45 protein-coding genes and 2 tRNA genes (1 of these 47 running past the window's edge) are annotated in these 57,671 nt (G+C 66.8%); 22 read left to right on the forward strand and 25 right to left on the reverse strand.

The features are described 5' to 3' along the window. The first annotated feature begins 180 nt into the window (after positions 1–180). Positions 181–1,020: an IclR family transcriptional regulator gene (locus tag AC1Q6P_RS01800; protein ID WP_492662784.1), complete on the forward strand. Its 840-nt coding sequence runs from the start codon at positions 181–183 to the stop codon at positions 1,018–1,020. A 144-nt stretch (positions 1,021–1,164) separates the two neighbouring features. Beyond that, positions 1,165–1,983, forward strand: a complete 819-nt coding sequence (locus tag AC1Q6P_RS01805; protein WP_492662785.1) for an EAL domain-containing protein — start codon at positions 1,165–1,167, stop codon at positions 1,981–1,983. A gap of 15 nt (positions 1,984–1,998) precedes the next feature. Here AC1Q6P_RS01805 and AC1Q6P_RS01810 read toward each other — a convergent pair whose 3' ends face one another. The 4 genes from AC1Q6P_RS01810 to AC1Q6P_RS01825 form a co-directional block, all read right to left on the reverse strand. After that, the gene (locus AC1Q6P_RS01810) at positions 1,999–2,679 is read right to left on the reverse strand and encodes an N-acyl amino acid synthase FeeM domain-containing protein (protein ID WP_102767458.1); all 681 of its coding nucleotides are present in this window, start codon (positions 2,677–2,679) and stop codon (positions 1,999–2,001) included. 260 nt (positions 2,680–2,939) lie between these two features. Next, complete coding sequence (locus AC1Q6P_RS01815; protein ID WP_492662786.1) at positions 2,940–4,334, reverse strand: lyase family protein; 1,395 nt, start codon at positions 4,332–4,334, stop codon at positions 2,940–2,942. A gap of 198 nt (positions 4,335–4,532) precedes the next feature. After that, a complete protein-coding gene (locus tag AC1Q6P_RS01820; protein WP_102767460.1) occupies positions 4,533–5,282 on the reverse strand; it encodes a SapC family protein in 750 nt (249 codons plus the stop codon). After that, the gene (locus AC1Q6P_RS01825; protein WP_492662787.1) at positions 5,283–6,581 is read right to left on the reverse strand and encodes a hemolysin family protein; all 1,299 of its coding nucleotides are present in this window, start codon (positions 6,579–6,581) and stop codon (positions 5,283–5,285) included. It lies immediately after the preceding gene. 103 nt (positions 6,582–6,684) lie between these two features. Here AC1Q6P_RS01825 and AC1Q6P_RS01830 point away from each other — a divergent pair, with 103 nt between their 5' ends. Together AC1Q6P_RS01830 and AC1Q6P_RS01835 are read left to right on the forward strand one after the other, a co-directional pair. Further along, positions 6,685–7,509: a symmetrical bis(5'-nucleosyl)-tetraphosphatase gene (locus AC1Q6P_RS01830; protein WP_492662788.1), complete on the forward strand. Its 825-nt coding sequence runs from the start codon at positions 6,685–6,687 to the stop codon at positions 7,507–7,509. Positions 7,510–7,563: 54 nt separating this feature from the next. Next, positions 7,564–7,653 (forward strand) — tRNA-Ser (locus tag AC1Q6P_RS01835). A gap of 59 nt (positions 7,654–7,712) precedes the next feature. On the opposite strand, the gene AC1Q6P_RS01840 is transcribed toward AC1Q6P_RS01835, so the two are convergent. The 4 genes from AC1Q6P_RS01840 to AC1Q6P_RS01855 all read right to left on the reverse strand — a co-directional run bounded on the left by AC1Q6P_RS01840 (position 7,713) and on the right by AC1Q6P_RS01855 (position 13,627). Further along, positions 7,713–9,722 carry a hypothetical protein gene (locus tag AC1Q6P_RS01840; RefSeq protein ID WP_492662789.1) on the reverse strand — a complete coding sequence of 670 codons (2,010 nt, stop codon included), beginning with the start codon at positions 9,720–9,722 and terminating at the stop codon, positions 7,713–7,715. Positions 9,723–9,840: 118 nt separating this feature from the next. Beyond that, on the reverse strand, positions 9,841–11,439 hold the full coding sequence (locus tag AC1Q6P_RS01845; protein ID WP_492662790.1) for an ABC transporter substrate-binding protein: 1,599 nt from the start codon (positions 11,437–11,439) through the stop codon (positions 9,841–9,843). A 131-nt stretch (positions 11,440–11,570) separates the two neighbouring features. Further along, positions 11,571–12,827: a cyclic di-GMP phosphodiesterase gene (locus AC1Q6P_RS01850; protein WP_492662791.1), complete on the reverse strand. Its 1,257-nt coding sequence runs from the start codon at positions 12,825–12,827 to the stop codon at positions 11,571–11,573. Positions 12,828–12,970: 143 nt separating this feature from the next. Further along, entirely contained in the window at positions 12,971–13,627 is a 657-nt protein-coding gene (locus AC1Q6P_RS01855; RefSeq protein ID WP_492662792.1) for a c-type cytochrome, read from the reverse strand. Between the two features lie 88 nt (positions 13,628–13,715). Here AC1Q6P_RS01855 and AC1Q6P_RS01860 point away from each other — a divergent pair, with 88 nt between their 5' ends. The 7 genes from AC1Q6P_RS01860 to AC1Q6P_RS01890 all read left to right on the forward strand — a co-directional run bounded on the left by AC1Q6P_RS01860 (position 13,716) and on the right by AC1Q6P_RS01890 (position 24,720). Beyond that, positions 13,716–14,570, forward strand: coding sequence for an AAA family ATPase (locus AC1Q6P_RS01860; protein WP_492662793.1), 855 nt, complete (start codon positions 13,716–13,718; stop codon positions 14,568–14,570). A 7-nt stretch (positions 14,571–14,577) separates the two neighbouring features. Next, positions 14,578–14,817 carry a hypothetical protein gene (locus AC1Q6P_RS01865; protein ID WP_171825787.1) on the forward strand — a complete coding sequence of 80 codons (240 nt, stop codon included), beginning with the start codon at positions 14,578–14,580 and terminating at the stop codon, positions 14,815–14,817. A gap of 39 nt (positions 14,818–14,856) precedes the next feature. Then, a complete protein-coding gene (locus AC1Q6P_RS01870; RefSeq protein ID WP_492662794.1) occupies positions 14,857–16,941 on the forward strand; it encodes a S9 family peptidase in 2,085 nt (694 codons plus the stop codon). A gap of 67 nt (positions 16,942–17,008) precedes the next feature. Next, on the forward strand, positions 17,009–18,190 hold the full coding sequence (locus AC1Q6P_RS01875) for a vWA domain-containing protein (protein ID WP_102767513.1): 1,182 nt from the start codon (positions 17,009–17,011) through the stop codon (positions 18,188–18,190). Continuing rightward, a complete protein-coding gene (locus AC1Q6P_RS01880; RefSeq protein ID WP_492662795.1) occupies positions 18,187–20,058 on the forward strand; it encodes an autotransporter assembly complex protein TamA in 1,872 nt (623 codons plus the stop codon). The genes AC1Q6P_RS01875 and AC1Q6P_RS01880 overlap by 4 nt, the downstream gene beginning before the upstream one ends. Positions 20,059–20,110: 52 nt before the next feature. After that, a complete protein-coding gene (locus AC1Q6P_RS01885) occupies positions 20,111–24,529 on the forward strand; it encodes a translocation/assembly module TamB domain-containing protein (RefSeq protein WP_492662796.1) in 4,419 nt (1,472 codons plus the stop codon). Positions 24,530–24,645: 116 nt separating this feature from the next. Continuing rightward, positions 24,646–24,720, forward strand: a tRNA-Arg gene (locus AC1Q6P_RS01890). A 16-nt stretch (positions 24,721–24,736) separates the two neighbouring features. On the opposite strand, the gene AC1Q6P_RS01895 is transcribed toward AC1Q6P_RS01890, so the two are convergent. Then, complete coding sequence (locus tag AC1Q6P_RS01895) at positions 24,737–25,396, reverse strand: class I SAM-dependent methyltransferase (RefSeq protein WP_102767516.1); 660 nt, start codon at positions 25,394–25,396, stop codon at positions 24,737–24,739. A 119-nt stretch (positions 25,397–25,515) separates the two neighbouring features. Further along, entirely contained in the window at positions 25,516–27,147 is a 1,632-nt protein-coding gene (locus AC1Q6P_RS01900; protein WP_492662797.1) for an ABC transporter permease, read from the reverse strand. 208 nt (positions 27,148–27,355) lie between these two features. Here AC1Q6P_RS01900 and AC1Q6P_RS01905 point away from each other — a divergent pair, with 208 nt between their 5' ends. The 5 genes from AC1Q6P_RS01905 to rocF all read left to right on the forward strand — a co-directional run bounded on the left by AC1Q6P_RS01905 (position 27,356) and on the right by rocF (position 33,051). Continuing rightward, a complete protein-coding gene (locus tag AC1Q6P_RS01905; protein ID WP_171825781.1) occupies positions 27,356–28,531 on the forward strand; it encodes an ABC transporter ATP-binding protein in 1,176 nt (391 codons plus the stop codon). 241 nt (positions 28,532–28,772) lie between these two features. Next, on the forward strand, positions 28,773–30,209 hold the full coding sequence (locus tag AC1Q6P_RS01910; protein ID WP_102767518.1) for a S41 family peptidase: 1,437 nt from the start codon (positions 28,773–28,775) through the stop codon (positions 30,207–30,209). Positions 30,210–30,280: 71 nt separating this feature from the next. Further along, the gene (locus AC1Q6P_RS01915) at positions 30,281–31,033 is read left to right on the forward strand and encodes a HesA/MoeB/ThiF family protein (RefSeq protein ID WP_492662798.1); all 753 of its coding nucleotides are present in this window, start codon (positions 30,281–30,283) and stop codon (positions 31,031–31,033) included. A 142-nt stretch (positions 31,034–31,175) separates the two neighbouring features. Further along, positions 31,176–32,081: an LOG family protein gene (locus AC1Q6P_RS01920; RefSeq protein ID WP_492662799.1), complete on the forward strand. Its 906-nt coding sequence runs from the start codon at positions 31,176–31,178 to the stop codon at positions 32,079–32,081. 49 nt (positions 32,082–32,130) lie between these two features. Further along, entirely contained in the window at positions 32,131–33,051 is a 921-nt protein-coding gene (rocF, locus tag AC1Q6P_RS01925; RefSeq protein WP_102767521.1) for an arginase, read from the forward strand. A gap of 82 nt (positions 33,052–33,133) precedes the next feature. On the opposite strand, the gene AC1Q6P_RS01930 is transcribed toward rocF, so the two are convergent. Further along, positions 33,134–33,655: a MarR family winged helix-turn-helix transcriptional regulator gene (locus AC1Q6P_RS01930; protein ID WP_171825776.1), complete on the reverse strand. Its 522-nt coding sequence runs from the start codon at positions 33,653–33,655 to the stop codon at positions 33,134–33,136. A gap of 72 nt (positions 33,656–33,727) precedes the next feature. On the opposite strand from AC1Q6P_RS01930, the gene AC1Q6P_RS01935 reads away from it, so the two are divergent. Beyond that, the gene (locus AC1Q6P_RS01935; protein ID WP_492662800.1) at positions 33,728–34,621 is read left to right on the forward strand and encodes an EamA family transporter; all 894 of its coding nucleotides are present in this window, start codon (positions 33,728–33,730) and stop codon (positions 34,619–34,621) included. A 66-nt stretch (positions 34,622–34,687) separates the two neighbouring features. Beyond that, positions 34,688–35,299, forward strand: a complete 612-nt coding sequence (locus AC1Q6P_RS01940) for a nitroreductase family protein (RefSeq protein WP_492662801.1) — start codon at positions 34,688–34,690, stop codon at positions 35,297–35,299. Positions 35,300–35,308: 9 nt separating this feature from the next. Here AC1Q6P_RS01940 and AC1Q6P_RS01945 read toward each other — a convergent pair whose 3' ends face one another. Both AC1Q6P_RS01945 and AC1Q6P_RS01950 read right to left on the reverse strand, forming a co-directional pair. Beyond that, positions 35,309–36,286, reverse strand: a complete 978-nt coding sequence (locus AC1Q6P_RS01945; protein ID WP_492662802.1) for a hypothetical protein — start codon at positions 36,284–36,286, stop codon at positions 35,309–35,311. A gap of 105 nt (positions 36,287–36,391) precedes the next feature. Beyond that, positions 36,392–37,228, reverse strand: a complete 837-nt coding sequence (locus AC1Q6P_RS01950; RefSeq protein ID WP_492662803.1) for a DUF429 domain-containing protein — start codon at positions 37,226–37,228, stop codon at positions 36,392–36,394. Between the two features lie 48 nt (positions 37,229–37,276). Between AC1Q6P_RS01950 and AC1Q6P_RS01955 the strand changes: the two genes are divergently transcribed. Then, positions 37,277–38,803, forward strand: a complete 1,527-nt coding sequence (locus AC1Q6P_RS01955) for a S10 family peptidase (protein WP_492662804.1) — start codon at positions 37,277–37,279, stop codon at positions 38,801–38,803. 64 nt (positions 38,804–38,867) lie between these two features. Here AC1Q6P_RS01955 and AC1Q6P_RS01960 read toward each other — a convergent pair whose 3' ends face one another. The 6 genes from AC1Q6P_RS01960 to hutC all read right to left on the reverse strand — a co-directional run bounded on the left by AC1Q6P_RS01960 (position 38,868) and on the right by hutC (position 45,394). Next, positions 38,868–40,421: a methyl-accepting chemotaxis protein gene (locus AC1Q6P_RS01960; RefSeq protein ID WP_492662805.1), complete on the reverse strand. Its 1,554-nt coding sequence runs from the start codon at positions 40,419–40,421 to the stop codon at positions 38,868–38,870. 146 nt (positions 40,422–40,567) lie between these two features. Continuing rightward, the gene (hutF, locus tag AC1Q6P_RS01965) at positions 40,568–41,944 is read right to left on the reverse strand and encodes a formimidoylglutamate deiminase (RefSeq protein ID WP_492662806.1); all 1,377 of its coding nucleotides are present in this window, start codon (positions 41,942–41,944) and stop codon (positions 40,568–40,570) included. Positions 41,945–41,946: 2 nt separating this feature from the next. Beyond that, positions 41,947–42,756 carry an N-formylglutamate deformylase gene (hutG, locus tag AC1Q6P_RS01970; RefSeq protein WP_492662807.1) on the reverse strand — a complete coding sequence of 270 codons (810 nt, stop codon included), beginning with the start codon at positions 42,754–42,756 and terminating at the stop codon, positions 41,947–41,949. 26 nt (positions 42,757–42,782) lie between these two features. Beyond that, positions 42,783–43,991: an imidazolonepropionase gene (hutI, locus tag AC1Q6P_RS01975; RefSeq protein ID WP_492662808.1), complete on the reverse strand. Its 1,209-nt coding sequence runs from the start codon at positions 43,989–43,991 to the stop codon at positions 42,783–42,785. 40 nt (positions 43,992–44,031) lie between these two features. Next, on the reverse strand, positions 44,032–44,598 hold the full coding sequence (locus AC1Q6P_RS01980) for a HutD/Ves family protein (protein ID WP_171825767.1): 567 nt from the start codon (positions 44,596–44,598) through the stop codon (positions 44,032–44,034). 73 nt (positions 44,599–44,671) lie between these two features. Continuing rightward, positions 44,672–45,394 carry a histidine utilization transcriptional repressor HutC gene (hutC, locus tag AC1Q6P_RS01985; RefSeq protein WP_102767532.1) on the reverse strand — a complete coding sequence of 241 codons (723 nt, stop codon included), beginning with the start codon at positions 45,392–45,394 and terminating at the stop codon, positions 44,672–44,674. A 75-nt stretch (positions 45,395–45,469) separates the two neighbouring features. On the opposite strand from hutC, the gene hutU reads away from it, so the two are divergent. Together hutU and hutH are read left to right on the forward strand one after the other, a co-directional pair. Next, positions 45,470–47,173, forward strand: coding sequence for a urocanate hydratase (hutU, locus tag AC1Q6P_RS01990; protein ID WP_492662809.1), 1,704 nt, complete (start codon positions 45,470–45,472; stop codon positions 47,171–47,173). A gap of 111 nt (positions 47,174–47,284) precedes the next feature. Then, on the forward strand, positions 47,285–48,832 hold the full coding sequence (gene hutH / locus AC1Q6P_RS01995) for a histidine ammonia-lyase (RefSeq protein WP_492662810.1): 1,548 nt from the start codon (positions 47,285–47,287) through the stop codon (positions 48,830–48,832). A gap of 86 nt (positions 48,833–48,918) precedes the next feature. Here the strand turns inward: hutH and glk are convergent, their stop codons facing one another. From glk to AC1Q6P_RS02025, 6 genes are all read right to left on the reverse strand, one after another. Beyond that, positions 48,919–49,902, reverse strand: a complete 984-nt coding sequence (glk, locus tag AC1Q6P_RS02000) for a glucokinase (RefSeq protein WP_492662811.1) — start codon at positions 49,900–49,902, stop codon at positions 48,919–48,921. A gap of 38 nt (positions 49,903–49,940) precedes the next feature. Continuing rightward, entirely contained in the window at positions 49,941–51,464 is a 1,524-nt protein-coding gene (locus AC1Q6P_RS02005) for a tryptophan halogenase family protein (RefSeq protein WP_492662812.1), read from the reverse strand. Between the two features lie 9 nt (positions 51,465–51,473). Continuing rightward, complete coding sequence (locus AC1Q6P_RS02010) at positions 51,474–52,430, reverse strand: cupin-like domain-containing protein (protein ID WP_492663038.1); 957 nt, start codon at positions 52,428–52,430, stop codon at positions 51,474–51,476. Between the two features lie 37 nt (positions 52,431–52,467). Next, the gene (locus AC1Q6P_RS02015; protein ID WP_492662813.1) at positions 52,468–53,184 is read right to left on the reverse strand and encodes a SapC family protein; all 717 of its coding nucleotides are present in this window, start codon (positions 53,182–53,184) and stop codon (positions 52,468–52,470) included. 17 nt (positions 53,185–53,201) lie between these two features. Beyond that, on the reverse strand, positions 53,202–56,186 hold the full coding sequence (locus AC1Q6P_RS02020) for a TonB-dependent receptor (RefSeq protein ID WP_492662814.1): 2,985 nt from the start codon (positions 56,184–56,186) through the stop codon (positions 53,202–53,204). A gap of 213 nt (positions 56,187–56,399) precedes the next feature. Further along, a complete protein-coding gene (locus AC1Q6P_RS02025) occupies positions 56,400–57,446 on the reverse strand; it encodes a LacI family DNA-binding transcriptional regulator (protein WP_285805929.1) in 1,047 nt (348 codons plus the stop codon). Between the two features lie 161 nt (positions 57,447–57,607). On the opposite strand from AC1Q6P_RS02025, the gene AC1Q6P_RS02030 reads away from it, so the two are divergent. Continuing rightward, on the forward strand, positions 57,608–57,671 hold the beginning of the coding sequence (locus AC1Q6P_RS02030) for an extracellular solute-binding protein (protein WP_492662815.1). 1,238 nt of this gene lie beyond the right edge of the window; only the first 64 of its 1,302 coding nucleotides appear in the window; it begins with the start codon at positions 57,608–57,610; the stop codon falls past the right edge of the window.

The raw sequence follows: 57,671 nt of genomic DNA on the forward strand, positions 1-57,671 counted from the left end.
GAGCAGCGCAGGGAAGTCGGCCCGTCAGGGCCGACCCCGGAACCATGAGCCCGGTGGCGGCACGGGCTGCAGGGCCTCACGAGCAAAACTGACGACTGCTTCGTAGCGGTACGCAACCCTTGCCCAACAGGAAGAATCGCTTCCGAGCTCAACCCCGCGCTTCGGTTCTAATCTGCCGCCATGGCCTCGCACCGAAAAACCGCACCCAACGACAACGACAGCAGCAACACGCTCGAAACCGCCCCCGAGCGCGGCCCGCGCGGCATCCAGAGCATCGAGGTTGGCGGGCAGTTGCTGACCGCCCTCGCCCACCACGGCCGGCCGCTGGCTTTGAAAGATCTGGCGCGCGAGGCCGGGATGGCGCCGGCCAAAGCTCACCCCTACCTGGTCAGCTTCATCAAGCTGGGCCTGGTGGAGCAGGAGGCACTCAGTGGCCGCTACGGCCTCGGGCCGCTGGCCCTGCAACTGGGGCTGATCAGCTTGCAGCAGTATGACCCGGTGCGCCTGGCCACGCCTCGTATTGAGGAACTGGCCCAGGCGCTGAACCTGACCGTGGCCATCGCCGTCTGGGGCAACCGCGGGCCCACCATCGTGCGGGTGGCCGAGGCGCCCAGCCCCGTGCACATCAGCATGCGCCATGGCACGGTGATGAGTTTGCGCGGCACGGCCTCGGGCCTGCTCTTTGCCGCCCATCTGCCGGAGGCGCAGGTGCAGGCCGCGCTGGATCTGGAGCCTGAGGCCACGCCCAGCCCGGGCCTGGCCGAGATGCAGGCGGAATTGGCGCTGATCCGCGAAGCCGGCCTGGCCCGCGCGCAAGACGCAGTGGTGGCCGGCGTCAGCGCCCTCGCCGCACCGGTGTTCGACGACCAAGGCCGCATGGTCCTGAGCCTCACCGCCATTGGCCCCAGCCGCAGCTTCAGTCTCGCGGCAGATGGCCTGCCCGCGCGCAGCCTGAGGCGCGCGGCCGAAGACATCTCTCGCCAGCTGGGGTCACGAGCAAGCGGCTCAGTCAGCACCTGACGCATACGACAAGGAGCACCCGAACATCCCCCGGTTCTCGCTACCATGGCTGGTGCGCCCTGAACCACGGCGCGGGCGGTGTCAGCGAGTGGCAAACCGATTGACGATGGGTCGCCGCGGCGATCCGCTCCCCCACGAGGCTTTATGAGCGAAAGCACTTCCTTCCCCATATCGGCCACCCATTTCGGTGATTTGGATGAGGCCGCCTGCGATGGCTGCCAGGGCGAGGGACGGCAGCTGGGTTTTGAGTTCAGTTACGCCTTTCAGCCCATCGTCGACCTGCGCGTTGGCAGCATCTATGCCTACGAAGCCCTGGTGCGCGGGCCGAATGGTGAATCGGCCGACAGCGTGCTGGCCCAGGTCACCGATCACAACCGTTATCGCTTCGACCAGGCCTGCCGCGTCAAGGCCATCAAGGACGCCGTGCGCCTGGGCTTGGGCGAGCGGCCCGAGACGCGGCTGTCGATCAATTTCCTACCCAATGCCGTCTACCGGCCCGAGGCCTGCATCCGCACCACCCTGGCCGCGGCACGCAGCCAGGGCCTGCCGCTGGAGCGCATCATTTTTGAAACCACCGAGGGCGAGCGGGTCGGCGACGGCCGTTGGTATGCAGAAGTGATGAGCGAGTACCGCCGCATTGGTTTCCTCAACGCGATCGACGACTTCGGCGCCGGCTACGCCGGCCTGGCCTTGCTGGCCGACTTCCAGCCCGACCTGATCAAGCTGGACATGGGCTTGCTGCGCGACGTCGACAGCCACCGCCCGCGCCAGCACATCATCAAAGCCGTGCTGGACCTGTGCCGAGAAATGGGCGTGCAGGTGATTGCCGAAGGCGTGGAAACACTCGCCGAGCGCGACTGGCTCTGGCAGCAAGGCGCGCGCCTGATGCAGGGCTACCTGTTCGCGCGGCCAGCGTTCCAACGGCTGGTGCCGGCTGATGAGATCGAGGCGCTGCTGCGCTGAGCGCCGCTCGAAATCTCAGTTACGCAGCTTGCGCAGCAGGGCCGCTTCCTCGGCCTCGCCGTAGAAGCAGGGATACAGCGAGCGCGTCTCGACCACCCGCTCGGGCTGGCCGCCCAGACGCGCGATCTGCTCGCGGGCATGAAGCAGATCCAGACTCATCAGCACGGCCGGCGCCTGCACGCGCGGGTTCAGGCGCGCCTCCGAGCGCGCCTCAAAGCCCAGCATGCGTTTGTAGAACGGCACATGGCGCGGGTTGACCTCGATCACCAGCAGATCGCAGGCCGCCAGGCGATGGGCATGCAGATAGGCCAGGTGAAAGAGATGCGCCAGCAGCTGCTTGTTGTCGCTGACTTGATGATCCAGTGCCAGACGTCCGAACTCGCACAGATTGGCGCCACTCGCCCGCAAGGCGGCCAATTCCTCAGGGAACACGCGATCGGCCGCCAGCCCCACCTCGGCGCTGTCCAGGCGCACCGCGATGGTGCCCACGGTGCTGACACCCTGAAAGGCCGAGCAGATGGTGGCACCACCTTCGCTGTGGGTACTCAGGTCCTGGCACAAATAGCCGCGCTCGGCATAACGCCGGGCCACCAGGCTGCAAGCACTCAGGCGCGAGCTGTCATGGCGCACGGTGTCCAGGCGCAATGCGCCCGCCCAGGCCGGGCTCAAGTCCGTGCATGTTTCGATGGCCGTCATCTGTACTGCTCTCAGGTCGTCAACCATCTGGGTCCAGCACTCGGACATCGAGGCCGGGAACCAGCGAGGCGCCAGTCTAATGAGCCCGAATGCGAAAAATTCACAGCCAAGCACGGGACTTACACCAATCCCATGCACTTACTTTCTGACACCGGCCCAGCGTCCAGCTCATGCGGCCCGCCAGGCCGCCCCAGCGCTGGCGAGGCGGCCGCTTGAGTCCGAGCTGTCAGGTCCATGCGCAGCTGGCGCCGCGCGCGGTTTCACCAATGAGGGTGGTCAGACAAGGCCGCCCAGTGCTGACGCGCCGCCACCAGCACCGCATCCAGGCGTCGATCGGCCTGGGCCGCGGCGGCATCAATGTTGAAATGCGCCGCCAGCGTGCCGGCGTCGAAACGGCCGCGCAAGCGCACATCCTCCTGGCATCGGGATTGCGCCAGGGCCAACAGCCCGTCGCCACCGGGCGCCACCTGGTGGCACAGCTGCTCCACCAAGCGGTGTGCGGGCTCGCGACCCATCACAGGAATCAAGCACAGCGTCAACGCTTCGGCGAAGACCAGCTCCTGCTGCGCCTCGATCTGCTCCCGCATGCGGCCAGGAAAGACGCGCAATCCCTGCGCGCCCTGAGCCAAGGCTCGGGTGGCGCCATGCGCATGCAGAAGCAGGCCGCTCATCTCGGCCAGCTCCGCATGCCAGCCGCCCAGACCGCGCTCCAGCTCCTGCGGCATGCTGGCCAGCAGGCCGGCCACGCGCTGAGGCGCGCGCTCGGCTGCGGCCAGGGCACGCAGCAAGGCCACCGGGTTGTTCTTGTGCGGCATGACGCTGCTGGCGCTGCGCTTGAAGCCGCGGCCAGGCTCGCTGGCATTGGCCGTGGCCGGGCTGCCGGGTTCGGGCTGACGCTCGGCCATCTCGGCAATCTCCGGCTGGCACAGCCAGGCCAGATCGCGCGCCAGCTTGCCCAGGGCCCCGCACAGAATGCCCAGCTCCGCGCCCAGGCGCACCATGCGGTCCCGCTGGGTGTGCCAGGGCATGGCCGCCTGTGGCAGCTTGAGCTCGGCCGCGAGCGCGGCGCTCACCGCCTCGGCCTGATCGCCCAACATGCCCAGGGTGCCTACCGCGCCGCCGTACTGCAGCTGCAAGGCAGCATCGCCCGTCTCACGCAAGGCCTGGGCGCTGCGCAGCAGGGGTTGTATCCAGTTGAGCAAGCGATGGCGCAGGCTGCTGACCTGGGCCGGCTGCATCAAGGTGCGCGCCAGCACCGGCACGGCCGGGTGCGCCTCGGCCAGATCCAGCAAATGGCCGAGCAGCTGCAGCAGATCGTCTTCGATCAGCCCCAGGCTGCGGCGCAGCAGCAGGGCCATGGCGCTGTCCACCATGTCCTGGCTGGTGCTGCCCCAGTGCACATAGCCGGCGGCCACGGGGTCGAACAAGCCCACGGTTTCCGCCAGCTTCTGCACCACAGGCAGGGCCAGGCTGCCCGCTGGCACGCTGGCCTGGATCAGGGCCGGCACGTCATACAACTCGACCCGGCAGAGGCTGGCTATCGCCTGCGCCGCCGGCAAGGGAATGACGCCGCAGCGCCCCTGCGCGCGCGCGAGGGCCGCCTCGAAATCCATCAATCGCTGCACCACGCTGGCCGGCTCCAACAGAGCCAGCATCTCAGGGGTGGACAAAAAGCCTTCAAACACCAAGACCGACATCGACTACAAGCCCGGAAGGATTTTTGTGTGGCCGCATCGTAGCCAGGGCCCCAAAAGAAAACAGCTCCTGCAAACCCGCAGCGGGTTTGTCAGGAGCTGCAGCGGCGGCCAGTCAGTGCAGGCTGGCCGTCAGGCCGGTTGAAGACCTTGCAAGTCTCAGGCTGCGGCGCTGGTGTGCTGAACCGCCAGGCGGCTCATATTGCCCATGGAGACGCGGTGCATCTCCAGCAGGGCCAGCAGGCCGTTGCGGTGCAGTTGCACGACCTTGTCATCGGGCAACTCAGCCAGCTTTTGCTCGTCCACGGCCATGAAGCCTTCAACATCCAGCTTTTCGCCATTGCCCAGGGTGGCTTCGAAGCGCATATCGCGCAACAGGTCCAGCTCCACCAAGTGGGCGCAGATGGCGCGGGTGCGCTCGGACTCTTGCTCGAAGCTTTCCAGGAAGTTCTTGGCGTTCAGCAGGAACTCGGTCGGCTGGCCGTCTTCGGCAAACAGGGAGTTGCCTTCAGTCTCGGAGAAACCGGGCCATTCGCTGTCAAAGCACAGGGCGATCTGCTCTTCGTTCTGGTCCAGACGGGCCATGGCGAAGGGGTAGCGGCGCAGGAAGGCGGGCACGTAGTTGCCGGTCCACTTGCCGTCCTTGATGAACAGATTGGTGGCGGGCTTCAGGCCCAGCACGGCCAGCGGAGCCACGGCTTGCTTGGAGCCGTCGGTCGGGGTTTCGCCGACGCGCACGAACACGATCGGATATTCCTTGCAGGCTTCGGCGAACTCGACCGCTGCCAGGAACAGCGAGTTCTGGCCGACCACGCGCTCCACGGTCGACAGGTCCGTCTTCAGACGCAGCTTCTTGTGGGCCTCGCGGTCCAGGGGCACCAGATTCCCATACAGCGGGGGTGTACTCATTTACTCTTCTCCATCTACCGCCAGTCGACTGACCAGCACTTTGTCCACACGCTTGCCATCGAGGTCCACGACCTCGAATCTCCAGGCGTTCCACTCCACCACATCGGCCGTGCGCGGCAAGCGCCCCAGCAACAGCATGATCATGCCGGCCAGGGTGTTGTAGCGCCCACGGTCTTCTTCGGGCAGTTCCTTGAGCTCCAGGCGGTCTTTCAGCTCGGGCACGGGGATCAGGCCATCAAGCAGCCAGCTCCCGTCCTCGCGTTGCACCGCCCAGGCATCACCATCACCGGGCGCATTGAACTCGCCCGCGATCGCTTCCAGCACGTCGCGCACAGAGATCACGCCCTGCACCTCGCCGTATTCATCCACCACAAACACCAGGGGCGCATCCGAGGCCCGGAAGTGCTCCAGCAGCTCCATGCCCGAGAGCGTCTCCGGCACGAACACCGGCTGCTCCAGATCCTGCACCAAGGCCAGCTCCTCTCCGCTGAGGGCACGCTGCAGCAGCGCCTGGGCCGACACCACACCCAGCACCTCGCTGAGGTCGCCACGGCAGACCGGGTAGCGGCTGTAGCCATGGGCGCGCAGCACGGCCAGCACCTGCTCAGGCGAATCGTCGGCATCGAGCCAGGCGATTTCGGCGCGCGGAATCATCATCGAGCCGATCTCGCGCTCATCCAGGCGGAAGACATTGCGCACCATCTGATGCTCATGCTCCTCGATCACGCCGGCGTCCAGGCCCTCTTCCAGGCTGGCGGCGATTTCTTCTTCCGTCACCCCGCGCTGGGCGCGGCCGCGCAGGCCGATCAGGCCCAGCGTGGCCTCGGTGAAAAATGTCAACAGGCGCACCAGGGGGCGCACGGCCAGCGACAGCAGCTCCATCGGCGGCGCCACCAGGCGAGCCACCGTCTCGGGATAGATCTGGCCGATGCGCTTGGGCACCAGCTCGCCGAAGACGATGGTCAGCACCGTCAGGATCACCACCACCAGGCCGGTGGAGGTGATCTCGGCCGCCTTGGCATGCAGCTCAAAAGTGGCGGTCAACCAGGCAGCCAGCGGGCCCGAGAAAGCGGCATCGCCGACGATGCCATTCAGCACGCCGATTGAGGTGATGCCGATCTGCACGGTCGAGAGGAATTTGGTCGGGTTCTCGTGCAGGTCCATCGCGGCCTGCGCCCCGGCTTCGTCACTTTCGACCATGACCTGCAAACGCGCTTTCCGGCTGGCGGTCAGCGCCATCTCCGACATCGCAAACAAGCCGTTGAGCAGAATCAGAAAGAGAACGAGCGCGGTATCCATTGAAGGCGCCACCACCGGGAAAACCCGGATCTGGGCGCGGGCGATTGCAAGAGGCCGCAAGCGTAGCAGAAGCGTTTGACAGCGAAGGCAGCACAATCCCGCAATGAACTATCTTGTCGGAGACCTGCAAGGCTGTTGCGACGCACTCGAGCGCCTGCTTCAGCACATCGATTTCTCGCCCTCGCGCGACCAGCTCTACTTTCTCGGCGACCTGGTCAACCGCGGCCCGGCCTCGCTGCAAACCCTGCGCCGCCTCAGCGGCCTGGGAGCTGCGGCCACCTGCCTGCTCGGCAACCATGACCTGCACCTGCTGGCCGTGGCCCATGGTGCGCGCAAGGCCTCCAAGGGCGACACCCTGGGCGACATCCTCGACGCCCCCGACCGCCCTGCCCTGCTCGACTGGCTGCGCCAGCAGCGCCTGGCGGTGCAGGCCCAGGGCTGGCTGATGGTGCATGCCGGCGTGCTGCCCGACTGGAGCGTGGCCCAGACCCTGAGCCTGGCCGCTGAGGTGGAAGCCCTGCTGCGCGGCCCGGACCTGGCCGAATTCCTGCCCCAGATGTACGGCAACGAGCCCGACCGATGGCGCGAGAACCTGCGCGGCGCCGAGCGCCTGCGCCTCATCATCAACGCCCTGACCCGGCTGCGCTTTTGCGACGCCGAGGGCCGCATGGATCTCAAGACCAAGGGCGACAGCGCCAGCGCCCCGCCCGGCTGGCTGCCCTGGTTCGACGCCCCGGGCCGCCGCAGCGCGGGCCAGCCCATCGCCTTTGGCCACTGGTCCACCCTGGGCCTGCTGCAACGCCCTGATCTGCTGGCCCTGGACACCGGCTGCATCTGGGGTGGCCAGCTCAGCGCCGCGCGCGTCGAACACGGCCGCTGCCTGGCCCTGGTCCAGGTGCAATGCGAGCAGGCCCAGAAGCCAGGCTGAGGCTGGCAATGCAGCTAGAATGCGAGTCCACCGCAACACACGCACAAGATTCTTGGAAGCTTGGCCGAGCGGTTTAAGGCACCGGTCTTGAAAACCGGCGAGGGTTTATCCCCTCCGTGAGTTCGAATCTCACAGCTTCCGCCAATAAAAAACGGCCTGCTTTCACAAGCAGGCCGTTTTTCATGGCGCACGCCCGGGCGCGCTCACTCCGCCTGCAAGGTGTACTTGCTGTAGTAGCGCCGCCCCTGCATGTCCTGTGCGCCCAGCCAGATTTCGGCTGTCATGGTCAGCGGCGTGGGCAGGCTGAGGCCGGCCAGGGTGAGCGTGGTCTTGGGCGGCAGCGGCGGCGTGGCGTCGGTGAACAAAGGGATGATGCCGCCGGTCAGGCGGGTGCGCACGCTGATCAAGCGCATATCGGGGTTGGCGCTGGCCCAAGTGGCGTAGTTGAGCACCAGGTCCTGGCGCAGGGCTGAGGCCTTGAGCGGCTGGCTGCTGCTGATGCCGTCCAGGGTCGGGAAGCGACTGCGGCCGCTGTCGGCGGGCACATCGGCGGGCAGAAACATGGCGCGCGTCTCGGCCGTGCCGGCGATGGTGTAGCTGGCCACGTACTTGGCGCCACGCTGGCTTTCGGCGCCGCCCAACCAGCCCAAGGCCGATTGTTGCAAGGCGCTGTCGGCGATGTCCCCGGTGGGCGCCACGGTCGCCGAACCCGGCGTGCTCGAGATGCACATGAAGGGCCGGTTGCAGTAGGACAGGCCGATGCTGTAGCCGCTGGGCATCTGCACATTGGCCGTGCTCAGCAATTGCACCGGTGTTGCGGCGGCCGTGCGGGATTGCACTTCCAACTGGATGCCGACCCAGGGATTGGCAGCGCTGGCCGCACTCGCCGGAGCGAGCGCCGCATCCGCCGCCAGGGCCTGCACGCTGACCGGATAGATCTTGGCTTCGACCTTGCGCGCATTGCCGATCAGGCTCCAGCTGCCGCCCGTGGTGGCCGGAGCTGGGGCTTTGGTGAAGGTGGCGGCATCGGTGAAGTACTCCTGCACCGTGCCCGTCGAATCGCTGACGGCGGCCGCCACCAGCACGCGCTTGCACAGGCCGCCGGTCAGCACATCGTCGCCACAGCCGGTCACCATCATGCGGCCCAGCTGACGCTTGGCCGTGGCCAAACCTGCGAGGCGAGCGGCCAACTCGGCCTTTGTGCCGGAGTTGTGGCTTTCATAGGTACCGAGCCAGGTCGAGGCGGTGAAGTCAGCAGCCGTCTTGCCCTGGGCGATCAGTGCATTCAAACCTGCGCTGAGATCGTCCAAGCTGGCGAGATTGTCCGTCGTCGCCTTGGCACTGGAGGCCAGCTTGAGGGTGGAGCTGATGGCATTGGCCGGCACGCCTCCGGTCTTGAGCAGTTCGGTCTGCGCCGTGGCCAGCCCCACCACCACCTCCGGCACCGCCGTGGCCAGCATCTTGTTGCTGATGAGCAGCTGATCCACGCCCTTGTTGCTGCGTGCCACTTGCACGCGCAAGGCTTCGAGCAAGAGGTCTTGGGTGCTCTTGTTGGCCGTGAAGCCGGCATCGCCCAGCAGGTCGAGGCTGGCCGTGTTGGTGATCTTGAGGTCGCTGAGCTGGGTCTTGATCAAGGCCTTGAGAAACTCGCCGGCCCCGCTGGCGGCCGATGCGGCAGGGGCAATCTGCGCCGCGCTGGCAGCGGCCGTGGCAAACAAGGCTTGCGGATCGGTCCCCACGGACAAGGCCACGATGGCCTGGCTCAAAGGCGTGACATTGGCCACCATGGCCGATTTCGCCGCGTCCAGAATCGGCACGATGGAGTGCAGGACCTGGGGCATGCCCTGAGAGTCCACGCCGATCACCTGCACCAGCAGCGGGCCCTTGAGGGTCTTGCTGCTGAGGTTGAGGCTGTAGCTGCCATCGCTGGGCTGCGTGCTGGTGCTGCCCAGGGCTGTGCCGGCGGCATCGATGACCTTGATCTGGGCATTGGCCAGGGGCGCGCCAACCGCCGCCACGCCGCTGAGGGTGGGCGTCACGCTGAAGGTGGTGCTGCCAGCGGCGCTGTCCGTGCCGCCGTTGCTGGAATCACTGCTGCCGCCTCCGCCGCCGCAGGCGCTGAGCACCAGGCCCAAGGTCAGGCTGGACAGCAGGACCAAGCCGGCCTTGAGACCCGGCAATACTGGAGAAGAACGGTGCGGCGTGGAAGACATGAGATGAGGCTCGCTCGGGCTGCTATTCCCCTCATCTTAGGCATCAAGTTCCCGGCGCCAGCGCCGAAGAAGCACGCGCTTTTGGCGCGTTATTGCCGCCCGCCGCAGCGAGAGCGCCTCATTTCGGGCCGATGTTCACCCAGGCCACCTCGAACCAGTTGTCCGGCCGGTGCACCACACTGACGTTGCTGCGGGCCGCCCAGGGAATCATCTGGCGGTGCAGGGGCAGAACCTGGAACTGTTCTTTCAGCTCCATCAGCGCCGACTTGATCAGCTGCTCCCGCTTCTTGGGATCGATCTCGACGCTGCTTTGGGCGGCCAGGCTGTCGAACTTGTCATTGCGCCAGTTGCCATAGTTGTAGGCACCGATGCCGCGCTCGCCGCGGTTGCGAAACACCGGCGCGAAGATGGACTCGGCATCGGTGATGGCGCCGCCCCAGCCATAGAGATACAGGCTGGTGTCGAGCTTCTCCAACTTGGGGAAGAACAGCACCCGCGGCATGGCCGAGACCCGCACCTTGATCTTGAGCTGGGCCCACATCGCGGCCAGTGCCTGGCAGATCTCTTCGTCGTTGATGTAGCGGTTGTTGGGGCAGTCGAGCGTGACCTCAAAGCCGTCGGCGTAGCCGGCTTCGGCCATCAGCTTGCGGGCGCCAGCAATATCAAAAGGGAAACGGGCCTCGATCTTGGGGTCATCGAAGGCTGCGACCGACGCCGGCGTCAGTCCGCCGGTGGGCACGCTCAAACCATTCATCAGTTTGCTGCGCAGAGTTTCCACATCGATGGCCTGGTAAAGCGCGCGGCGCACACGCAGATCCTTGAACGGATTCTTGTCACCGGGCACCTGGCCGTAGAGCAGCTTGTCCCGGCCCTGGTCCATGCCGATGAAGATGAGGCGATTCTCGGGGCCGTCAATGATCTTCACACCCTGGGTGTTGCGCAGACGCGCGACGTCGCGCGGTGCCGGGTCGAGCACAAAGTCCAGTTCGCCCGAGACCAGAGCCGCCAGGCGGGTGGCGTCATTGGCGATCGGTGTCAGGACAATTTCCTGCACATTGCCCTCGAACTTGCCCCACCAGTTCGTGTTGCGCTTGTACACCGTCTTGATGCCGGGTTGGCGGGTGACCAGCATGTAGGGGCCGGTGCCGTTGGCATTCATGCTGGTGAAGCCCTCTTCCTTGTTCTTGAAGTCCAGCGGCCGGGTGGCGCGGTTGGCCTCAGACCAAGACTTGCTCATGATCCAGAGCGTGTCCAGATGCTGCAGAAAGATCGGGTTGAAGGCGGTCAGCACGAACTCCACCGTCTGCTCGTCCACCTTGCGGGGCGTGCCCACGGCATTGGCGTAGATGGACAGCTGCGAGGTCGACTCCTTGGCGCGCTGGATGGAATACACCACATCGTCGGCGGTGAAGGGCTGGCCGCCATGGAACTTGACCCCCTGGCGCAACTTCACGCGCCACAGCAAGGGGTTGACCTGGGTCCACTCGGTGGCCAGGCCGGGCACGATGTTGAGCTTGTGGTCGCGGCGGGTCAGGCGCTCGTAGACCTGACCATTGACCATATTGGTCATGCTCTCGTTCTGCGAGTGCGGGTCCATGGTCTGGGGATCACCCTGACTGGCCCATTTCAGGGTCTGCGCCTGCGCCGCCGGTGTCGGCAGCATCAAGGAGATGGCCAGAGCGGCCAACAGCGGCACCAAACGGAACGCGGTATTCATTGCGAGCACCTCTCAAGCCAGGAACTTCGCGAGTGTAGGGAGCGCGGCATGAGCTTCCGCATGGGGTAAACCTTGGCTCTCAGCCGGCTGGCTGCGCAGGCGGCAAGGACTATGCAAAAAATGACGAAGGGTCAGGTCTTGCGCCAGATGTCGTCGAGATGGGTGAAGCCCCAGTCCTGCGGCGACTCGCGCCCCACCACCCGGTCCGAGTTGGCCGGGTTGGCCAGATCCAGCATCTGCACCGGAATCGGCAGCTTAGACTTGGTCGAGTAGAACACCCGCACCATGGGTGCAGCCAGGTTCTGCGGATTCAGGTCGATCACAACCGCCAGGCGGCCCGATTCCAGCTTGACCAGGCTGCCCACCGGGTAGATGCCCACGCTCTTCACAAAGGCTTTGAATACCACCGGGTCGAACTGACCGGTCCATTGCGCCATGCGCTGGATGGAGCCGGCAGGGTCCCAGGCGGCCTTGTAGGGCCGGGTCGAGGTGATGGCATCGTAAACATCGCAGACCGCGCCCATGCGCGCGAGCAGGCTGATCTGCTCACCCTTGAGCTTTTGCGGATAGCCGGTGCCGTCCATCTTCTCGTGGTGGTGCAGGCAGACATCGAGCGCGGCCTCGGGCACGGCCCCACCCTCTTTCAGCATCATGTAGCCGCGCATGGGGTGGGAGCGCATGATGTCGAACTCGGCCTCGGTCAGCTGCCCCGGCTTGTTGAGCACATCGAGCGGCATCATCATCTTGCCGATGTCATGCAGCAGGCCGGCCAGACCGGCCTCGCGTGTTTGCGTGTCATCCAGACCGAGCTGGCGGCTCAAGGACACCATCAGGGCGCACACGGCCACCGAGTGCATATAGGTGTAATCGTCCTTGGTCTTGAGCCGGGCCAGGCTGATCAAGGCCGAGGGGTTGCGCGACACCGAGTCAGCGACTTCTTCCACCAGCGGCAGGCACATCTCGGGATCGATGGCCTTGCCCATGCGAGCCTCACCAAACAAGGCCGTGACGGCCTGGCGCGAGCGGTTGACCACCTGGGCGGCACGGCCCATCTCGGAGCCCATGCTGACCCGCTCGACCCGCGCCGGGCCGGGGGCCATGGTGGAGGCTGGCGCCGCCTCGGCCGGCGGCGTCGATGCGGAGGCGGGGCTGGGCGCATCGACCAGATCCTGGACCAAGGTGTCGGGCACGGCTTGGTCCTGCACATCGCTGCCCTTGCTGACATCGATCCAGACCATGGGTACGCCACTGGTCAGCAGCGCCTCCAGATCGGCCGGGTCGCGCAGCACGAACTTGGTCTTCCAGAAGGGGTGCGACAACCACGAACCCTCCATGGACTGGAGGTACATGCCCAGCTGAACCTGATGGATGGGAATCTTCTTGAGCATGAGCCTGGCTGAAAACGAATCGCTGGGAGGAGCACGAAGAACGTGCCGCCGAGTATGGGCCACAGCAGCTCCGCGCGACCCGGCGATCAGGCACAAAAAAGCCGCCAAATTGGCGGCTTTTTGACGCTGCACGCAGGCCTGGTTCAGCGGAACTTGCTTTGCGGCACGGTGCGCAGATCGCCAGGCAGCGAGGCCAGGTACTTGGCGATGGCCTTGAGTTCGGCAGCGCTGAACTGCTTGACCTGGCCGGCCATGATGGCGTTGCTGCGGCCAACCACGGCGTTGCCTTCGGTCTGATAGGACTTCAGGGCCACGTTCAGGTAGTCAGCGTGCTGGCCGGCGATCTTGGGATAAGCGCCGTCGATGGGCTTGCTGAAGTTGGCGCCGTGGCAGGAAACGCAGGCACCCTTGGTCAGCAGCTCAGCCACCTTGGCCGAGGGGGCTGGCGGGGTTTCCGGCAGGGCTTGGGCGGGGGCTTGCTTTTCGTACAGGGCCGAGATGTCGGCGATGTCTTGCTCACTCAGGGTTTGAGCAATACCGCGCATGGTCGGGTGCTTGCGCTCGCCCTTGGCGTAGGCCGTCAGGGCCGCGGCGATGTACTTGGCGTTCTGGCCGGCGATCATGGGCACTTTGTGCACTTCAGGAAAGCTGGCTTGGTAGCCCGGGATGCCATGGCAGCCAATGCACATGGCGATCTTGTCCTGGCCGGCCACCGCAGGAGCGGCGTCCTTGGCGAGAACGGAAGCGCTGGCGCCGAACAAAGTGGCCAGAGCGAGCGAGATCTGCAGCAGTTTTTTCATGGTCCCGGGGTGTCTAGATCTTGTACCGACGGGCATTATAGGGGGCCACTTATACTGAATCGTCACCTTCCGGACTTTGATCCAAACCATGAAATTTGCAGGTTCCGAGCACTACATCGCCACCGATGACTTGAAGTTGGCCGTCAACGCGGCCGCCACCCTGCAGCGGCCCCTGCTGCTCAAGGGCGAGCCCGGCACCGGCAAGACCATGCTGGCCGAGGAAGTGGCGCGCAGCCTCGGCCTGCCACTGTTGCAGTGGCACATCAAGTCCACCACCAAAGCCCAGCAAGGCCTGTACGAATACGACGCGGTCAGCCGCCTGCGCGACAGCCAGCTCTCTGGCATCGAAGGCGTGGACAAGGTCAGCAAGATCGAGAACTACATCGTCAAGGGCGTGCTCTGGCAGGCTTTCGAGGCCGATCAGCCGGTGGCCCTGCTGATCGACGAAATCGACAAGGCCGACATCGAGTTCCCCAACGACCTGCTGCGAGAACTCGACCGCATGGAGTTCTACTGCTACGAAACACGCCAGCTGATCAAGGCCAAGCACCGCCCCCTGGTCTTCATCACCTCGAACAACGAGAAAGAGCTGCCCGACGCCTTTCTGCGCCGCTGCTTCTTCCACTACATCAAGTTCCCCGACCCGGTGACCATGCAGGCCATCGTCGATGTCCATTTCCCCGGCCTCAAGAAAGAGCTGCTGGCCGCCGCCCTCAAGACCTTCTTCGAGGTGCGCAATCTGCCGGGCCTGAAGAAAAAGCCCAGCACCTCGGAACTGCTCGACTGGCTCAAGCTGCTGGTCGCCGAAGACATGCCGCCCGAGACCCTGAGGCAGCCGGGTGCCGAGCACCTGATTCCGCCCCTGGTGGGCGCCTTGCTGAAGAACGAGCAAGACCTGACCCTGTTCGAGAAGCTGGTCTTCATGCAGCGCCAGCATCGCTGAGGCAGCCATGGACAAGAATCTGCAACAAGGCCTGAAGCAAGGCCTGGCCGATGCCTGCGGCTTTGTGCTGGGCGCCCTGGCCGGCTGGGAGCTGGGCCGCGCGCTGGGCTTTGATTTCATCGCCAGCACCGAATGGCAGCTGCCCCAGCTGCTGGGCCTGGGCTTCATCCTGGGCGGCTGTGGCGTCGGGCGCTGGGCGGCACGGGCCCTGCTGGCCCAACTGGACGGCCTGAACCGCAAGCCCTAGCCCTCCTCTTTCAACACTCCTTTCCTGGAAAGACCGACCATGGCGGCATCCCCACGCGCAGCAAAGCCCGAGACCTTTGACGTGGAGGCCCTCTGGGCCCTGGCCCGCGTCGGCGCGCCCAGCCTCTCGCCCGATGGCGCCCAGGCCGTGGCCAGCGTCAGCCGCTGCGACATGGCGAGCAACAAGACCGAGTCCCACCTCTATCTGCTGTCCACCCTGGGCGGCGAGCCGCGCCAGCTGACCCAGGCCGGCAGCCCCGACAGCAAGGACGGCGCGCCGCAGTGGAGCCCGCGCGGCGACCGCATCGCCTTCATCGCCCGGCGCGAGCAGGAAGGCGCCAAGGACAGCGAGCCGCAGCTCTATGTGATCGCCCCCGACGGCGGCGAGGCCCGTCGCGTCGGCCTGCCCGGCGTCGGCGTCGCCACTGGCGTACAGGCTTTCAAATGGTTTCCGGATGGCCGCCGCATCGCCTTCATCTCCTGGGTCTGGCCCGAGCTGAAAGGCCAGGCCGCCCAAGCGCAGGCGCTCAAGGACTTCAAGGACCGCAAGGAAAGCGGCTACGTCACCTCAGACGCCGTCTACCGCTACTGGGATCACCATGTGCCCATGGGCCGGGTGCCGCATCTGCTGGTCGTCGATGTAGACAGTGGCAAGGTGCGCGATCTCTTCGAGGGCACGGACCTGGCCCTGAGCCTGGCCGACCCCGACGAACACAGCTTCGACATCTCGCCCGATGGCCGCCGCATCGTCTACGCCTTCGACCCGGCCGCCGAGAAGCGCCTGGACCACTGCTTCGCCCTCGGCGAGGTGGAGGTCAAGAGCGCCCAGCACCGCGTGCTGCTGCAGGTAGAGGGTTGGGATTTCCGCGCGCCGCGTCACAGCCATGCCGGCCAACACCTGGCCTTCGTCGCCAGCCACCTTGGGCTCAAGCACACCATGCCCGGACAGCTGGCCGTGCTGGACACCGCCGGCCAATGGGCCGTGATGTCGGAAGCCTGGGACCATGAGGTGGGTGCGCCGCTGGTGTGGGAGGCCGACGACAGCGCCCTCCTGCTGGCCGCCGAACAAGCCGGCCGCCGCCACCTCTGGCGCTTCGACCTGGACCGCTGCGAGGCCGAGATTCTGTTCGAGGGCGGCCATGTGGGCAGCTTCGCGCAAGCGGCCGGTGTGGTGCTGGTCAACCACGACAGCGTGCAGTTCCCGCCGCGCATTTCTCGCCTGCTGGAAGAAGACGGCAGCCACGCACGCATCGAGCGCTTCAACACCGAGCATTTGAAGCGTCATGAGTTCGGCAAGCATCAGGAAGTGATGCTCAAGGGCGGCCAGGGCGACGAGGTCCAGATGTGGCTCATCTACCCGCCCGGCTTCAACCCGAAGAAAAAGAAGGCCTACCCGGTGATGCATGTCATCCACGGCGGCCCGCACACCGCCTTCGGCGACAGCTGGCACTGGCGCTGGAACCACCAGGTGTTTGCCGCCCAAGGCTATGTGGTGGCCTGCGTGAACTACCACGGCTCGTCCAGCTTCGGCCACGCCTTCCTGGACTCCATCACCCACCGCTGGGGCGAGCTGGAGCTGCAGGACATTGAGGCCGGCACCGACTGGCTGCTGGCCCAGCCCTGGGCCGATGCGAAACGCGTGTTCGCCACCGGTGGCAGCTACGGCGGATACATGGTCGCCTGGATGAACGGCCATGTGCCGGCCGGCCGCTACCAGGCCTATGTGTGCCACGCGGGCTGCTTCGACTGGCAGGCCATGTTTGCCGACGACGCTTACACCTGGCATGCCAAGGAGCTGGGCAGCTGGTACTGGGACGACCCGGCCAAGATCGCCTCGCAAAGCCCGCACAGCTTTGCCCAGCACATGAACACGCCCACCCTGGTGATCCACGGTGCCATGGACTACCGCGTGCCCGACGCCCAGGGCCTGGCCTACTACAACACCCTCAAGGCCCGCGGTGTGGACAGCCGCCTGCTCTGGTTCCCTGACGAGAACCACTGGATCCTCAAGCCACGCAACAGCCGTCAGTGGTACGGTGAGTTCTTTGCCTGGCTGGCCCGGCATGATGGCGGGGCAGCGGCCAAGAAAGCGACCTCGTCCACCAAAGCCGCCAAGAAGCGTTGATCCAGACACCGATAATCAAAGCCCCACCCGCGCCGGGCGCACCACCCCCCTTCCTGCCCCTCCTCCCATGCTGATCAAATTCTTCTACACCCTGCGGGCGGCCAAGCTGCCGGTGTCGGTGCGGGAGTTCCTCAGCCTGCTCGAAGGCCTGGAGAAAGGCGTGATCGGCAGCGAGGGCGCCGCCTCCATCGACGACTTCTACTTCCTCGCCCGCACCACCCTGATCAAGGACGAGACGCAGTTCGACAAGTTCGACCGCGCCTTCGCCGCCTATTTCAAGGGCGTGGAGCTGCTCAGCGATTTCAGCCAGGAGCTGCCGCTGGAATGGCTGCGCCAGCATCTGCAGCTGGAACTGAGCGACGAGCAAAAAGCCGCCATCGAGAAGATGGGCTGGAGCGAGCTGATGGAGACGCTGAAAAAGCGCTTCGAGGAGCAGAAAGAGCGCCACGAAGGCGGCAACAAATGGATCGGCACGGGCGGCACCAGCCCCTTCGGGAACAGCGGCTACAACCCGCAAGGCATACGCATCGGTGGCGCCGGCAAGAACAAGAGCGCCGTCAAGGTCTGGGAGCAGCGCGCCTACAAGGACTACGACGACCAGCTCGAGCTGGGCACGCGCAATATCAAGGTCGCCCTGCGCCGGCTGCGCCGCTTTGCCCGCGAGGGCTCGGACCTGGAGCTGGACCTGAGCGACACCATCAGCAAGACCGCCGCCAACGCCGGCATGCTGGACATCCGCATGGTGCCCGAGCGCCACAACAAGGTGAAAGTGCTGCTGCTGATGGATGTGGGCGGCACCATGGACGAGCATGTGCACCGCGTCGAAGAGCTGTTCTCGGCCGCCAAGACGGAATTCAAGCACCTGGAGTTCTTCTACTTCCACAACTGCGTCTACGACTTTGTCTGGAAGAACAACCGCCGCCGCTTCGCCGAGAAGACGCCCACCTGGGACCTGATCCGCAAATACAACCGTGACTACAAGCTGATCTTTGTCGGCGATGCCACGATGAGCCCTTACGAGATCCTGCAGCCCGGTGGCAGCGTCGAATACAACAATGAAGAACCCGGCGCCGAATGGTTGCAACGCCTGACCCACGCCTTCCCCAAATACGCCTGGATCAACCCGGAGCCGCAAGGCGTCTGGCAGTACCGCCAGAGCGTGTCCCTGATCCAGAACCTGATGCAGCAACGCATGTTCCCCCTGTCCCTGCAAGGCCTGGAAGGCGCGATGCGTTTGCTCAGCCAATGAGCCACACCCTGCCCCGGCTGCTGCGCGGCGCCCTGCTGTTCGCGGCGGCGGGCCTGACTGGCTGCGCATCGATCAGCAGTCTCTGGAAGAGCGAGCCACCGCCGTCCAGCGCCGTGCCTGGCGCCGCCGCCGATGCCGCGCCAGTGCGCCTGGTGGCCGAGTACGACTTGGTGGTCGAGGCGCCCGGCGATCTGCGCGATCTGCTGCAGGAACACCTGGACCTGGCCCGCTTCCGCAGCGCCCCCGAAGACCAGCGCCTGAGCCGCCAGGAACTGGGCCGCCTGATCCAGGCCGCGCCCCAGCAGGCCCAGGCCTTGCTGGAGACCGAAGGCTTCTTCAACGCCCAGGTGCAGGTCAGCCGCAACGAAGGCAGCCCGGTGGTGGTGACGGTGAAGGTGGAGCCCGGCCCGCAGACCCGGGTCAAGGCGCTGCAGATCGAGTTCGCCGGTGCCCTGGCCCCGGACCAGCCCCCGGTGGCGGGCGCCGATCTGGCCGCCCTGCGCGAGCGCCTGAAGGGCCAATGGTCGCTGGGCCTGGGCCAGGGCTTCTCGCAGCCGCGCTGGTCGCAGGCCAAGAACGAGCTGCTGGCCACGGCCCGCGCGCGTGGGTTCCCGCTCGCCACACTGGACACCCACAGCGCCCGCATCGATGCCGAGACCCAGAGCGCCGAGCTGGACCTGAAGCTGGACAGCGGCCCGCTGTTCCGCCTCGGCGAGCTGCAGATCGAAGGCCTCAAATACCAGCCGCGCAGCAGCGTCGAGCGCCTGGCCGGCTTTAGCGTCGGCCAGCCCTACACCGAGCAGCTGCTGCTGGATTTCCAGGAGCGCCTGGTCCGCACCACCTTGTTCGACAGCGTCAATGTCGACATCCAGCCGCTCAGCGACCCGCCCGAAGCTGCGCCCGTGCACATCAAGCTGCGCGAGGCCCCGCGCCAGCAACTGACCGCCAGCATCGGCTACGACACCGGCAGCGGCCCGCGCCTGGGCGCCGACTACATCCACCGCCGCCCTTTCGGCCTGGACCTGCGTGCGCGCAGCAAGCTCAAGCTCAGCCAGAAGAACAGCTCCTACGACCTGGAGCTGAGCTCGCACCCGCAGCCCGATATGCAGCGCAATGTGGGCGCCCTGTTCCTGGAGCGCCTGGTGGTGGACAACAAGACCACGGTCAATCTGCGCGCCCGCGTCGGCCGCACCCGCGAGACCGAGCGGCAGGACCGCACCTACTACCTGGAGCTGCTGCGCGCCCGCGAGACCGACCCGCAAGGCACCATCAGCGCCGGCGCCGCCTCGGCCAATGTGCAGTGGATCCACCGCCGGCTCGACAGCCCGCTCACCCCCACCCGGGGCTACAGCGCCAGCCTGTTGCTGGGCGTCGGTCGAGCCGACAGCTCCGAAGCCCGTAACGGCGGATTTCTGCGCAGCCATGTGCGCCTGCAGGCCTACCAGCCCCTGCCCGGCGGCTGGTTCGGCAGCGCCCGCAGCGAGTGGGGCCAGGTCTTCGCTTCGCAGGAGGTCGGCCTGCCCGAGAAGCTGCGCTTTCGAACCGGCGGCGATGACACCGTGCGCGGCTACGGCCTCGACGACCTGGGCCCGCGCGATGCCGATGGCAATGCCACCGGCGGCCGCATCCTGTGGAACGGCAGCGTCGAGCTGGCCCATGGCCTGACCGCCAGCATGCCTGCCCTGCTCGGCGCCGTGTTCGTGGACGCCGGCCAGGCGGCCCAGCACTGGCGTGACCTGAAGCCCAGCATCGGCTACGGCTTCGGTATGCGCTACCGAAGCCCCCTGGGCACCTTGCGCCTGGACCTGGCCCGCGGCCAGGAGACCCAAAAATGGCGCCTGCATTTCAGCGTTGGCATCGCGCTTTGATGATGACGATGATGAAGAAGAGCGCCAACGCCGCGAACCCCGACCCGGCCCCATGAGCGAACCCGAATCCACACCTGGCACCCCTGCCGCCCCCGCCGGCGACAGCAGCCCTGCGCCCAAGCCCGCCCCAGCCCGCCGCGGCCGCGGCCTGCTGCTGGGCCTGATGACCCTGCCGGTGCTGGCCGGCAGCGCCGGCCTGGGCCTTTGGTGGGGTTTGGGCAGCGAGGCGGGCAGCCGCTGGCTGCTGCAGCAAGTGCCCGGCCTGCAGGTCGAGGCGCCGCAGGGCAGCCTGATCGGCGACTTCTCGGCCCAGCGCCTGAGCCTGACCATCCCTGGCGGCCAGGACCGCATCGAGATCGACGATCTGCGCTGGACCGGCCTGAGCCTGGCCTGGAACCGCTCGCCCCTGCTCTGGGGCGACCTGATGGTCGAGCGCCTGAGTGCCCGCCAGGTGACGGTGCATCTGGCGCCCAGCGCCGAGCCCAGCCCCGTGCCTGAGGAGCTGCCCATCCCCTTGGGCGTGCACATCGCGCAGCTGCAGGTCGAACGCCTGTCCCTGCCCACGCTGAGCCCCTTGCCGGTGCGCGGGCTGCAGGCCCGGGTGGACCTGAGCACGGTGTCCGACTACAGCCCCGGCGCCGAGCACCGGCTGCAGATTCAGCAGCTGACCTGGGATCAGTTGCAGCTCAGCGGCAGCGCCACGCTGGGCGCCGGCAGCGGCCTGCCCCTGCAGGCCAGCCTGGGCCTGAAGTCAGCCGCCCAGGCCGATCTGCCAGCCTGGGGCGCACAGCTGGAGCTGCACGGCCCCTTGGCCCAGCTGCAGCTCCAGGCCGCACTGAGCGCCCAGAACCAACAGCTGCAGGCCCAGGCCCAGCTGCGCCCCTTCGCCGCCTGGCCCCTGCCCCAGCTGCAGCTGGACACGCAGCAGCTGGACCTCTCGGCCCTGATGTCGGGCCTGCCCAAAACTGCGCTGAGCGGCCAAGTGAGCCTGCTGGCCGACAGCAGCACGACCGGCAAGAAAAATTCGAAGCAGCCCGCCCTGCTGATCAAGGCCCAACTCGCCAACCACGCGGCCGGCCTCTGGAACGAACAGCGCCTGCCGGTGCGCCAGCTGAGCCTGGACGCCGAGGCTTCAGCCCTGGACCCCAGCCAGATCCAGCTGCGCGCCTTCGATGTGCTGCTGGGCAGCAGCGCCCTGCCCGCCGGCCGCCTGCGCGGCAGCGGCAAGAGCAGCAGCACCGGCGGCAGCCAGCTCACGCTGAGCCTGGAGAACCTGCGCAGCGAGGGCCTGGATGCGCGCGCCGCCGGCTTGCTGGCCGCGGGCACGGTGGAGCTCAGCACCTCGCAGGGGCTGATCGAAGCAGGCAACGATGCATCAGGCCAACGCGACAAGAAATCGGCCGCCAGCTCGCCGCCGCTGCAGCTGCGCATCATGACCGATCTGCAAGGCCGCTGGCTGCCGCCAGGCCCGGTGACGCCGGCTGCGGCGCGCGCCCAGCTGGCCGCACCGGCGGCGACCAGCCCGCAGAACGCCCCGCTCAATGCCCACAGCCCCGTGCGCCTGCAGGCCAGCGCCGTCGCGTCCATGCAAGGCCTGGACCTGCAAGAGCTGCTGATGCAGGCCGGCGAAGCCCAGCTCAAGGGCAGCGCCAAGCTGGCCTTCAGCCGGCCCGGCAGCCTGGCCGGCGGCTGGCAGCTGCAGGCCAATGCCCGCGGCATGGTGCCCGAGCTGCGCCGCCTCTGGCCCCAAGCGCCGGGCCCCAGCGCCCGCCTGGACCTGGACCTCAGCGCTGACCTGCAGGCCCCGGCCCTGCAGAGCAATGCCGGCCTGCTCGCCCAGGCCCCGCGCGGCCAGGCCCGGCTGCGCCTGCTGCCCGGCAGCCAGGCCGGCATGGAGCTGGCCGCCGACCTCAGCTACGAGCGCGCCAACGATCAGCAAGTGCCGACCCTGCGCGCCGATCTGCAGGCCGGCGGCAACCAGCTGCAAGGCCGCGCCCAGCTGCTGGCCGACCACAGCCTGGAGGGCCAGCTGCAGCTGCAAGCGCCCCAGCTGCAGGCCCTGCAGCCGCTCTGGCAAGCCCTGGCCCCAGCCCTTGCCAAGGGCGAACCGGCCCATCAGCTGGCCGGCAGTTTGAGCGGACAGCTGGCCTGGCAGGGCCGAGCCGAAGCGGACAAGAGCAGTGGCAAGAACGCCACCCGCAGCACCCCCCGCTGGAGCTGGCAAAGCCAGACCGAGCTGCAAGGCCAGGCGCTCAAGCTCGACCAGCTGAGCCTGGACAAGGCACGGCTGAACGCCAAGCTTGCCAGTTCCCTGAGCGCGCCGCTGGCCCTGCAACTCGATCTGGAGCAGCTCAAGAGCCCCGAGGCCCAGCTGCCCCAGGCTCAGCTGAACCTCAGCGGCAGCTGGGCCCAGCACCAGCTGCAGCTCAGCGGCCTGGGCACGGCGCTGCTGCCCGCCGCCCTGCGCCCCGCGCACCAGCCGGCCGACCAGCCCTCGCGCAGCCAGTTCCAGATCGGCCTCAAGGGCAGCCTGGGCACGGCCGGAACCGCCAGCCCTGCGGCGAGCGAACTGGCCCAACTCTGGGCCCAGGGCGGACAGTGGCGCGCCACCGGCCTCAAGCTCGACGCACGCGTGCCGGCCTCCACAGCAGCCAGCAAAACGGCCAAACCGGCCGACAAAGCCCCGGCCCCCTGGTTGCAAGCGCAAGACCTGGCCCTGCGCGTGGACAGCGGCCCGCAAGGTCAGCTCAGCGGCGCGCAATTCGAGCCCGGGAGGCTGGAGCTGTTGGGCGCCGGCCTGCGCTGGCAGCAGCTGGCCTGGAAGGCCGCCGAGGGGCCCGATCAGCTGCAGCTCGACCTGGCGCTGGAACCCCTGGCCGTCGCGCCCCTGATGGCACGCTGGCAGCCCGATTTCGGCTGGGGCGGCGATCTGGTGGTGGACGGCAGCGCCCGCATCCACACCCTGCCCCAGCTGGGCGTGGAGCTGTCCCTGCAGCGCCGCAGCGGCGACCTCAAGGTCACCGACGATGGCGGCACCCAGGCCCTGGGCCTGAGCGAGCTGCGCCTGGGCGTGATCGGGGCGCCCGGTCGCTGGCACCTGACTCAGGCTTTTGCCGGCAGCAATATCGGCGTGCTGGCCGGCGCGGTGACGGCGCGCAACGAGGGCGCTGAGGCCAGCCCCTGGCCTTCGGCGCAGTCGCATCTGGAGGGCGTGCTGGAAGCGCGGGTGGACAACCTCAGCACCTGGGGCGCCTGGGTGCCCTCGGGCTGGCGCGTGGCCGGCGGCCTGGCCGCCAGCGCCAGCTTCGCCGGCAAGCTCAACGACCCGCAGGTGGTGGGCCAGATCCAGGGCAGCAAGCTGGGCCTGCGCAACCCGCTGCTGGGCATCGATGTGCAAGACGGCAGCTTTGCCCTGCAGCTCAAGGGCAGCCATGCCGAGCTGCAGCAGCTGCGCCTGCGCGCCGGTGAAGGCGAGCTCAATGCCCAAGGGAAGCTGCAGCTGGGCGCCAAGCCGCAGGCCGACATCCAGGCCCAGGCCAGCAAGTTCGCCCTGCTGCGGCGGGTCGACCGTCGCCTGGCGGTGAACGGCCAGCTGCGCCTGCACATGGACGCCCAGGCCCTGGATCTGCAGGGCAAACTCGATGTCGAAGACGGCCTGTTTGACTTCTCGCGCGGCAATGCGCCCGAGCTGGATGACGATGTCGAGGTGCGGCGCGTGGCGCAGGTGCCGGCCGCTCCGGCGGAATCCGCCGCGGCGCGGCGGCAGATCAAGCTCAAGCTGGACATCGACCTGGGCCAGAAACTGCGCGTGCGCGGCCATGGCGTGGACACCTTGCTGGCCGGCGAGCTGCAGATGACCCAGGCCCAGGGCCGGCCGCAGCTGCACGGCAGCATCCGCACCGTCAACGGCAGTGTCGATGCCTACGGCCAAAAGCTCACGATCGAAAAAGGCCAGGTCAGCTTCAGCGGCGTGATGGACAACCCGCGCCTGGACATCCTGGCCATCCGCCCGGGCGAAGAAGAGGTGCGCGTGGGCGTGACCATCGGCGGCAGCGCCCAGTCACCGCGCATCAAGCTCTTCTCCGACCCCGATATGGCCGACACGGCCAAGCTCTCCTGGCTGCTGCTCGGTCGCGCGCCCGACAACCTCGAACGCAGCGACACCGCCCTGCTGCAAAAAGCCGCCATGGCCCTGCTCAACGGCGGTGGCGAGAGCCGCACCGGCAAGGTCATCAAGTCCATCGGCCTGGATGAGCTGTCGGTCAGCGAGGGCAATGGCGAGGTGCGCGGCACCGTGGTGCGGGTGGGCAAGCAGCTGTCCAAGCGCTGGTATGTGGCGTTTGAGCGCGGCCTCAACGCCACGCAAGGCAGCTGGCAGCTGATCTACCGCATCGCCCAGCGCTTCACCCTGCGCGGCCAGGCCGGCGATGAAAACGCGCTCGACCTGATCTGGCAGTGGAAGTGGGAATGAGGGCCGCCGGCGCCTAACGCAGGATTGCAGCGGAAGTCGGCAGCATCAGTGCCGGAGCCGCGTGGCCGGCCAATCTTTCATGCGAGAATTCGCGCGGCCCGGGCCACCGGGCGCGTCTCTCCGTAGTTCAATGGATAGAACGGCCGCCTCCTAAGCGGCAAATACAGGTTCGATTCCTGTCGGAGGGACCACGCAGCCCTGAACCCTTCAGTTGTCGCTGCTGCGCGCGAAGATCAACCAGATCTCGGGTTCGCGGAAGTTGTCGAACATGCCGCTCAAGAGCTTGAAGCCGGCGTTCTCGAAGTAGCGGATCACGCTGGCGCCCTCATCGTCCAGATGGGTGCCCAGCTCGTACTTGGCGCCATGGGCCTCGTCGTTCCAATGGCCCGGATCGGGATAGGGCAAGACGATGAAGAGCGCGCCATTGGGCTGCAGGATGCGGCGGAACTCGGCCAGCACCTTGGCCGGCTGGTAGGCGTGCTCGAGCGTGTGGGAGGAGTAGACGATGTCCACGCTCGCGTCTTCGAAGTTGACCAGCTCGTGCATATCGCCGGCAATCACCGGGTAGCCGCTCTCACGGGCGCGCTCGAGCTTGGATTCGTTGAACTCCACACCGATCACATCGCTGAAGCCCATCTGCTTGAAATAGCGCAGGCCGACACCGTCGCCGCAGGCGATGTCGGCAATGCGCAGATCGCGCGGCACCTCGGCAAACACCGCGTTCAGATAACGCTGCTGCCCCTGCTCCCATTTGGGCACGGTGATCTCGTGCGAGGCCCATTTCTCGGTCTGGAACTGCACATAGGTCCTGTAGTCCGGGACGATGTCCTGGTAGGTCTTGACCGGCAGCACGGGGCTTGAGCTCATGGGCACACCTTTGCAAACGAGGCAATGTGTGGCCACGGTAACGCCGGGCCGGCCTTGGGGATCGGGCGATCAGGCCCGGAACTGACCCCTTGTTTGCGCGGCCAGGGGTAGATGAACGCTCATCGCTGGCGCATCGCCCGCGAGAGCATCAGCACCGGCACCAGGCCCACCAGCACGATGGCCAGCGAGGGCAGCGCAGCCTCGCCCAGGCGCTCGTCGCGCGCCATCTGGTAGGCCACCACGGCCAGGGTGTCGCTGTTGAAGGGGCGCAGCACCAGGGTGGCGGGCAGCTCTTTCATCACATCCACAAACACCAGCAAGGCCGCGGCCAGGCTGGAGCGCGCCAGCAGCGGCGCATGCAGCTCCCAGAACACACGCCGGCGGCTGGCACCCAGCAGACGGGCGGTTTCGTCCACATTGGGTGAGATGCGGGCATAGCCAGCCTCGACCGATTGCAAGGCCACGCCCGAGAAGCGCACCAGATAGGCATAGATCAGGCCGGCAATCGTGCCGGTCACCACACCCGTCAGGCCCAGCTGCGGCGCATGGGTTTGCAGCCAGCCCAGGGGCAGCAGAATGCCCACCGCGATCACCGCGCCAGGCACGGCATAACCGAGAGACACCACGCGCGTGGACAGCTTCAGCAGCCCGGCTCCTGCCCCCCGCTGGGCCGCCGCACCGGCGCTCATGCGGCCGGCGTAGGCCAGCACCAGGGCCATGGCCACGGCCAGGGCGGCGGACAGGCCAGCCAGCTGCAAGCTGGTCCAGGCCCACTGCGCAAAGCGGGCCAGAGGCAGGCCGAACTCGCCGTAGCGCGCCTCCAGCCACATCAGCTTGAGCAAGGCCAGCACCGGCAGCACAAAGCCCAGGAGGATGGGCAGCGTGCACAGGCCCACGGCCAGGGCCGCAGCCGCGCCGTGCAGACGCAGCGGCCGCGCCTCGGCCGCATGCTGGGCGCCGGCGCGGCTGCTGGAAAAGCGCAAGCGGGCCTGCGCGCGCCGCTCCAGCCACAGCAGGCCGGCCACGGCCAGCAGCAGCACCGAGGCCAGCTGCGCCGCGGCCATGCGGTCGTTCATCACCAGCCAGGCCTTGTAGATGCCGGTGGTCAAGGTGTTCAAGCCAAAGTATGAGCCCACGCCGTAATCGGCCAGGGTCTCCATCAGCGCCAGCGCCACGCCGGCAGCCAGGGCCGGGCGGGCCAGGGGCAAGGCCACTTCGCGCACGCGGCGCAAGGTGCCGGCGCCGAGGATGCGGGCGGTCTCCATCAGGGTCACACCGCGCTCGCTGAGCGCCGTGCGGGTGAGCAGGTAGACATAGGGGTAGAGGCAGAGCACGAACAGCAGCACCGCACCCGGCAGGCTGCGCACATCGGACCACATGGGTTTGCTGCTGCCGGTGAGCTCACGCAGCCAGGTTTGCAACGCGCCGCTGTACTGCAACGCGTCGGTGTAGGCATACGCGGCCACATAGGCCGGCATGGCCATGGGCAGGAGCAAGGCCCATTCGAACCAGCGCCGGCCCGGAAAATCAAAGAGGCTGACGGCGGCCGCGGTGGCCCCACCGAGCACCGCCACACCCAAAGCCACCGACACCGACAGCACAAGAGACGAGGCGGCATACGCCGGCAGCACCGTCTCCAGCTGGTGGCGCAACAAAGCCAGGCTTTGCGCATCGAGACCGAACCAGGAGCCGAGCACACCGAACACCGGCACAGCCAGCAAAAGGCAAACAACAGTGATCAGACGCAGCATGCGGGCGGTGGTCAGGAACGAACAGCGGAACAAGCGGCAGGCAGGACCGCAACAAGGCAACAAGGCAACAAGGCAACAAGGACGATACGACACCGGCGACGCCCCGGCGCCGTCGCTGCCCGGCGACGCGCCCTGGCTTGATCTGAATCAAGCAAATGCGAACGATCCGCATTCGAAACACGCGGTGTGGGCGGCTATCATAAAGGCCATGTTTCTTGCCCTTGACCAGATCGGCCTGCGTTACCCCGGCGCTGCCCACAGCCACACGCACGGCCCGCAAACGGGTCAAGCCTCCAGCATCTCCAGCCCCACCCTTGCTGGCACCCCTCGACCGGGTGCGGTGGATGGCGTCAGCCTGGGTCTGGCACGCGGCCAGATCGGCGTGCTGATCGGCCCCTCGGGCTGCGGCAAGACCTCGCTGCTGCGCTGCATCGCCGGCCTGGAGCGACTGAACAGCGGCCGCATCCTGATCGAACACGAGCCCCTGGCCGATGCCGCCCGCGGCCTGCATCTGGCCCCCGAGGCCCGGCGCATCGGCATGGTGTTCCAGGACTACGCCCTCTTTCCGCACCTGTCGGTGGCCGACAACATCGCCTTCGGCCTGCGCCACCTGAGCCGCAGCGAGCGCGAGCGCCGCATCGGCGAGATGCTGGATCTGGTCGGCCTGGCCCATGCCGCCAAGCGCGCACCGCACCAGCTGTCCGGTGGCCAGCAGCAGCGCGTGGCCCTGGCCCGCGCCCTGGCCCCGGCGCCGCGCCTGCTGCTGCTGGACGAGCCCTTCTCCAGCCTCGACGTCGATCTGCGCGAGCACCTCTCGCAAGAGCTGCGCGCCATCCTCCACGCCAGCGGCACCACCGCCTTGTTTGTCACCCACGACCAATCCGAGGCTTTTGCCATCGGCGATGTGGTGGGCGTGATGAACAAGGGCCGGCTGGAGCAGTGGGACGCGCCCTACACCGTCTACCACCGCCCGGCCACGCGCTTTGTGGCGGATTTCATCGGCCACAGCGTCTTCACGCCCGGCCGCATCGTCCAGGGCGAATCGGGCCCCGAAGTGATGACACCCCTGGGCGCCCTGGTGGACGCCGACGCTTGTGCCCTGGCCAGCGCCTTCGAGGGCGGCCGCTGCGAAGTGTTGCTTCGAGCCGACGACATCGTTCACGACGATGCGGCGCCGGTGAAAGCGCAAATCGAACGCAAAGTGTTCCGCGGTGCAGATTTCCTCTACACCTTGCGCCTGGCCACCGGCGACCGCATCAAGGCCCATGTGCCCTCACACCACGACCACCAGGTCGGCGAGTGGATCGGCATCCGCCCTCTGGTCGACCATGTGGTGACCTTCCCGGCCGCAAGCGCCACAGCGAGCGAAAACACGCCGGCCTGAGGTTCGCACGCCCCCGGTGCCGAAAGTCACCCGAAACGTAAAGCCGCGGTAAAGCCGACAAAAAGCCCTGCGTTTCGTCGCTTTGTTCACCGGTTTGGGGCGATTTGAGCCCCCAAAACCGGCTGTCTGCCCTGCAAGCGAAAGCCCCACGGGCATATACTGAAGGCGTGGTTTTGGCGCGACTGTTACGCTTCAGATTCCACGATCTTGCTGAATTTCACCGACAGGACAGGCTCGCATCATGAGTGCCAAATTGAAAGTTGCCGGCTGGCTCGCTCTGGGCGCCGTTGCAGGCGCGTTGACCACGATGCAATTGCAGGCCAATGCCCGCAGCAGTCTCTCGCCGCTGCCGCTGGAAGAGCTGCAACAGCTCGCCGCCGTGTTCGGCATGGTCAAGTCCGATTACGTCGAACCGGTCGATGAGAAAAAGCTGATCAACGACGCCATCGCCGGCATGGTGTCTGGCCTGGACCCGCATTCGCAGTTCTTCGACAAGAAGAACTTCAAGGAGTTCCGCGAAGGCACGACCGGCAAGTTCGTCGGTGTCGGCATCGAAATCGGTATGGAAGACGGTCTGGTCAAGATCGTCTCGCCGATCGAAGGTTCGCCCGCCTTCCGCGCCGGCCTCAAGAGCGGCGACCTGATCAGCAAGATCGACGACACCCTGGTGCGAGGCCTGGGCCTGGACCAGGCCGTCAAGCGCATGCGTGGTGAGCTCAACACCAAGGTGCAGCTGACCATTTACCGCAAGAGCGAGAACCGCAGCTTCCCCGTCACCATCGTGCGCGAAGAAATCCGCGCCCAGAGCGTACGCGGCAAAGTGGTGGAGCCCGGCTACGCTTGGCTGCGAGTGAGCCAGTTCCAGGACCGCACGGTCGAAGACTTCGCCAAGAAGCTGGAAGAGATCTACAAGCAGGAACCCAATCTCAAGGGTCTGGTGCTGGATCTGCGCAACGACCCGGGCGGCCTGCTGGAGGCCTCGGTGGCGATTTCTTCGGCCTTCCTGAGCAAGGATGTCGAAGTGGTCAGCACCAACGGCCAGATCGCCGACTCCAAGGCCAGCTTCAAGGCCAGCCCCGATTACTACCTGCGCCGCGGCGGCAACGACCCGCTCAAGCGCCTGCCGGCCGCACTGAAAAAAGTGCCGCTGGTGGTGCTGGTCAACGAAGGCTCGGCCTCGGCCAGCGAGATCGTCGCCGGCGCCCTGCAAGACCACAAGCGTGCGCTGATCATGGGTGCCCAGACCTTCGGCAAGGGCTCGGTGCAGACCGTGCGCCAGCTGAGCCCGGACACGGCCCTCAAGATCACCACCGCGCGCTACTACACGCCGAGCGGCCGCTCCATCCAGGCCACGGGCATCGTGCCCGACATCCAGCTGGACGAAACCGCCGAAGGCAATGTCTTCGCCGCCCTGCGCACCCGCGAAGCCGATCTGGAAAAGCACCTGGGCGGCAAGGACGAGGTCAAGGACGAAGCCCGCGAGAAGGCCCGCGAGGAAGCGCGCCAGAAGCTGGAAGCCGAGTACGCCAAGAAGAACGAGCCGCCCAAGCCCCTGCCCGAATTCGGCAGCGCCGAGGACTTCCAGCTGGCGCAAGCCCTGAACCAGCTCAAGGGCCAGCCGGTGCTGGTGTCCAAGACCGCGGTGGAGCGCAAGGCCGAGGCCAAGACGGCCGAGTAAGCCCAGCTCCCCTGATCAGGCCCGCCCTCCAGCGGGCCTTTTTCATGGGCGCCGCGCGCTATGCTCGCGCCATGAACGACGAACAGTTGCTGCGCTACTCGCGCCACATCCTGCTGGACGAGATCGGCATCGAAGGCCAGCAGCGCCTGCTGAAATCCCGGGCTCTGATCATCGGTGCCGGCGGCCTCGGTTCACCGGCCGCGCTCTATCTGGCCTCCGCTGGCGTCGGCCACATCAGCTTGGTCGATGACGACACGGTCGAGCTGACCAATCTGCAGCGCCAGATCGCCCACACGCAAGCGCGCATCGGCCGCCCCAAGGTCGAATCGGCCGCCGAGGCCATGGCCGCCATCAACCCCGATCCCCAGCTGCGCACGCTGCAGATGCGCGCCGATACCGCCTTGCTCGATGAGTGGGTGGGCAGCGCCGATGTGGTGCTGGACTGCTGCGACAACTTCGCCACCCGCCAGGCGGTCAACCGCGCCTGCGTGCGCCACGGCGTGCCCCTGGTGTCGGGCGCGGCCACCGGCTGGCATGGCCAGATCAGCGTATACGACAGCCGCAGCGGCCACGCGCCCTGCTACGCCTGCCTGTTCCCCCCCGACAGCCGCTTTGAAGAGGCCCACTGCGCCCTGATGGGCGTGCTGGCGCCGCTGGTGGGCATCATCGGCAGCATGCAGGCCGCCGAGGCCCTGAAAGTGCTGCTTGGAGCCGGCGAGCCCTTGTCCGGCCGCCTGCTGATGCTGGACGGCAAACGCATGGAATGGAGCGAAATACTCGTGCAGAAAGACCCCGGCTGCAGCGTTTGCCAACGCAGCGCCTGACCGAAACACACACGAAACATCGATTTCCAAGAAATTTACGAAAGAAAATTCCTCGCAGCTTCCCGTAAGCTGCCGCCCGGCGGTGACACACCGCCTCTGACTTGCCGCAGCGGCTTCCAACACGCCGCGGCCATGACCCGATATGAGCCACAAGCGCAAACCCCTGATCGCCCGCAATTTCCCCAGCGCCAAGGAAGAAGTCCAGGAAGCGCGGCGCGGCGTACCGCAGCCCAACTACGACCAGCCCGGTAGCGCCTACCGCCTGGCCTTTGACGACAACGAGTTCCTGCTGCGCGACGATCTGCGCCCGGTGCGCATGCAGCTGGAGCTGCTCAAGCCCGAGCTGATCCAGCAGGAGCTGGGCATCAAGTCCACCATCGTGATGTTCGGCAGCGCCCGCATCCTGCCGCGCGAAGCGGCCGAGCAGAAGGTCGAGCAAGCCCGCCAGAGCGGCGACGCCGAGGTGCTCAAACGCGCCGAGATGCAGCTCACCATGAGCCATTACTACGAGGAAGCGCGGCGCTTTGCGAGCCTGGTCACCACCGTCTCCACCCAGCGCCACAACCCGATCTATGTGGTCACCGGCGGCGGCCCGGGCATCATGGAAGCGGGCAACCGCGGCGCCTACGAGGTGGGCGGCAAGAGCATCGGCCTGAACATCGTGCTGCCGCACGAGCAGCACCCCAACCCCTACATCACGCCGGAGCTGTGCTTCCGCTTCCACTACTTCGCCCTGCGCAAGATGCATTTCCTGATGCGCTCGGTGGCCCTGGTCTGCTTCCCCGGCGGCTTTGGCACGCTGGACGAGCTGTTCGAGACCATGACGCTGATCCAGACGGGCAAGAGCCGGCGCCGGCCCATCCTGATGTTCGGCCGCGAGTTCTGGACCCGGCTGATCAACTTCGACTGGCTGGTCGAGACCGGCATGATCAGCCCCGGCGACGAGAAGCTCTTCCATTTCGTCGAGAGCGCCGAGGAAGCCTGGGCCTTGCTCGAATCGGAATACGACATGAACCCCGGTGCGCTCGACTGCGACGCGGCCGACTGACACCGTCTTCCCCGACCCACCCCACACATAACAACACAGGACCACTGACATGACCACACTTCGATCCGTCTCCCTGATCGGCGCGCCCACCGACATCGGTGCGGGTGCCCGCGGCGCCAGCATGGGCCCGGAAGCCTTGCGCGTGGCCGACCTGGCCGCTGCGCTGCAGAGCCACGGCGTCGATGTGCTGGACCGTGGCAACCTCAGCGGCCCGTCCAACCCCTGGCTGCCGCCGGTCGATGGTTACCGGCATCTGAACGAGGTGACAGCCTGGAACCAGACCGTGCACGACGCGGTCTACGCCGAACTCAAGACCGGCCGCATGCCCATCCTACTCGGCGGTGACCACTGCCTGGGTCTGGGCTCGATCAGCGCCGTGGCCCGGCACTGCCGCGATGTGGGCAAGAAGCTGCGCGTGCTCTGGCTGGACGCCCACGCCGACTTCAACACCAGCGCCCTCACGCCCAGCGGCAACATCCACGGCATGCCGGTCGCCTGCCTGTGCGGCTTTGGCCCGCAGCAGCTGATCGAGATCGGCGGCAAGGTGCCGGCCATCAGCCCCAAGTGGGTGCGCCAGATCGGCATCCGCAGCGTGGACGCCGGCGAAAAGCGCTTCGTCAACGAGCAGGAGCTGGAAGTCTTCGACATGCGCTACATCGACGAGATGGGCATGCGCCACACCATGGAGCTGGCCCTGGCCACGCTGGACGCCAACACCCATCTGCATGTCAGCTTCGACGTGGACTTCCTCGACCCCGACATCGCACCCGGCGTGGGCACCACTGTGCCCGGCGGCCCGACCTACCGCGAAGCCCAGCTCTGCATGGAAATGATCGCCGACACCGGCTTCCTGGCCTCGCTGGACGTGATGGAGCTGAACCCGGCGCTGGACCTGCAGAACAAGACGGCCAAGGTGGCGGTGGACTTGATCGAATCTCTCTTCGGCAAATCCACCCTCATGCGCAAGTAAGTAAGTCTGATCGACCGGGACTCGGCGGCGCCGCGGGATGCGAGCACCGCCGAATCGGCGCCTCAGGTGCACTACAGGCCAATCAGGAGGCCGCAGGCTCCAGTGTCGCCAGCAAGGCCACCAAGCCAGCATCCAGGGCGCGCCACTCGCTGCTCTTGAGCGGCGCCAGAATCGCCTCTTCGTTGGCGACATGAGCCTCCACCGCCTGATCGATCAGGGCCAAGCCTTGAGGTGACAGGCGCAGCAGCAGGCTGCGTGCATCTTCCGGGTTAGGTACCCGCTCCACCCAGCCGGCGGATTCCAGGCGCTGCATGCGATGGGTCATGGTGCCCGAGCTCACCATCAGGGAATTGAGCAGAACCGAGGGCGAGAGGCAATAGGGCTCGCCGGAGCGCCGCAAAGTGGCCAGGACATCGAACTCCCAGGCACTCAAGCCGAACTGCTCGAACCTAGCCTCCAGCCGGCGCTGCAGCAGTTGTGCGCAACGCTTCAAGCGGCCAATCGTGGCCATGGCTTCCAGTGCCAGATCCGGCCGCTCCACCTGCCATTGCTTCAGGATGCGATCGACTGCGTCCTCCGCGCCAGCGCTTGTCTCTCGTGCCATGGCCTGATCTCCAAATTATCTTGACTTCAAGATTATCTCCTGCGATATTTATCTTGAATTCAAGATAAATCCATGAAGCCAAACACGACAAAAACTCCGCTCGGCACGCAGCTCTTGCTGACCGCTATCGCCCCTCTGATTTGGGGCACGACCTATCTGGTGACCAGTGAATGGCTGCCAGCCGGCCGCCCCTTCACCGCCGCCGCCCTGCGCAGCCTGCCAGCGGGGCTCTTGCTGCTGCTGTGCTTTCGCCAGTGGCCGAGACGCCAAGACTGGGGTCCGCTGGCCCTGCTTTCAGCGCTCAATATCGGCGCCTTCCAGGCCTTGCTCTTCGTGGCCGCCTACCGCCTGCCCGGCGGCGTGGCGGCGGTGGTGGGCGCCATCCAGCCACTCTTGGTGATGGCCATGGCCTGGGCGATGGATGGCCGGAGGCCGCGCCGCCTGGCCCTGGCGGCCGGCACGGGCGGGGTGCTGAGCATGGCCGCCTTGCTGCTGGCACCCGGGGCGGCCTGGGATGCCGTGGGTGTGAGCGCAGCCCTGGCTGGCGCCGCCTGCATGGCGGCAGGCACGTTTCTGTCACGACGCTGGCGCATCAATTTGCCGGTGCTGCCTCTGACGGGCTGGCAGCTGCTGCTCGGTGGCTTGATGTTGCTGCCCTTGGCGCTCTGGCTGGACCCGGCGCTGACGCAGATCAGCGCGAGCGAAGCCGGCGCCTACCTCTACCTCAGCTTGATCGGCACCTTGCTGAGCTACGTCCTGTGGTTCCGCGGCCTGCGCTTGCTGCCACCCGTTTCGGTGGCGTCCCTGGGCTTGCTGAGCCCGCTGTGCGCCGTGCTGCTGGGCTGGCTCTGGCTGGATCAAGGCCTTAGCCCGATCGGCGCACTGGGTTTTCTGGGCGTGCTGATCAGCATCGCGTTGGTGCAGCGCGCCAGCCTGAGCAGCGCAGCACCTGGCACCAAGGCTTGACGGCGATGTGCAACGCAAGCCCCTTCCCTGTCTTCTCTATCACTTCCGGCCTGAGGCCCCTATGCCATGAACATCCAGACCTTGATTGAACAACGCGCCTCCAGCAACCACTTTGATCGACATCGCAGCATGAGCCCGGCCCAGATCGAGTTGCTGGCCAGTTTGGCCGGGCGGGCGCCCTCGGCCTTTCATTTGCAAAACTGGCAGTTCATCGCCGTGCAGACCGCCGAGGCCAAGGCCCGGCTCGCGAAGCTGGCCTATGGCCAGCACAAGGTCGAAGACGCCGCTGTCACCTTCATCATCTGTGGCACCCTGAACGCCCACCGCCAGTTGGCGCAGACCCTGGAGCCCATGGTCGCAGCCGGGCAGTTGCCAGCCACCGTCAGCCAGAGCTGGCAGCAGATGGCCACCGCCGCGCTGGAGCAGCAAGCGCAGGCGCAACGCGACGAGGCGATTCGCTCCGCCTCCCTGGCGGCCATGACCTTGATGCTGGCCGCCGGGGGGATGGGGCTGGCGTCCTGCCCCATGAGCGGCTTCGATGCCCAAGGACTGAGCCTGGCTTTTGACTTGGCGCCTGAGGTCCTGCCGGTGATGCTGCTGCCGGTCGGCTACGCCGCGGAAGGCAACTGGCCGCAGAAGCCGCGCAAACCACTGGCAGAGATTCTGCGTTTCGCTTGAGTCCCGCCTTCAGGGCAGGCTCAGCCACTCGCCTTCATCCACACGCAGCTGGCGGATGTCCTCGCCCTCGAAGGCGTAGGTCAGCGTCAACTGCTTGCGCCGGCCCGGTGAGGGATCACCGCCCATGGAGCCGTTGTCCACCCGCAGGCGCAGGCTGTTGCGCTGAATCCGGGCGCGCAGCAGATCGCTGACGTCGGCGCTGCGGCCACCCTCGCCGTAGCGCGCGCTGATGATGCGAAGGGGCCGATATCCCGGCCGCGGCGGGCCGCTGTCGTCCTCGCGCCAAGGGCCACCCGAGCCCCAGCCCAGGAACATCTCGCCGTCGATCCAGCTGCCTTCCTCATACTCGAAGCGGCGCTGGCGGCCGCTGGGCGTGCGCGTGTCCAGCCACAAGGTCTTGCGTCGCCCGGGCGCCGGATCGGCGCCGCCGAACAAGTCGTTGACCACCCGCACGCGCCGGTCGCGCCGTGCTACGCGGCGCAGCTCCTGCGTCACATCGATCTGATGGCGTTCGGTGCCATAGAGCGCGCGCACGATCTCATAACGCCCATCATCGTGACCACGTCCACCGCCGTGTGAACCCGGATCGCGGTGCTCGATGTAATCCCAGCTGCCACCCTCGGCGTGCCCCCAGTCGCCCTGACGCCAGCCGATGAAGTGGCTGCCATCGACCAGGCTGTACTCGGCATACTCGAACAGGCGCCGCTGCCCGTCCCGATCGCGGGTCATGATGCGCAAAGTCTTGCGTTCGCCGGGATCGGGGTCCACACCCAGCACCTCGTTGTTGACCTGAAAGTGGCCATCCCGGCGAGCGAGGCGACGCAGTTGCGCGCTGACGTCGACATGATTCTGTGCCGTGCCGTATCGGGCATGGAGGATCAGGTAGTCGCCCTCATCCCAGGAATCACGGTCGCGTGCCCGAGCCGCAGGCAAGGCGCCCAGACACAAGGCGGCGCCCATCATTCGTACAAAGCGCTGTCGATTCACAAACGTCCCTCTCGATGGTGGATTTTCTAGCGTCCCTGGCCTTGGCAACGCGGGCGCTCTGGGCCGGGTTGTCATCGCGGCTGGGTGCAGCTGTTCGAATTTGTTTCAGGCGCTAAGGATCCAACCTTCCAGCGGGTCCATCGCCGCCGGCAGGCCGTAGTCTGGCTGGGTCTGCGCCCAGCCGGCCTGCATCAGGCACAGAACAGCGTCCAGCCGGTCGCCGCTGGCATCGTCGATCAAGGCCTCGCGCAGGCTGTGGCTGAGCTTGAGGCGCAGACCCAGGCGGCTGCGGCCCTGCTCCAGGGCATCGACCAGGTCCTTGCGGGCGATCAGGCGCTCCGGTGTCTGCTTGGCGCGCTCGTCACTTTTGTAGCTGCGTCGGCCGAGAAACTCACGCGCCAGCAAGCCCGGGTAGGCCTCCAGTGCCACGCGTTGGCGGTCGCCCTCACACAGACCCGGCAGGTGCACGCCGGCCTGCAGCAGCACAGGCACACCCGCGTGGAGCATGAAGGCCACCGGAGGGTTCACCCACTTCATGCTGGGCGAAGAGCCGGCCGGCAGGTCGCAGGCTCGGTGGGCGAACTTCTGGCCCACCGGGCGGGCGTCACAAAACGCGGCAAAGGTGGCGCGGATTTCGGCGCGGCTCAGGCCGCCGTAATGCGCCATCAAGGCCCGCCATTCCTGCGGCCAGCCCAGAGTCTGCACCAACTCGCGCGGCAGGCCGAAGGGAAAGTCAAAGCCACCCAGCCAGGGCTCGGGCCGGCTCAGGAACTCGGACAGCTGAGCCAGGGTCTCAAAAGCCAGCAGACCATCCAGGCGCAAGACCTGACCCTGGCGGCGGCCCTGAGCCACGGTGATGGGTTTGCGGCGCGTCGGTGCGCTGCTGAAATCAAGCCCCAGCAAGGGGGAGTCGGACGGGGCCAAGGGCGCGCTAGAGTGCATGGGCCACACTCTAATCGCCCCGCCACGCCCACCCCACAAAGGAAAGCCATGTCCTCGGCCGAACATCCCGCTTCATCCCCTGCCAGCGACAGCCACCACAAGCCGCCGGTCGAACACCTGGTGGTCACCGAACACAAGCTGGTGCTGGGCAAGCGCACGCTGGAATACACCGCCACCTGCGGCACGCTCTTGCTGCAAGAGGTGCACAGCGAAGCCGAGGGCGCCCAGAAAGGCCAGTTCAAGGGGCACAAGACACGCGCCAGCGTGTTCTTCATCGCCTACACGCTGAAACGCGAGGGCAAGAAGGCCGCCTCGGCCTCGGAGCGCCCCCTGACCTTCAGTTTCAACGGTGGCCCGGGTTCGTCCAGCGTCTGGCTGCATCTGGGGCTGCTCGGGCCCCAGCGTGTGCCCACCGATGAGATGGGCCAATGCGGCGCCCCGCCCTACGCCCTCACCGACAACGAGTTCAGCTTGCTGAGCGATTCCGACCTGGTCTTCATCGACCCGGTGGGCACCGGCCACTCGCGCGTGGCGGAGGGCGAGAAGCTGGCTGAGTACCACGAGTACCAGCGCGATCTCGACGCCGTGGGCGAGTTCATCCGCCTCTACCTGACGCGCAACGCTCGCTGGGCCAGCCCCAAGTACCTGATCGGCGAGAGCTACGGCACGACCCGCGCCGCCGGCCTGTCGCGCCATCTGCAGGACAAGCACAACATCCACCTCAACGGCCTGATGCTGGTGTCCATGGCCGTGGACTTCCAGACCCTCGGTTTCGATCACGGCAATGAACTGCCCTTCCCGCTCTTCCTGCCCACTTACGCCGCCACCGCCTGGTACCACAAGGCCTTGAAACCGGCGCAGCTGAAGAAGCCGCTGAAGCAAGTCGTCAGCGAGGCCGAGGAGTTCGCCAACGGCGAGTACTGGCTGGCCTTGATGCAGGGCTCACGCCTGAGCCCCGAACGGCGCCAGAAGGTGGCAGAGACCCTCTCGACCTACAGCGGCCTGAGCGTGGCCTATCTGCTGCGTTGCGATCTGCGGCCGACCGAGTTCCGCTTCTTCAAGGAGCTGCTGCGCGAGCGCGGCCAGACCGTGGGCCGGCTGGACAGCCGCTTCCTGGGCCTGGACCGCGACGATGCCGGCGAGCACCCCGAGGACGATGCCGGCATGAACAACCTGGTCGGTGCCTACGCCGTGGGCATCAACCGTGTGCTGCGCGAGCAGCTCAAGTACGAGCGCGATGAGCCCTATCTGGTGATCGCGCCGCTCTGGAACACCTGGGCCTGGAAAGGCTTTGAGGGCAAGTACGTCAATGTCGGCGACAGCCTGCGCCGTGCCATGCACGCCAACCCGGACATGCGCATCTACGTGGCCAGCGGTTACTACGACCTGGCCACGCCGCACGCGGCGGGCGACTACACGCTCAGCCACCTGGGCCTGCACGGCAGCCTGCACGGCAAGATCCAGGTCAGCTATTTCGAGGCCGGGCACATGATGTACATCCACCCGCCTTCACTGGCCCGCATGGCGCAGGAGCTGCGTGAGTTCGTGCGCGGCGGCGCAGACACGGGCCGCTGAGGCTCCAAAGAAAAGGCCCTGTCCGTCGGGATGGCAGGGCCTGTGCGGCGCTTGCGGCCGAGGCTCAGAGGCGGAACACCGCCACCGCGCGCGAGAGCTCGTCGGCCTGGGTCTGCAAGCTCTGCGCTGCGGCAGCCGACTCCTCGACCAGCGCCGCGTTCTGCTGGGTCATAGTGTCAAGCTGGCTGATGGCCTGGCCGATCTGACCAATGCCGGTGCTTTGCTCGGCGGTGGCATGGCTGATTTCGGCGACGATGCTGCCGACCCGCCCGATCGAGGCGATGACATCCTGCATGGTGCCGCCGGCGCGCTCGACCAGGGCGGCCCCGGCCTCCACGCTTTCGCTGCTGGCGGTGATCAAACCCTTGATCTCCTTGGCGGCCTCGGCGCTGCGCTGCGCCAGGGATCGCACCTCGCTGGCCACCACCGCAAAGCCGCGCCCCTGCTCGCCGGCGCGGGCGGCTTCCACGGCAGCATTCAGGGCCAGGATATTGGTCTGGAAGGCGATGCCGTCGATGGTGGAGATGATGTCGCTGATCTTGCTGGACGAAGCGCTGATGCGGCTCATGGTGCTGACCACCTCGCCCACCACCTCACCGCCACGCTGGGCCACGCCGGCGGCTTCGGCCGCCATCTGGTTGGCCTGGCGGGCCGACTCGGCGTTGTGCTTGACACTGGCGGTGAGCTGCTCCATGGCCGAAGCGGTTTCCTCCAGGTTCGAGGCCGCCTGCTCGGTACGCTGACTGAGGTCATTGCCGCCCAGCGCTACCTCGGCCGAAGCATTGGCAATGTTGTCGGTGGCGCTGCGCACCTTGGCCACGACCTCGCGCAAGGACTCTTGCATGGCTTGCACGCCGCGCATCAGGTCCGAAGTCTCGGAACGGCCGCTGACCTGAATGCGTTCGCTCAGATCCTGGCCGGCGATGCGCTCGGCCGACTGCTTGACTTCGCTCAGGGGCTCGAGGATGGAGCGCAGATTGAAGAAGGTGTAGAAGCCGATCAGGGTCAGGCTGATGACCAGGATGGAGATCAGGGTCATGCGCGTGCGTTGCTCATGGCGGGCGATCTCGGCCACACCCTCTTCGGCATCCTGATCGATCAACTTGACCAATTCGGCCATCTTGTCTTCAACCGGACGAATCGCCTTCTTGGCGGCGCCCAGGGCCTTGTTGGCCGCGGCCGAATCCGGGAACTCCTTTTGACCCAGCTTGTTCATGAAAGGGTCCATCTCGGCCTGGTACTGCCTCAGCCCCTCTTCGATGGACTGAATCACCGCACGCTCCGAAGGCGAGATGCTCAGGGCAGCCAATTGTTTCTGCGCTGCGGAGAAGGCATCGTAGGCCCGGCGCCAATCGGCACGGTATTTGTCGACGGCGGCAGCGTCGTCGAGATTGATCACCAGGTCCTTCTCGTAGCGCCGCAAATTGCCCGCCTCGGCGCGCATTTTGGAGACGTGGACCAAGGACTGGTTGTCGTTGTCGACAAAATGCTTGAAGGATTGCTTGGCCTCATTGAGGCTGTAGAGGCCGGCCCCACCAACCAGCAAGAGCATGCACATGGACACGGCCGCCAAGGCATACAAACGAGCGCGCACCGTGAAATCCTGGAGATTCAGCATCGTCAGCTCCCAAAGGTGAAAAACCCTTTGCCCGCAGAGCATATTCGAAACGCCAATCGCACACTCAAGAAAAGCGCGCGGGAAATCTACCAATTCGCAACATCCGGCATGGCCTGCCGGGCGCCCGAAACCCCCGGCGCGGGCGCTCAGGCCAGGGCCGCCATGGTCTTCAGGAAGCGGGCGCCAATCTCGGCGCGTGCCTCATGCTGGCCCTGGTGCAGGCGCCGCTGGCCGGCCACATAGACCTCCAGCAAGACCTGACCCTGGGAGGCAAACACCAGGCCGTCCAGCACGGCCGAATCGGGCAGACCGGCGACGCCGCTGGCCAAGGGGTCCAGCACCAGGAAGTCGGCTCGGGCGCCGGCCTCCAGCCCCCAATGCTGGAAGCCGGCCGGCGCTGCGCTGCCAGCACGCACGGCTTCAAACAAACGCGCCGCCGTGCTGGCCTCACGGCCCGGGGCCGCCGCCACATTGCGCTGCTGCAGACCCAGGCGCTGGCCGTACTCCAACCAGCGCAGCTCTTCCACCCAGTTGCGGGTGACGTGGCTGTCCGAGCCGATGCTGATGGGCACGCCGGCCTCCAGCCAGCCGGAAAGATCGCACAGGCCATCGCCGAGATTGCCCTCGGTGCCGGGGCAGATCACCACCGAAGCGCCCGTGGCCGCCACCTGGGCGATTTCCTCAGGCGTGCTGTGGGTGGCATGGACCAGGTGCCAGCGACTATCGGGCTGGAAGTCATTGCAAAGCAACTGCATGGGCCGCTGGCCGGTGGCGGCCAGGCAGTCGCGCACCTCTTGCTGCTGCTCGGAGATGTGGATGTGAATCGGGATGTCGGTCTCGCCGACCAGGGCCTGCAGCTCCTGGATGTCGCCAGCATGGGCGGCGCGCAGGGAATGCAGGGCCACACCGGCATGGAGCAGCGGCCGGCCGGCGGCGCGGATGCGTTCGCTGGCGCGCCAGACCCAGGCGGCATCGGTGGCGAAGCGGCGCTGGTCGCGGCGCAGGGCCGGCTCGGCAAAGCCGGCATGGGCGTACAGCACCGGCAACAGGGTCAGGCCCAGGCCCACTTCGGCGGCGGCGTCGGCCAGGGCCCAGCTCATGGCCAGCTCGTCGGGGTAGGCGCTGCCGTCTTCCTGATGCTGCAGGTAGTGGAACTCGCAGACTTGCGTGTAACCGCCCTGCAGCAGCTCCAGATAGAGCTGGGCGCCGATGTCACGCAGCTGCTCGGGCGTGACGCGCAAGGCCAGGCCGTACATGCGGTCGCGCCAGGACCAGAAATCGTCATCGCCCGCCTCGCGCCTCTCGGCCAGGCCGGCAAAAGCGCGCTGGAAGGCATGGCTGTGGGTGTCGACCAGGCTGGGGATGACCGGGCCCTCCAGGCGCGCGGCACCCTCGGGGCAGGCCTGGCCGGCCTGCACGTGCAGCCAATGGCCATCGGCACCCACCTCCAGCAGCACATCGTGCTGCCAGCGCCCTTCGACCCAGGCTTGCGCCGCCCAGAACTTCTTGTTGATCGCGTTCATGCTCAGGCCTGTGGGTTCTGGGGCTGCCACTGCAGCAAGGCGCTCAGCAGCTGGCGGATCAAGGGCTGCATCTGGGCGGCCAGATCGGGGTCGTAGGCGTAGGGCGGCTGTTCGCTCATATAGCAGCGCTGGCACATCTCCAGCTGCACGGCGTGGATCTGCTCGGCCGGCTGGCCATAGTGGCGGGTGATGTAGCCGCCCTTGAAGCGGCCATTGACCACCTGGGTGTATGCGCTCTGGCTGGCCTGCACCTGGCCCAGGGCGGCGGTGATTTCGGGCGCGCAGGAGCGCCCCTCGACCGTGCCCAGATTCAGATCGGGCAGGCGGCCCTCGAACAGCCAGGGCAGCTCGGAGCGGATGCTGTGCGCGTCGAAGAGCAAGGCGTAACCAAACAGGTTCTTGAGCCGCTGCAGCTCGGCGTTGAGCGCACGGTGATAGGGCAGCCAGTAGAGCTGGCGGCGGCGCAGCTTCTCGGCCTCATCGGGCTCCTGACCGGCCAGGTAGAGCGGCTCGCCGGTGAAGAAGCGGGTCGGGCAGAGTTCGGTGTTGGACGCACCCGGATACATGGGCGTGTCTTCGGGCGGGCGGTTCAGGTCGATCAGATAGCGCGAGTAGCTCGGCACGATCAGGCTGGCGCCCAGCTCTTCGGCGATTCCGCCGTAGAGGCGCTCCAGATGCCAGTCGGTGTCCTCGCTGTCCAGCGCGCGGGGCTGGTATCGCGCGCGCTGGTCGTCAGGAATCAGGTGGCCCACATGGGGCATGCTGATCAGCAAAGGCGTGCGGCCCTGCCGCAGCTGGAAAACAGGACTCATGATGGGGCAGACAGTCTCGGGTTCGGTCAGCCGCGCAACTTGGCGCCACGCACCACCTGGCGCAGCGGGTTGCGGCCGAAGTAATAGGCCAGCTCATTGGGATGCTCCACATCCCAGAGGCAGAAATCAGCGCGCTGGCCCGGGGCCAGCTGGCCGCGGTCGGCCAGGCCCAGGGCGCGGGCCGCATTGACGGTCACGCCGCGCAGCGCCTCTTCGGGCGTCAGGCGGAACAGGGTGCAGGCCATGTTCAGCATCAGCAGCAGGGACAGCGTGGGCGAAGTGCCGGGGTTGTGGTCGGTGGAGATGGCGATGGGCACACCGGCCTCGCGCAGCGCCTGCACCGGCGGCAGTTTCGTCTCGCGCAGGAAGTAGTAGGCGCCCGGCAGCAGCACGGCCACGGTGCCAGCGGCCGCCATGGCGGCCACACCCTCGGCACTCAGGTACTCCAGGTGGTCGCAGGACAAGGCCTTGAACTCGGCCGCCAGCTGGCTGCCGCCCTGGTCGCTGAGCTGTTCGGCATGCAGCTTGACCGGCAGGCCAGCGGCGCGCGCGGCCTCGAAGATCTTGCGCGTCTGGGCCGGCGAGAAACCGATGCCCTCGCAGAAGGCATCGACGGCATCGACCAGGCCCTCGCGTTGCAGCAGGGGCAGCCAGTCGCAGACGGCTTGCACGTATTCGTCCGCCCGGCCGTCAAACTCCGGCGGCAGGGCATGGGCGCCCAGGTAGGTGGTGCGCACCTCGACACCGAGGCCGGCCAGGCGCCGCGCCACGCGCAGCATCTTGGCTTCCGAGGCCTGGCTCAGGCCATAGCCCGATTTCACCTCGACCGTGGTGACGCCTTCTTTCAGCAGGTTCAGCAGCCGGTGGGCGGCCTGGGCGTAGAGCTGGTGCTCGGTGGCCTGGCGCGTGGCAGCGACGCTGGAGCGGATGCCGCCACCCGCCTTGGCGATCTCTTCATAACTGGCACCCTGCAGGCGCAGCTCGAACTCGCGCGCGCGCTGGCCGCCGTAGACCAGATGGGTGTGGCAGTCGATCAAGCCCGGGGTCACCACGGCGCCGCCGAGATCGTGGGTCTGAGCCACGGTGGCGCGCAGCTCGGGCGTCAGGTCGGCGGCGGCGCCGACCCAGAGGATGTGTTCGCCCTGGGTCAGCACAGCGCCCTGCTCCACCCAACCCCAGGCGGTGTCACCCGCCAGCGTGGCCAAACGGCCACCGGTCCACAGCTGCGTCTTCATGGTCATAGCGCTCCTGCGTGTTGCTTTGCCTATTGCCTCATCAGCCGCCGGTGTCCTCGGCCTCGCTCCAGGCCATCCACCAGGCGGCACCTTCGCCATCAAAAATGCAGCTCTGCCGCGCCGGGCTTTCGCACCAGGCCAGGCTCAAGGGGCGCAGCGGCATGGCACGCGCGCCATGGCTGAGCAGGCCTCCGCCGGCGGTGAACAAGCCGAACCAGCGGCTGTTGCCCGCCTCGGGCAGAAAGGGGTGATCGGCCGGCTGCACCAGCAGGCGGCCGCGGCTGCGCCGGTGCATCAGATTGAAGTCGCGGGTGGCGCCGCCGATCAGGCTGCACTCAGGCGCCAGGGCGCCATCGAAACTCAGCAACTCGTCGCCGACGCGCAGCTCGTACTCATACAAGCGCACGCCATCGCCGCGCAGCACGGCGAACCAGCGCTGGATGCCTTCGAAGGCCGAGAACGGCCCGTCGCGCTCGATATCGGCCACGCTCAGGCGCACGATCCAGTCGCTGGGATGTGGCCAGGCCAACAGCTCGCGGGTCTGCCCGCCGCCGTTTTTCCATGGCTGCGGCGCCAAATCTTCCGCGCTGATCACACTCCAACTCATGGGTGCACCCCGTCGCTGCGCTCCGACCCGCCAAGCGGGTGCACGCCCAATTCCGGGCGGCCGATCATTGTGCTCATGCCTGAAAACTCCCCTGCAACAGATAACGCGAGCCGGGGTGGGTCAAACGGACGGTGGTGACGATGCGCCCGCGGCTCAGGGTGCTGCGCTTGACCACCAGACAGGGGTCGCGCCGCGAAATGCCCAGAAGCTTAGCCTCGGATTCGCTCGGCAGCGTCGATTCGATGGTGTAGCGGGCCTCGCTGAGGGGGGCAACTTGTAACAAGTAGTGGGTGGGCGTGCTCTGGCTGAAGTCCTGGGCCAGGTAGTCCGGCGCGCAGAGCGGGTTGACCAGGCGGTCTTCGCACTGGATGGCCACGCCGTTTTCCAGGTGAACGATGACGCTGTGAAACAGCTCAGCGCCGGCCGGCAGTTCGAACTCGGCCGCCTGCTCGGCCGTGGCCTTCAGAGTCTCCAGGCGGTGCAGCACGGCCTCGTGGCGGTGGCCGCGCTCGGCGATTTCGTCGTGCACATCGCGCACGGTCAGGGTCGAAGAGATGCGGTGCAGCTGGGCCACAAAAGTGCCCACGCCCTGCACCCGCTCGATCAAACCCTCCTGGTGCAACTCGCGCAGGGCGCGGTTCACCGTCATGCGGCTGACGCCAAAAGTCTGCACCAGTTCGGCCTCGGAGGGCAGCAAATCACCGGCCACCCAGTGGCCCGAAGCGATGCGCTCGCGCAGATGGTTCTGCACCTTCAGGTACTGCGGTTCCGGGCTGGCGGGCGATTTTCTGACCATGGCCGGATCGTAGTTGACTTTACTTGTATAGACAACTAGAGTTCGCCACATTCCGCAGCCCCATAGGAGCCCGTCATGTCCTCACCGTCGACCACGCCCAAGACCTCTGCCCAGCCGCGCGTCGTGCGCGCCCCCACCGGCACCCAGCTCAGCTGCAAGAGCTGGCTGACCGAGGCCGCCTTCCGCATGATCCAGAACAATCTGGACCCGGTGGTTGCCGAGAACCCGGACGCCCTGGTCGTCTACGGCGGCATCGGCAAGGCCGCCCGCAACTGGGACTGCTTCGAAGCCATCCTGGCATCGCTCAAGAAGTTGGAAGCCGACGAGACCCTGCTGGTGCAGTCGGGCAAGCCGGTTGGCGTGTTCAAGACCCATGCGGACGCACCGCGCGTGCTGATCGCCAACTCCAATCTGGTGCCGCACTGGGCCAACTGGGAACACTTCAACGAGCTCGACCGCAAGGGCCTGATGATGTACGGCCAAATGACGGCCGGCAGCTGGATCTATATCGGCACCCAGGGCATCGTGCAAGGCACGTATGAAACCTTCGCCGAAGCCGGCCGCCAACACTACGGCGGCTCGCTGACCGGCCGTTGGGTGCTAACCGCCGGTCTCGGCGGCATGGGCGGCGCCCAGCCCCTGGCCGCCACCTTTGCCGGCGCCTGCTCGCTGAACATCGAATGCCAGCAATCGCGCATCGACTTCCGCCTGAAGACCCGCTATGTCGACGAGCAAGCCGCCGACCTCGACGACGCCCTGGCTCGCATCGCCAAATACACGGCCGAAGGCAAGGCCATCTCCATCGCCCTGCTGGGCAATGCCGCCGAGATCCTGCCGGAGCTGGTGCGTCGCGCCAAGGCTGGCACCGCCATCAAGCCCGATCTGGTGACCGACCAGACCAGCGCCCACGACCTGATCAACGGCTATCTGCCGGCCGGCTGGACCGTGGAGCAGTGGAAGGCTGCGGCCGCCGACCCAGCCCAGCATGCCGACCTCAAGGCCGCTGCGGCGCGTGGCTGCGCGGTCCATGTGCAAGCCATGCTGGACTTCCAGGCCATGGGCATCCCGACCGTGGACTATGGCAACAACATCCGCCAGGTGGCGCTCGAGCAAGGTGTCAAGAACGCCTTCGACTTCCCCGGCTTCGTGCCCGCCTACGTGCGCCCGCAGTTCTGCGAAGGCCGCGGCCCCTTCCGCTGGGTGGCGCTGTCCGGCGACCCGGAAGACATCTACAAGACCGACGCCAAGATCAAGGAACTCTTCCCCCACCACGCCCATGTGCATCGCTGGCTGGACATGGCCAAGGAGCGCATCGCCTTCCAGGGCCTGCCGGCGCGCATCTGCTGGCTGGGCCTGGGCGAGCGTCACATCGCCGGCCTAGCCTTCAATGAGATGGTGAAGAACGGCGAACTCAAGGCCCCCATCGTCATCGGCCGCGACCATCTGGACAGCGGCTCGGTCGCCAGCCCCAACCGCGAAACCGAAAGCATGCAGGACGGCTCGGACGCCGTGTCCGACTGGCCGCTGCTGAACGCGCTGCTGAACACCGCCGGTGGCGCCACCTGGGTCTCGCTGCACCATGGCGGCGGCGTGGGCATGGGCTTCAGCCAGCACAGCGGCGTGGTCATCGTGGCCGACGGCACCGATGCCGCCGCCCAGCGCCTCTCGCGCGTGCTCTACAACGACCCCGGCACCGGCGTGATGCGCCATGCCGATGCCGGCTATGAGATCGCCAAGACCACGGCACGTGAGCGCGGTCTGAACATGCCCATGCTGTGAGCTGAGCCCACCCCGTACTCGCTACGCGAGCCCCCTCAAGGGGGCGAGCCCGCAGTCCCGGCAAAGCCGGATCCTCGGGCTCTACTCGGAAACACAAGAACGGATACTTTCATGCCATCTATCGAAATCACCCCCGGCCAGCTGACCCTGGCCCAGCTGCGCCAGATCCGCAGCGGCGGTATCACCTTGAGCCTGCACGCCAGCGCTGACGCCATCATCCGCCGCAGCGCTGCCGTGGTGCAGGCGGCAGCGGCCGGCGACGCGCCCGTCTACGGCGTCAACACCGGCTTCGGCAAGCTGGCCTCCAAGCGCATCAGCAAGGAAGAGCTGGCCACGCTGCAGTTCAACCTGATCCGCTCGCACTGCGTTGGCGTCGGCGCGCCGCTGCAGCCCGAAGTCGTGCGCCTGATGCTGGCCACCAAGGCCGCCTCGCTCGCCCGCGGCCACTCGGGCGTGCGCCCCGAGGTGGTGCAAAGCCTGCTCGACGTCTTCAATGCCGGCCTCATCCCGTACGTGCCGGGACAAGGCTCGGTCGGCGCCTCGGGCGATCTGGCCCCGCTCTCGCACATGACCCTGGCCCTGCTGGGCGAAGGCGAAATGCTGGTCGATGGCCAACGCGTCCCCGCCCTGCCCGAGCTTCAAAAACACGGCATCGCGCCCCTGGTGCTGCAGGCCAAGGAAGGCCTGGCCCTGATCAACGGCACGCAGACCAGCACCGCCCTGGCGCTGGAAGGCCTGATCCGCTTTGAGCAGGTCTATGCCTCGGCCATCGTCTCCGGTGCGCTGAGCCTGGACGCCGCCCGCGGCAGCGACGGCCCGTTTGACCCGCGCATCCACGAGGTGCGCGGCCAGCCCGGCCAGATCGAGGCCGCCCGCGCCTACCGCCAGATCCTGGCTGGCAGCGCCATCCGCGAGTCGCACAAGGAAGGCGACGAGCGCGTGCAAGACCCGTACTGCCTGCGCTGCCAGCCGCAGGTCATGGGCGCATGCCTGGATCAGGCGCGTTATGTCCGCGATGTGCTGATCCGCGAAGCCAATGCCGTGACCGACAACCCGCTGGTGTTCGCGGCCGACGACGGCAGCAGCGCCATGGTCTCGGGCGGCAACTTCCACGCCGAGCCGGTGGCCCTGGCTGCCGACGCGCTGGCCTGCGCGATTGCCGAAGTCGGCGCCATCGCCGAGCGCCGCATCGCCATGCTGATCGACGCCAGCGTCTCGCGCCTGCCGCCCTTCCTGACCGAGAACGCCGGCCTGAACTCGGGCTTCATGATCGCCCACGTCACCGCCGCGGCCCTGGCCAGCGAGAACAAGAGCCTGGCCCACCCGGCCAGCGTGGACAGCCTGCCCACCAGCGCCAACCAGGAAGACCATGTCTCCATGGCCACTTTCGGCGCGCGCCGTCTGGGCAATATGCTGGACAACACCGCCCACATCATCGGCATCGAGCTGCTGGCCGCCGCCCAGGGCATCGAGTTCCTGCGCCCGCTGAAGAGCTCGGCCGCGTTGGAAGAGGTGCATGCCCTGGTGCGCAAGACCAGCCCGGCCATGCCCACCGACCACTACCTGGCCCCCAGCATTGAAGCCGCCACCGCCCTGGTCTTCACCGGCGAACTGGCTGCGCTGGTCGAGCGCGAAGGCAGCATCGTTGTGCTGCCCTGATCGTGTCTTGAGATGCGCAAAGCCGGCCTGGTGCCGGCTTTTTCATGGGTGGGGGGCTGAGCCGCCGGAGCCGCCTGAGACGAGAATTACAAACCCAAGTCCAGCGCCCGAGACGCACCCTCCAGCGCCGGCGACACCGCCGCGTCGATGACGTGGCAGGGAATCGGCGTGAGGAAACCGGACAGGCGGCCCTTGCCTTCGAAGCGGCTGCGGAAGGTGGAGCTGCGCAGCTCTTTCAAGAGGCGCGGCGCGATGCCGCCGCCGATGTAGACACCACCGCGGGCGCCCAGGGTCAGGGTGACGTTGCCGGCCATGCTGCCCAGGAAGCCGCAGAACAGGGCGATGGCCTGGGCAGCCGTGGCGTCGCCCGCCTCGGAGCGGCTGAGCACCTCGGCGGGCTCCAGGTTGACGACCGGCTGGCCTGTCAGTTCGGCGCAGGCCTGGTAGAGGTTCACCAGGCCCGGCCCCGAGAGCGCACGCTCAGCCGAGACATGGCCGAAGCGAGCACGCAGGCGGGCGATCACAGCATCTTCGAAATCATCGAGCCCGGCCAGGGTGGCATGGCCGCCCTCGCCCGACACCGGCCACCAGCCGCCGCCGGGCAGCGGCATCAGACCGGCCACGCCCAGGCCGGTGCCGGCGCCGATCACGGCCAGCGGCGCGCCGGCCACAGCCTCGCCGGGGCCCAGCGCATGCAGCTGCGCCGCTTGCAGATCCGGGATGCCCAGGGCCAGGGCGGCGAAGTCGTTGATCACCGTCAGGCGCTTGAGCCCCAGCTCGCGCTGCAGGCCGCTGATCGAAAACGACCAGGCGCCGTTGGTCATGCGCACCTCATCGCCGCTGATCGGATAGGCGATGCCGATGGCCAGGGCCTGGGGCCGCGGCAGGCCCTGCTGCTGCAAATAGGCCTCGACGGCTGCGGCCAGCGAGGCATGCTCGGCACCGCGATAGATCGCGCAGGCGCGCAGCGGGGCGCCCGGCGCATCGACCCAGGCAAAGCGGGCATTGGTGCCGCCGATATCGGCCAGCAGGCGGGGGAAGGTGTCCGGGCTCGGAACGGGAGTCAACATGGCAGGTGGTCAGTGAGCAAAAGGAAACAGCGCGGCGCTCAGGCCGCCGCGCGATACGGCGCACACAGGCGCTCGACATAGGCTTGGTGGGGCGGCAGGCCGGCCAGCTGGCGGCTGACCTGGCTGCGGATGTTGTTGAGGAATTGCGAGAGCTCGGCGTCCCCCATCAGATCGGCCACCGGGTGGTGATGCTGCGGGCTGATGCCCTGGCCCATCATGACCTGGATCCAGGAGTTTTCGGCAAACAGCTCGTCCAGCGGGCGGAACACGCGCGCCGTCTCGCGGAACAGCTCGATGCGGTGGCGCAGGGTCTCGGGCACGGCCATGGTGCGCACATGGCGCCACAGGGCCGAATCGTCGCGCTCGGTCACGTGGTAGTGCAGGATGATGAAATCGCGGATGTGCTGCAGGTCCTGCGTGGTCTGCTGGTTGAACTCGCGCACGTCCACCTCGCGGATGCCACCGGCCGGGAACAGGCGCATCAGCCGGATGGCCGCGCGCTGCACCAGATGGATGCTGGTGGATTCCAGCGGCTCGATGAAGCCGCTGGCCAGGCCCATGGCCACGCAGTTGCGGTGCCAGACCTCGTGGCGCTGGCCCGGCTGGAAGCGCAAGAGGCGCGGCTCAGTGATCAGCTCGCCCTCGACATGGCGGCGCAGCATGTCGGGCGCGTCGGCGTCCGAGAGCTCGCGGCTGCTGTAGACCAGGCCGTTGCCCACGCGGTGCTGCAGGGGGATGCGCCATTGCCAGCCGAAGGGGTGGGCGATCGAGCGGGTGTAGGGCGGCGCCTCGCGCACCGAGGCGGTCTGCACGGCCACGGCGCGGTCGCAGGGCAGCCAATGGGTCCAGTCTTCATAGCCCACGCCCAGGGTCTGGCCCAGCAGCAAGGCGCGGAAGCCGGTGCAGTCGACGAAGAGGTCGCCCTCGATGCGGCTGCCGTCTTCCATCTGCAAGGCCGTCAGATCGCCCGCGCCCGGTTGCTCCCGCAGCACGGCGGCGATCTTGCCCTCGATGCGGCGCACGCCATGGGCCTCGGCCAGGCCGCGCAGAAAGCGGGCATAACGCGTGGCATCCAGGTGGTAGGCGTAGTTCATGCCGTTGTTCGGCAGGTGGGCAAAGCGCTGTTCTTCGGCGGCGCGCAGCTCCAGGCAGTAGTCACCGTAGGGCGCCGCCAGACCGCGCTCGCGGCCCTTGAGCCAGAAATGCTGGAAGCCGGCGCTCCAGTGGTCTTTGCCGGTCAGGCCGAAGGAGTGGATGTAGTCCTGGCCCGGCTCCTTCCAGCCTTCGAACTTGATGCCGAGCTTGAAGGTCGCCTGCGTGGCGGCCATGAACTCCGCCTCGTTCAGGCCCAGCAGCTCGTGGTAGGTGTGCAGGGCCGGGATGGTGGCTTCGCCGACGCCGACGGTGCCAATCTCCTCGGACTCGACCAGGCGGATGTCGAGCAACTTGCCCATCAGCTTGCCCATCAGGGCGGCCACCATCCAGCCGGCGGTGCCGCCACCGGCGATGACGACCCGGCGCACCGGGCGGGCGCCGTCGGAATACAAGGTTTGGACACTCATGGCGGGGACCTAGCGATTGAGTTTCTTGAGCAGCCAGGCGCGCATGCGGCGCATGCCCGGCTCGGTGAAAGGCGCCAGCAGGCCGCGTGCCGACGCCGGAATGTGGGCCGCCGTCTGCGCATCGGCCTCAAAGACGTAGTGGTCGAACAAGGCCCGCCAGGCCGCACGCTCGGCCGGCGGCAGATCGCGCACCGTGGCCAGGGCCAGCCAGAGCGCGGTGTTGGGCGAATCGGACCAGTCCGGGCTGCGCCGCCACCAGTAGTTGATCAGCACATTCAGGTCATTCAGCCCTTCGACCTGGTGCCACCACAGGCTGGGAATGTAGATCGCATGGCCCGGCTCCAGCTCGACCACCTGGGCACGCGCCAGGGCCTTGGCAAAGCGCGGAAAGCGCTGCAGATCGGGCGCGGACGGGTTGGCCAGGCTGATGGGCTGGCCGGCGGGCGTGAGATCCAGCGGGCCGACGTAGAGATCCCCGACCGCATCGGGCGGGAACAGGGTGAAGCGGCGGCGGCCAGCAGCACAGCAGGCGATATTGGACGGCCAGTCCTGGTGCGCGGGCACGGTGATGCGGTTGCCCATCCAGAGGCTGGCCAGCGGCGCCTCGGGCGTGTCCATGACCAGGCCATGTTCGGCGGCAAAGCCGGGCAGGCAGGTGTCGACCGTGGTCGAGCCCATGTAGAGATAGGGGCTGAGGCTGGGGGCCAGGTCTTGCCCGGCCAGCAACTGAGCCAGAACCTGATCGAAAGGCAGGATCTGGCGGCTGAAGTTGAAGCCGCTGAAATCCTCGGTATAGGCGATACGACCGCCAGTCTCGGGCGCCATCTGGAAGACGCCGACGGTGGCGCCGCGCCAGTGGCTTTGCAAGCACGCAGCCGCCGCATCAGCGCCCTGCCCCGCGGCCTGAACCACGGGCCAATGCGAGACCAGCCCGCGCAGGACGCAGGGCTGGTCCAAGCTCAGCACAAGGGAAGGCACCTGCCCGGGGGCAGGCACCTGGATTTCAAGCATGGAGCCGCACGCCCTGCGCCTGCTCGGCCAGGATCAAGGCCGGCAGGTGGGACAGCGAAGCCAGGGCCATGGCGATGGGCAGCCAGTGGCCGGCCTCATGCAGCTCGGCCACGGCCGCACCGGACAGGCCGGCCAAGCGGTCTTCATCGATCACGAAATAGCCGGACATGCGGCGCAGCTGTCCGTCGGGCTGCTCGACATCCAGATTCATCGGCTCCAGCAGGCGGTGGCGCAGCAAGGCGTCGATGAAATCAGGCAGTTCCAGCATGCCCTGGTGCAAGGCCTGCAGCACGGACAGCCGGCGCTCGAGCACGACCGACTGCCCGCCCTGCGGCAGGAACAGGGGCTCCCCGGCCTCACGGCTCAGGCGTGGACTGTCCAGGTCCACATGAACCACCCATTCCTCCCCATCGCGTCCGACCAGAAAAGGCTGGCGCTCCAGCGCCCAGGGCAGGTGCCCGACGCGCCAGCCCTGCGGGCCGAGAAAGCGGTTGTGCGGCTCGAACAAGCCCAGCAAAGCCACGGGCTGGAAACGAGCCGCGGCATTGGCGCCGCTTTCCTGGAAGACGATGGGGAAATGCGCCTGGATCTGCCGGAACTCCGCCGGCACCGTGGGCACGGCGTTGGCGGCGTCACCCCAGCTGGCATCGAGCCGCGTTTGCAGACGCAGATCGGCATGGTTGACGTTGTCGAGCAGAACTGGGCGCATGAGGAGCACTCCGTCGGTCAGAAGGCGTAGCGGGCGGCCAGCATGTAGCGGCGTCCGGTCTGGGTGAAGTACAGCGTCTCCTCCTTGGCACGCCCGTGAACGCGCTGGGTGCCGTCGTTCAGGTTCAGGGCTTCGAAGTTGAAGCTGAGCTTCTTGTTGAACTTATAGCCCAAGCTGAGGTCCCATTGACCGTAGGCCTCGGTATAAGCCGGACCTGCACTGCCGAACACATCGGCGCTGGTGCTGCTCAGGAACTCGCCACGCCAGTTGTAGGCCACGCGGGCGCTGTACTTGTCGTCCTCGTAGAAACCCACCAAATTGGACGAGTTGCTCAGTCCCAGCAGTGCGTTCTGCTCCTTCAGGTTGAGGTTGTCGTATTTCAGGCCCGAACGCACCCAGGTGTAGTTGGCGGCCAGGCCAAAACCCGACTTGCCAAAAGCGTGCTGGATGTTGAACTCCATGCCCTTGATGGAGTCGCTGCGCTGGTTGGTCGGCGCGGTGATGGTGAAGCTGGCCTGCGGATCACCCACCTGGCCGGCGATGGTACCCAGCGGGTTGCCATTGCCGTCAAAGCCGGTGCGCACCACGCCCTTGCTGCCGTTGTAGGTGTTGAGGATGTAGTTGCGGATGCAGGCAGCGTCCTTGGTCGGGCAATTCTTGCTGACCGCTTCGTTGTACAACGCCCCGCCGATCGGTGAAGTCAGGCCTGCCGGTGTGGCTTGAGAGCTGCTGGTGCCAATGAAGTTGCTGATGTTCTTACGGAACAACGACAGCGAGGCATAGCTCGATTTGGCGTAGTAGTACTCAGCCGAGAAGTCGAAATTCTTGGACAGCAGCGGCTTCAGGCTCGGATTGCCCTGGCTGCCTGAACCCCCGTTGACACGGAAGTCCGACAAGGTGATGCCACCCTGGATTGCCCCCCAGTCCGGTCGGCCGATGGTCTCGCCATAGCTGGCGCGAATCTTGACCTTGTCGCTGAGCTCAGCCTCCCAGTCGATGCTGGGCAGCAAATAGTTGTACTTGCCGGAAAGCGCGGTGAAATCGGCCGCCCCCTTGACCAGGGCGAACTCGTTGGCCGACACCCAATTGATGCCGGTCACCTTGGGCACCAGGGCCTGGGAATTGACCTCGGTGCGCTCGTAGCGCAGACCGATCGTGGCGTTCATGGGCACGCCCCACTCCCAATCCTTGCCGTACTGGATGAAGGCGCTGCTGGATTTCTCTTGGGTGCGGCGATCGTCGGTGAAGTTGTACGAAGGCACGAACCACTTGTCGCTGCCATCGGCCTTGATGGCCGCGGCACGCACGGCATTGAAGTCCCAGAGGTAGAAGTTGTTGAACAGATTGCTGCCATTGCTGCCGAGCGAATGGCCGAAATAACTTTGCAGTTGCGCGGCTTGCCAGAGGGTATCCGGATAGTCACTGGGCTTGTTGTGGCCACCCCAGTCGTCCTGCTGGACATTGGCAAAGGCGGTGCGGTTCTTGACCTTGGTCATGCCCACGCCGAAATCCAGACCGGAGCTCTCGGACAGCACATACTTGCCCTTGAACTGCGCCTGGTCGATCTGATTGCGCATATAGCTGTTGCGGAAGGACGAACCCGTCACTTGCAGCAGGCTGGGGCTGGCGGCGGGATCGCCGGCCAGACCGATGCTCAGCACTGGAAACTTTTGCGAGAAGTCGGCCGAGGCGCTGGCACGGTTGTACATCGACACGCCCAGGGTCGAGTTGCTGCCGAAGGGGCTGTCGGCGCCCGAGGTGGCGGTGGAGTGATGGGCATCAAATTCAAGGCTCAGCGCTTGGCTGGCCTTCCAAGCCAGGTTCACACCGGTGGACTGGTTCTTGTTCTTGGTGCCGAAAATGCTGCCGGCCATCGCCACATCGGCGGGGCCGTTGGCGGGGTAGGTTTCGGTGTACGTCAGCGGTGCAGCGATGGGGCCATTGGTCCAGGACGACGAGGACGGGCCGAAATTGAACCAGGCCGACAGCTCGCTGCGCTTGGAGTGAATCTTGTTTTCCGAGTAGGTGTGGTCCACCGTGGCGGTCACATCCTGGACCGGGCGGAATTGCAGCACGAGCTGGCCGTTGGTGCGGGTGCGCTCAAACGCGTTCAGGCTGTAACGCAGTTCCTGCGGCACCACATACAGATCAGTCGGCTTGGGGCGGTTGGTGATCTTGTCGGCACCCGGCTGACCCGGCAGCGGAATGGTGCCCCAGTTCTGCTCATCGCCCTTGAAGGTGCGCCAGCCGGCGTCCACTGCGGCCTGGTTGTAGCCGCCATTGCGCTTCTGGATGCTGCCGACGAGGGCAATACCGAAGCGACCATCGGCCGACACGTCGCTGTAAATGCCCGAAACCTCAGGCGTCAGCTGGCTGCCACTGAGGCTGTCGGGCAGACGCTTGTTCGAGTCGTCGCTGACCAGCTTCACACCGACACTGGCCAGGCGCTGCTTGTTGTCCAGCGGGCGGGCGGTCTTGATGTTGATGGTGGCGCCGATGCCGCCCGTGGGGCTCTCGGCCCGGCTGGTCTTGTAAACCTCCAGGGCGGCCACGCCTTCCGACGCCAGGTTGGCAAAGTCGAAAGAGCGGGAATTGGAGGCAAAGGTCGAACCGATGCTGGAGGCCGGCATCTGGCGGCCATTGAGCAGCACCAGGTTGAAATCAGGGCCGACCCCGCGCACGGTGACCTTGGAGCCTTCGCCGTTGCTGCGGTCGATGGACACACCCGAAATCCGCTGCATGGACTCCGCCAGATTGGTGTCCGGGAACTTGCCGATGTCTTCGGCCACGATACCGTCGACCAGACCGCGCGCATTGCGCTTCAGGTTGAGGGAGGTCTCCAGACTCTGGCGAATACCCGTCACGACGACGGCATCGAGCTGAGCCTTGTTGGTATCGGCGGGCGGCGTGGCCTGCTGGGCCTGGGCGCCAAGGCTGGCCACCAGCAAGCCCACCGCGCTTGCCGAACGGGACAAACGAGTGACGGGTCGAGGATTTCTCATGAACTTGTCTCCGGGTTTTTTTTGAAGGTCTGCCCAATGAAACGCTTGAAAGCGCTTTCATTGCCGTCAAGAATCGCGCATTTGCAAGCGCTTTCAAATTAGGCAACACCCTAGGTTGCTCGCTCCTCGCAACGCCAATCCCTAGCTTGACCGGCCTGCAATCGGTTTCAGTGCAAAGTCACGCGCCCAGTCCGCCGCAGGCACGCCTCCGGCTCAGCGGATGGCCCGGCGCACCGATTCGCGCAGCACCAGCTCCGGCGCCGCCAGCTGCACCGCCGGGCGCTCGCCGCGCAAAAGGCTGAGCATGGCACCGGCCGCCTGGGCGCCGGTTTCATAGACGGAATGGCGCACCGTGCTGAGCGGCGGCATGGTGTAACGCGACATGATCAGGTCGTCGAAGCCGACGATGGAGACATCGTCTGGCACACGCAGATTACGCCGCGCCAGGCCCAGGATGGCGCCGTAAGCCATCTGGTCGTTGGAGCTGAAGATGGCGCTGAAGGCCACATCGCGCTCCATCAGGCGGCTGACCGACAGCATGCCGCCGGCCTCGGTGTAATCGCTCTGCACAATCAGTTCCTGCTCGACCGGAATGCCGGCCGCCGCCAGCGCATCGAAGTAGCCGTTCTGACGATCGATGGCATCGTCGTGGATCAGATCGCCGAGCAAGAGCGCAATGCGGCGGTGGCCCAGGGAGATCAGATGCTCGGTGGCCAGGCGCGCGCCGGCGCGGTTGTCGAAGCTGAAGCTGAACAGGCGCTCGCCCGCCACCTGCCGCCCCACGACCACCATGGGCACGCTGTCGGACAAGGCCTCCAGCTCGCGGTTGTCCAGGCGGCCGGCCAGCACAATGACGCCGTCCACGCGGCGCGACAGCAAGGTCTCGATGGCCTTGCGCTCATCGGCCTCGTTCCAGTTGCCGCTGACGAACAGCGGCACATAGCCGGCCGACTCCAGCTCCACCTCGATGCCGCTGAGCGCCTCGCCGTAAAACGGGCTGCTGATGCGCTGCGTGACCACGCCGATGCTCATGGTGCGCCCGCCGGCCAGGCCGCGCGCCACCGGGTTGGGGCGGAAACCGAGGGTGCGGATGGCCTCGTCCACCGCTGCCCGCTTGAGCTCGCTGACCGTGGCCGTGCCATTGAGGATGCGCGAGACCGTGCTGGGCGAGACCCCGGCCCGGGCCGCCACCTGCTCGAGCGTGACCACGCCCTCCGCTCGGCTTGACGGCGCTTTCTTGGCTGCGGGTTTGGCTTGCACAGACGGTCCTTTCCACGGGGGCTGGACAGTGTAGGCCGCCCCAGCCGCGGCCACGCCGCGCCCCCCGCGCTTGTCCCACTAGGGTTTACGCGGCTTGGTGCGCCGGGCCGGCCGGCACAGAATTGTGAAAGCGCTTTCAAAGCGTCAACAAACAAAAAGCAATGACACGAGACAAGTCACCCGACACGCGTCGGCGCCAGTTGCTGGCGGCCGCAGCGCTGGCGC

This window comes from Roseateles sp. GW835-FHT13E02, from assembly GCF_058794035.1.

Bases quoted from the DNA above. Each gene is read 5' to 3' on its own strand.
- AC1Q6P_RS01920 (WP_492662799.1), top strand. From the start codon at position 31,176: ATGAGCCACAAGCGCAAACCCCTGATCGCCCGCAATTTCCCCAGCGCC.
- hutI (WP_492662808.1), bottom strand. From the start codon at position 43,991: ATGAAGACGCAGCTGTGGACCGGTGGCCGTTTGGCCACGCTGGCGGGT.
- hutC (WP_102767532.1), bottom strand. From the start codon at position 45,394: ATGGTCAGAAAATCGCCCGCCAGCCCGGAACCGCAGTACCTGAAGGTG.
- AC1Q6P_RS01855 (WP_492662792.1), bottom strand. From the start codon at position 13,627: ATGAAAAAACTGCTGCAGATCTCGCTCGCTCTGGCCACTTTGTTCGGC.
- AC1Q6P_RS01860 (WP_492662793.1), top strand. From the start codon at position 13,716: ATGAAATTTGCAGGTTCCGAGCACTACATCGCCACCGATGACTTGAAG.
- AC1Q6P_RS01865 (WP_171825787.1), top strand. From the start codon at position 14,578: ATGGACAAGAATCTGCAACAAGGCCTGAAGCAAGGCCTGGCCGATGCC.
- AC1Q6P_RS01805 (WP_492662785.1), top strand. From the start codon at position 1,165: ATGAGCGAAAGCACTTCCTTCCCCATATCGGCCACCCATTTCGGTGAT.
- AC1Q6P_RS01875 (WP_102767513.1), top strand. From the start codon at position 17,009: ATGCTGATCAAATTCTTCTACACCCTGCGGGCGGCCAAGCTGCCGGTG.
- AC1Q6P_RS01950 (WP_492662803.1), bottom strand. From the start codon at position 37,228: ATGCACTCTAGCGCGCCCTTGGCCCCGTCCGACTCCCCCTTGCTGGGG.
- AC1Q6P_RS01905 (WP_171825781.1), top strand. From the start codon at position 27,356: ATGTTTCTTGCCCTTGACCAGATCGGCCTGCGTTACCCCGGCGCTGCC.
- AC1Q6P_RS01880 (WP_492662795.1), top strand. From the start codon at position 18,187: ATGAGCCACACCCTGCCCCGGCTGCTGCGCGGCGCCCTGCTGTTCGCG.
- AC1Q6P_RS01955 (WP_492662804.1), top strand. From the start codon at position 37,277: ATGTCCTCGGCCGAACATCCCGCTTCATCCCCTGCCAGCGACAGCCAC.
- AC1Q6P_RS01810 (WP_102767458.1), bottom strand. From the start codon at position 2,679: ATGACGGCCATCGAAACATGCACGGACTTGAGCCCGGCCTGGGCGGGC.
- AC1Q6P_RS01895 (WP_102767516.1), bottom strand. From the start codon at position 25,396: ATGAGCTCAAGCCCCGTGCTGCCGGTCAAGACCTACCAGGACATCGTC.
- hutG (WP_492662807.1), bottom strand. From the start codon at position 42,756: ATGAGTCCTGTTTTCCAGCTGCGGCAGGGCCGCACGCCTTTGCTGATC.
- glk (WP_492662811.1), bottom strand. From the start codon at position 49,902: ATGTTGACTCCCGTTCCGAGCCCGGACACCTTCCCCCGCCTGCTGGCC.
- AC1Q6P_RS01800 (WP_492662784.1), top strand. From the start codon at position 181: ATGGCCTCGCACCGAAAAACCGCACCCAACGACAACGACAGCAGCAAC.
- AC1Q6P_RS01960 (WP_492662805.1), bottom strand. From the start codon at position 40,421: ATGCTGAATCTCCAGGATTTCACGGTGCGCGCTCGTTTGTATGCCTTG.
- AC1Q6P_RS01910 (WP_102767518.1), top strand. From the start codon at position 28,773: ATGAGTGCCAAATTGAAAGTTGCCGGCTGGCTCGCTCTGGGCGCCGTT.
- AC1Q6P_RS01825 (WP_492662787.1), bottom strand. From the start codon at position 6,581: ATGGATACCGCGCTCGTTCTCTTTCTGATTCTGCTCAACGGCTTGTTT.
- AC1Q6P_RS01830 (WP_492662788.1), top strand. From the start codon at position 6,685: ATGAACTATCTTGTCGGAGACCTGCAAGGCTGTTGCGACGCACTCGAG.
- AC1Q6P_RS02020 (WP_492662814.1), bottom strand. From the start codon at position 56,186: ATGAGAAATCCTCGACCCGTCACTCGTTTGTCCCGTTCGGCAAGCGCG.
- hutU (WP_492662809.1), top strand. From the start codon at position 45,470: ATGTCCTCACCGTCGACCACGCCCAAGACCTCTGCCCAGCCGCGCGTC.
- AC1Q6P_RS01820 (WP_102767460.1), bottom strand. From the start codon at position 5,282: ATGAGTACACCCCCGCTGTATGGGAATCTGGTGCCCCTGGACCGCGAG.
- AC1Q6P_RS01930 (WP_171825776.1), bottom strand. From the start codon at position 33,655: ATGGCACGAGAGACAAGCGCTGGCGCGGAGGACGCAGTCGATCGCATC.
- AC1Q6P_RS01885 (WP_492662796.1), top strand. From the start codon at position 20,111: ATGAGCGAACCCGAATCCACACCTGGCACCCCTGCCGCCCCCGCCGGC.
- AC1Q6P_RS01850 (WP_492662791.1), bottom strand. From the start codon at position 12,827: ATGCTCAAGAAGATTCCCATCCATCAGGTTCAGCTGGGCATGTACCTC.
- AC1Q6P_RS01840 (WP_492662789.1), bottom strand. From the start codon at position 9,722: ATGTCTTCCACGCCGCACCGTTCTTCTCCAGTATTGCCGGGTCTCAAG.
- AC1Q6P_RS01935 (WP_492662800.1), top strand. From the start codon at position 33,728: ATGAAGCCAAACACGACAAAAACTCCGCTCGGCACGCAGCTCTTGCTG.
- AC1Q6P_RS01980 (WP_171825767.1), bottom strand. From the start codon at position 44,598: ATGAGTTGGAGTGTGATCAGCGCGGAAGATTTGGCGCCGCAGCCATGG.
- AC1Q6P_RS01845 (WP_492662790.1), bottom strand. From the start codon at position 11,439: ATGAATACCGCGTTCCGTTTGGTGCCGCTGTTGGCCGCTCTGGCCATC.
- AC1Q6P_RS01900 (WP_492662797.1), bottom strand. From the start codon at position 27,147: ATGCTGCGTCTGATCACTGTTGTTTGCCTTTTGCTGGCTGTGCCGGTG.
- hutF (WP_492662806.1), bottom strand. From the start codon at position 41,944: ATGAACGCGATCAACAAGAAGTTCTGGGCGGCGCAAGCCTGGGTCGAA.
- AC1Q6P_RS01915 (WP_492662798.1), top strand. From the start codon at position 30,281: ATGAACGACGAACAGTTGCTGCGCTACTCGCGCCACATCCTGCTGGAC.
- hutH (WP_492662810.1), top strand. From the start codon at position 47,285: ATGCCATCTATCGAAATCACCCCCGGCCAGCTGACCCTGGCCCAGCTG.
- AC1Q6P_RS01940 (WP_492662801.1), top strand. From the start codon at position 34,688: ATGAACATCCAGACCTTGATTGAACAACGCGCCTCCAGCAACCACTTT.
- AC1Q6P_RS01870 (WP_492662794.1), top strand. From the start codon at position 14,857: ATGGCGGCATCCCCACGCGCAGCAAAGCCCGAGACCTTTGACGTGGAG.
- rocF (WP_102767521.1), top strand. From the start codon at position 32,131: ATGACCACACTTCGATCCGTCTCCCTGATCGGCGCGCCCACCGACATC.
- AC1Q6P_RS02005 (WP_492662812.1), bottom strand. From the start codon at position 51,464: ATGAGTGTCCAAACCTTGTATTCCGACGGCGCCCGCCCGGTGCGCCGG.
- AC1Q6P_RS02015 (WP_492662813.1), bottom strand. From the start codon at position 53,184: ATGCGCCCAGTTCTGCTCGACAACGTCAACCATGCCGATCTGCGTCTG.
- AC1Q6P_RS01815 (WP_492662786.1), bottom strand. From the start codon at position 4,334: ATGCTGGCTCTGTTGGAGCCGGCCAGCGTGGTGCAGCGATTGATGGAT.